The sequence below is a fragment of the Rhizomicrobium sp. genome, assembly GCA_037200045.1.
GTDB lineage: Bacteria > Pseudomonadota > Alphaproteobacteria > Micropepsales > Micropepsaceae > Rhizomicrobium.
On the sequence record JBBCHM010000001.1, the window covers coordinates 1,253,997 to 1,307,844 of the forward strand.

The window sequence follows — 53,848 nt, forward strand, 5'->3', positions numbered from 1 at the left end:
TCGTGACCCTCGAGCCGGGCCACCAGATCGACATCACGACGGGACTCTGAGATGGCGCTGAAACAATACAAGCCCACGACGCCCGGCCAGCGCCAATTGGTGCTGATCGACCGCTCCGGCCTGCACAAGGGCGGACCGGTGAAGGCGCTGACCGAGGGCAAGCATTCCCATGGCGGGCGCAACAACACCGGCCGCGTCGTCGTGCGCTGGCAGGGCGGCGGCCACAAGCAGCGCTATCGCATCGTCGATTTCAAGCGCCGCAAGTTCAACGCGCCCGCGACGGTCGAGCGCCTGGAATACGATCCCAACCGCACCTCCTTCATCGCCCTCATCAAGTACAAGGACGGCGAACTGGCCTACATCCTGGCGCCGCAGCGCCTCGCCGTCGGCGACAGCGTCGTCTCGGGTGAGAAGGTCGACGTGAAGCCGGGCAATGCGATGCCGCTCTCGGCCATGCCGGTCGGCACCATCGTGCACAATATCGAGATGAAGCCGGGCAAGGGCGGCCAGATCGCCCGCTCCGCCGGCACCTATGCGCAGTATCTCGGCCGCGACGCCGGCTACGCGCTGATGCGCCTGAACTCGGGCGAAGTGCGCAAGGTCGCGCTGACCTGCATGGCGACGGTGGGCGCGGTGTCGAACCCAGACCACATGAACGAAGTGATCGGCAAGGCCGGCCGCAACGTCTGGAAGGGCAAGCGCCCGTCGGTGCGCGGCACCGCGATGAACCCGATCGACCATCCCCATGGCGGCGGCGAAGGCCGCACCAAGGGCGGCCGTCATCCGGTCACCCCCTGGGGCAAGGGCACCAAGGGCAACAAGACCCGCACGAACAAGCGCACCACGAAATTCATCGTGCGTACGCGCAAAGGCAAGGCACAGGGCTAGGCAATGACGAGATCTGTTTGGAAAGGCCCGTTCGTCGACGGCTATCTGCTGAAGAAGGCGGAGACCGCGCGCAATTCCGGCCGCAAGGACGTGATCAAGACCTGGTCGCGCCGCTCGACGATCCTGCCGCAATTCGTCGGCGTGACCTTCGGCGTCTACAACGGCAAGAAGCACATCCCGGTGCTGGTGACGGAAGACATGGTCGGCCACAAGCTCGGCGAGTTCTCGCCGACCCGCACCTTCTCCGGCCATTCCGGCGGCGGCGACAAGAAAGCGAAGAGGGGCTAATGGGCAAGCAATCCCGCGCGCGCGTTCTGCCGGATACCCACGCCAAGGCGGTGGGCCTGATGATCCGCACCAGCCCGCGCAAGCTGAACCTCGTGGCGCAGACGATCCGCGGCCAGAAGGTCGAGAGCGCGCTGAACACGCTCACCTTCTCGCCCAAGCGCGTCGCCAAGGTGGTCAAGAAGGTCCTGCAGTCGGCGATCGCCAACGCGGAGAACAATCACGATCTCGATGTCGACGATCTCTTCGTCTCGGAGGCATCCGTCGGCAAGAACCTCGTGATGAAGCGCTTCATGGCCCGCGCGCGCGGCCGCGGCGCGGGAATCCAGAAGCCGTTCTCCCAGATCACCATCGTGGTCCAGGAGAAGCGCGAAGAAGCCGAAGACAAGACAGCGAAGGGCAAGGGCAAGAAGAAGCCCGCCGCCAAGAAGCCCGTGGCCAAGGCCGCGGCTGAGGAGACCGCCTAATGGGTCAGAAAGTTAATCCGATCGGGCTTCGCCTGGGCATCAACCGGACCTGGGACTCGCGCTGGTACGCGGGCAAGAAGGATTTCGGCCGGCTGCTGCAGGAAGACATCAAGATCCGCGAGTACCTGAGCGAGAAGCTCAAGGCCGCCGGCGTGTCGAAGATCGTCATCGAGCGTCCGCACAAGAAGTGCCGCATCACCATCCACTCGGCGCGTCCGGGCGTGGTCATCGGCAAGAAGGGCGCCGACATCGAGAAGCTGAAGGCCGACGTCCAGAAGTTCACCACGGACGAAGTGCACCTCAACATCGTCGAGATCAGGAAGCCCGAGATCGACGCCAAGCTGGTGGCCGAGAACATCGCCCAGCAGCTCGAGCGCCGCGTCGCCTTCCGCCGCGTGATGAAGCGCGCCGTGCAGTCGGCCCAGCGCCTGGGCGCGCTCGGCATCCGCATCAAGTGCGGCGGCCGCCTCGGCGGCGCCGAGATCGCGCGTGTCGAGTGGTATCACGAGGGCCGCGTTCCCTTGCACACGCTGCGCGCCGACATCGACTACGGCGTCGCGACCGCCAAGACGACCTATGGCACCTGCGGCGTGAAGGTCTGGATCTTCAAGGGCGAGATCATGGAACACGACCCCATGGCCCAGGACAAGCGCGCCGCCGAAGCCGAGCAGAGCCGTGGCGGCGGCGAACGTCGCGAACGCCAGCCGGCGCCCGCGGCAGCCAGTTAAGTAGAGAGCGCCATGCTTCAACCGAAACGCACCAAGTTCAGAAAGCAGTTCAAGGGCCGCATCCACGGCGCCGCGAAGAAGGGCACCGCGCTCAACTTCGGCGCCTTCGGATTGAAGGCGCTGGAGCCGGAGCGCATCACCGCGCGCGAGATCGAGGCGGCCCGCCGTGCCATCACGCGCCAGATGAAGCGCGCCGGCCGCGTGTGGATCCGGGTGTTCCCGGATGTGCCGGTGTCGAAGAAGCCGGCCGAAGTCCGCATGGGCTCGGGCAAGGGCGCGCCGGAATTCTGGGTCGCCAAGATCAAGCCCGGCCGCATCCTGTTCGAGGTCGACGGGGTCGATCACGCGACCGCGAAGGAGGCGATGCGCCTGGGCGCCGCCAAGCTTTCGATCGCGACCAAATTCGTCGCACGCGTGGGTGCTTGAGATGGCCAAGGCGAAGAAGACCGCGAAGAACCAGAAGCTGACGGCGAAGACCTCGTCGAAGGCCGACGACATCCGCGCCAAGACGCCCGACGAACTCGGCACCGAGCTGGTGAAGCTGAAGAAGGAGGCTTTCAACCTCCGCTTCCAGCGCGCCAACGGCCAGCTCGAGAAGACGCATCGCGCCCGGGTGGTCCGCCGGACCATCGCGCGCATCGAAACGGTTTTGACGGAGCAGCGCCGCAAGGCCGGCTGACGGGAATAGAGGACTAAGGGTTATGCCAAAGCGCGTGCTGCAGGGTGTCGTGGTCAGCGACAAGAACAAGAAGACGGTGGTGGTGAAGGTGGAACGCCGCTTCACCCATCCCGTGATGAAGAAGACCGTTCGTCGGTCGAAGAAATACCACGCCCATGACGAGACGGGCGAATACAAGTTGGGCGACATCGTGCGCATCCGCGAGTGCCGGCCGCTTTCCAAGCTGAAGACCTGGGAAGCGTTCGAGCGCGTGGCCAAGTAAGCGCCCAGGACCGGAGTTTTTCACAATGATTCAGATGTCCACCGAACTCGACGTCGCCGACAATTCCGGCGCGCGCCGTGTCATGTGCATCAAGGTGCTCGGCGGCTCGCACCGCCGCTATGCCGAGGTCGGCGACATCATCGTCGTGTCGGTCAAGGAAGCGATCCCGCGCGGGCGCGTGAAGAAGGGCGAGGTCTTGAAGGCCGTCGTCGTGCGCACCGCTCATGGCGTGCGCCGTCCCGACGGCTCGCTGATCCGCTTCGACGGCAACGCCGCGGTGCTGATCAACGCCCAGGGCGAGCCGATCGGCACGCGTATTTTCGGGCCGGTGACGCGAGAGCTGCGCTCCAAGGGCCAGATGAAGATCATTTCGCTCGCGCCGGAGGTGCTGTGATGGCTGCGAAAATCAAGAAGGGCGACCGCGTCGTCGTGACGGCGGGCCGCGACAAGGGCAAGAAGGGCGAAGTGCTCAAGGTGTTCGGCGAGGAGAACCGTGCATTGGTCTCCGGCGTGAACATGGTCAAGCGCCACACCAAGCAGACCCAGCGCGAGCAGGGCGGCATCGTGTCGAAGGAATCGCCGGTGCATATCTCGAACCTGTCGCATGTCGATCCGAAGGACGGCGGCGCGACGCGGATCGGCTGGAAAGCCTTGAACGACGGACGGATGGTGCGTTTCGCCAAGAAGTCCGGTGAGGTCATCGATGTCTGACGCAGGCAGCAAGAATCCGCGCGAGCGGGAAAAGGCCGAGGCGAAAGCCGCCAAGGCCGACAAGAAGGGCGCCAAGCGCGAGGTCAACGCCGGCACCAAGGTCGCCGTCGGCGAGCACGCGCGCGACGCGAACTACGTGCCGCGCTTCAAACAGCGCTACACCGAGGTCATCCGCCCCGAGCTGATGAAGAAGTTCGGCTACACGAACCTCTTGCAGGTTCCGCGGGTCAACAAGGTGGTGCTGAACATCGGCGCCGGCGAGGGCAGCCAGGACACCAAGAAGATCCAGGCCGCGCTCAACGACCTGACGGCGATCGCCGGCCAGAAGGCCGTCATCACCCGGGCCAAGAAGGCGATCTCGACCTTCAAGATCACCGCCGGGCGTCCGGTCGGCGTGAAGGTCACGCTGCGCCGCGACCAGATGTACGAATTCCTCGACCGCCTGATCACCATGGCGCTGCCGCGCGTGCGCGATTTCCGCGGCATCAAGGCGACCAGCTTCGACGGCAAGGGCAACTACGCCATGGGCCTGAAGGAGCACATCGTGTTCGTCGAGATCGACTACGACAAGACCGAGACGGTGTGGGGCATGGACATCATCGTGAACACGTCTGCGAAGACCGACGCGGAGGCGCGCGCGCTTCTCGAAGGCTTCCAATTCCCGTTTGTGAAATAAGGACGAGCCCCATGGCGAAAACCAGCCAGATCAACCGGAACAAGAAGCGCGAGAAGCTTGTGGCGCAGTTCGCCGTCAAGCGCGCGGCGCTGAAGTCGACGGCCGAGAACATGAAGCTGCCGGCCGAGGAGCGTTTCGCCGCAAGGCTGAAGCTGTCCAAGCTGCCGCGCAACTCGTCCAAGGTGCGCATCCATCACCGCTGCGACCTCTCGGGGCGCCCCAAGGGCTATTATCGCAAAGTAAAGCTGTCGCGCATCGCGCTGCGCGATCTGGCGAATTTCGGCCAGATCCCCGGCATGACCAAGGCGAGCTGGTAAGGAGAACGATCGACATGGCAATGACAGATCCCGTCGGCGATCTCCTGGCCCGCATCAGGAACGGCCAGCTTCGCGGCCTCGGCAGCATCAAGTCGCCGAACTCGCGCCTGCGCGTCAGCGTGCTCGACGTCTTGAAGGAAGAAGGCTTCATCCGCGGTTACACCGAGGTCGAGCTGGCCACCGGCAAGCGCGAGATCGAGATCGAATTGAAATATCACGAAGGTCAGCCCGTGATCCGCGAACTCAAGCGCGTGTCCACCCCGGGCCGGCGCGTCTACACCTCGGTGAAGGATTTGAAGCCCCATCGTCAGGGTCTCGGTGTCTCGATCGTCTCCACGCCCCAGGGCGTGATGACCGACACCCATGCCCGCGAGAAGAATGTGGGCGGCGAAGTCCTCTGCCAGGTGTTCTAAGGAGCGAATGATGTCTCGTATCGGCAAGAAGCCGGTTCCGCTGCCGAAGGGCGTCACCGCCACGGTCACCGGCAGGACCGTGTCCGTGAAGGGCCCCAAGGGCGAATTGAAGGTCAACCTCGTGGCCGAGGTCGACGCGTCGGTCGGCGCGGACGGCATCACCGTCACGCCGAACAAGGGCATGGACCGCGCCCCCGCGATGTGGGGCATGAGCCGCACGCTGGTGAACAATCTGGTGGTCGGCGTGACCACGGGCTTCACCTCCAAGCTGGAGATCCAGGGCGTCGGCTATCGCGCCGCGGTGCAGGGCAAGAACCTGAACCTGCAGCTCGGCTTCAGCCATGACGTGGCCTATCCGATCCCGGCCGGCATCACGATCACCGCCGAGAAGCCGACGCTGCTGACCGTCGCCGGCATCGACAAGCAGCTCGTCGGCCAGGTCGCGGCCGAGATCCGCGCCTACCGCAAGCCGGAGCCCTACAAGGGCAAGGGCGTGCGCTACGAAGGCGAGTATGTCCGCCGCAAGGAAGGCAAGAAGAAATGACGAAGGACCTGTTCGGCCGCCGCAAGTCGCGGACCCGCTTCAAGCTCACCAGCCATGCCTATGGCCGGCCGCGGCTGTCGGTGTTCCGCTCGGGCAAGCACATCTACGCCCAGGTCATCGACGACCGCGCCCAGGCGACGCTCGCCGCCGCCTCGACCAACGAGAAGGAAGGCAAGGCGCCGAAGACCTACAACATCGACGCGGCCTCCAGCGTCGGCAAGAAGATCGCCGAGCGCGCGATCGCGGCCGGCGTCAAGCAGGTCGTGTTCGACCGCGGCGGCTACATCTATCACGGGCGCATCAAGGCGCTGGCAGACGCGGCCCGCGAAGGCGGCCTGGAATTTTGAGGACCTGAGATATGGCACGTGAAGAAGGCAGTGAGGGCGGCGGACGCGAGCGCCGCGGTCGGCGCGAACACCGCAACGACCGCGAGGAGCGCGACAACGAGTTCGTCGACAAGCTCGTCCACATCAACCGCGTCGCGAAGGTCGTGAAGGGCGGTCGCCGCTTCGGCTTCGCCGCTCTCGTGGTCGTCGGCGACCAGCGCGGCCGCGTCGGTTACGGCCATGGCAAGGCGCGCGAGGTGCCCGAGGCCATCCGCAAGGCGACCGAAGAGGCCAAGAAGTCCCTGATCCGCGTGCCGCTGAAGGACGGGCGCACGCTGCATCACGAAGTGCGCGGCCATCACGGCGCCGGCAAGGTGATCGTGCGTCCGGCGCCGGCCGGTACCGGCGTGATCGCCGGCGGCCCGTTGCGCGCGGTGTTCGAGGCGCTCGGCGTCGGCGACGTGGTGTGCAAGTCGATGGGTTCCTCGAACCCGTACAACATGGTGCGCGCGATCTTCGACGGCCTGATGAACCAGCAGTCGCCGCGCATGGTCGCCCAGCGCCGCGGCCGCAGCGTGACGGAAATCCTGGCCCGCCGCGAAGGCAGCAAGGCCGAACAGGCGAGCGCCTAAGGAACAAGACGATGGCTGAGAAGAAGACAGGAAAGACGGTAACGGTCCGCCAGGTTCGCAGCGCGGCCCGCCGCCCCGCGATCCAGACCGCGACCCTCAAAGGCCTCGGCCTGGGCAAGATGCATCGCGTCCGCACGCTGGAGGATACGCCTTCGGTGCGCGGCATGATCAAATCGATCGGTCACCTCGTGGAAGTGGTCGAGGAAGGCAAGTAAGATGAAGCTCAACGAAATCGCCAACAATCCCGGCGCCCACAAGCGCAAGGACAAGGTCGGGCGCGGCTCGTCCTCCGGCCTCGGCAAGACGTCCGGTCGCGGCGTCAAGGGCGCCAAGGCCCGCACGGGAAACCAGGTGCATGGCTTCGAAGGCGGCCAGATGCCGCTGCACATGCGCATGCCCAAGCGCGGCTTCAACAACATCTTCGCCAACGATTTCGCGGAGCTGAACCTCGGCCGCCTGCAAAAGGCGATCGACGACAAGAAGCTCGATATCTCCGCCAAGATCGACGGCGAGGCGCTGCGCAAGGCCGGCATCGTGCACAAGAGCCGCGACGGCGTGCGCCTGCTCGGCAAGGGCGAGTTCACCGCCAGGCTGGACATCGAAGTCGCCGGCGCCTCGGCTTCCGCTAAGGAAGCCATCGAGAAGGCGGGCGGCACGCTGACCACGACCTTCAAGAAGGCCAATTACATGAACAAGAAGGGCCAGCCCGGCAAGCGCAAGGTCCGCCGGGCCGAGGCCGCGGAAAAGCGCGCGGCGCGGAACGCCAGCTGATCTGTGGCATCCCTGCCACGCGGGGATGCCCAATGGCCGCACTTGCGCTTGTCGCGGAGCGAGGGCGACCAGATATAGAGTCGACCCCGAACCGGGAGTGAGACATGGCTTCAGCAGCCGAACAATTGGCCGCCAATTTCAATTTCAGCAATTTCGGCAAGGCGACCGAGTTGCGCCAGCGCCTGCTGTTCACGCTCGGCGCGCTGGTCGTCGCGCGGCTGGGAACCTACATCCCGATGCCCGGGATCGATCCGGCGGAACTCGCGCGGCAGCTGACGCAGCAGAGCGGCGGCCTGCTCGATGTGTTCAACGTGTTGGCGGGCGGCGCGATCAGCCGCATGGCGATCTTCTCGCTCGGCATCATGCCCTACATTTCCGCCTCGATCATCATCCAGCTGATGACGACGGTCATCCCCGAGCTCGATAACCTGAAGAAGGAAGGCGAGGCCGGCCGCAAGATCATCAACCAGTACACCCGCTACGGCACGGTGGGCCTGGCGGCGATCCAGGCCTATGGCATCGCGCTCGGCCTCGAACATTGGGGCCATGTCGTCATCGCGCCCGGATTGTTCTTCCGCCTGTCGGCGGTGATCACGCTGACCGGCGGCACCGTCCTTCTGATGTGGATCGGCGAGCAGATCACCTCGCGCGGCGTCGGCAACGGCATCTCGCTCATCATCTTCGCCGGCATCGTGGCGCGCTTCCCACAATATATCGGCCAGGCGTTCGAATCGCTGCGCACCGGCGCCATCGGCCCGATGACGCTCATCCTCGGCACCGCCGCGGTCGTCGCCCTCGTCACCGGCATCGTGTTCATGGAGCGCGCCCAGCGCCGGCTCCTGGTCCAGTATCCCAAGCGACAAGTCGGCAACAAGATGTATGGCGGGGAATCCTCGCATCTGCCGCTGAAGCTCAACGTCTCCGGCGTCATCCCGCCGATCTTCGCGTCCTCGATCCTGCTCTTGCCGACCACGGTCGCCGGCTTCAACGCGCAGAACATCCCCGACTGGCTGCAGACCATCGTGCAGTATCTCAGCCACGGCCAGCCGCTCTATCTCATCCTCTACGCGCTGATGATCCTGTTCTTCTCGTTCTTCTACACCTCGATCGTCTTCAATCCGGAGGAGACGGCGGACAATCTGAAGAAATATGGCGGCTTCATCCCCGGCATCCGGCCCGGCAAGAAGACGGCCGAGCACATCGACTATGTGCTGACGCGCATCACGGTGATCGGCGCGCTCTATCTGACGGTGGTCTGCCTGATCCCCGAGATCACGACGACCTATTACGCCATTCCGTTCTATCTCGGCGGCACGTCGATCCTGATCGTGGTCAGCGTGACCATGGACACGGTTGCGCAGATCCAGAGCCATCTGATCGCGCAGCAATATGAGGGCCTCATCAAGAAGGCCAAGCTACGGGGAGCGCGTCGTTGAATATCGTTCTGTTCGGGCCTCCGGGCGCCGGCAAGGGGACCCAGGCCAAGATCCTCCAGGAGAAGCGCGGCCTGCCGCAGCTTTCGACCGGCGACATGCTGCGCGCCGCGGTGAAGGCCGGCACGCCGCTCGGCAAGCAGGTCGACGTGATCCTGACCAAGGGCGACCTCGTCCCCGACGAGATCGTCATCGCCATCATCGCCGAACGCTACGACCAGAAGGACTGCTTCGCCGGCGGCGTGTTCGACGGCTTCCCGCGCACCATCCCGCAGGCCCAGGCGCTCGACGCCATGCTGGCCGCGCGGGCCAAGAAGATCGACGTCGTCCTCGAACTGAAGGTCGACGACAAGGTGCTGCTGCAGCGCGTCGAGCAGCGCATCAAGGCGGGCGGCATCCTGCGCTCCGACGACACGCCGGAGACGCTCGCCCGGCGGCTTGAGGTCTATTACGCCAACACCGCTCCATTGCTCGACTATTACGGCAAGCAGGGCAAGGTCGTGACGATCGACGGCATGCTGCCGATCGCCGACGTGACCAAGGCCATCGCCGCCGCGCTCGACGCCAAGGCCCATTGATCCGGCGATGAGAAGGGTCTGGCGCGGCGGTATCCTGCTCGCGCTGCTGTCCTGCCTGTCGTCGCCCGCGTTGGCCGGGGCGCTCGCCGCGCGTCTCGACGGCGTGGTCCAGGCGGCGGATGGCCGCTTCTCCGGCGCCATTCTGATAGAGCGGGACGGCGCCATCGTCTTCGACAAGGCCTATGGCATGGCGAACGCGGCCGCCGGCCTCGCGAACCGCTCCTCGACCAGCTTCCACATCGGCACCCTGTCGATGCAGTACACCGCCGTCACGATCCTGCATTTGGTGGAGACCCGCCGGCTCGCGCTCGACAACACCGCCGACCAGTTCGTGCCCGGCGCGCCCGCCGTCACGCTGCAGGCGCTTCTGGCCACCGCTCCCGAGGCGCCGGACGCGGTCGCCAATTACGAGCTGCTCGCCCGCATCGCGGCGGCGGCGACCGGCAAATCCTTCGCCGAGGTCGAGGACGCCGCGGCCTTCGGCTCGGTCTGGCTGACCGGCACCGGCCTCGACGACGGTGTGCCCTCCAACGAAAGCCGTTTTGCCAAGGGCTATGTCCTGGCCGACGGTCAGTTGAAACCGGTCGCGGCCGATTGGGCCGCGCTGACCGGCGCCGCCTCGGCCTACACCACGACGCGCGACGAGCTGCACTGGCTGGACCGCTTCTTCGGCGACGAACTCGTTACGGCCGATACGCGCAAGGCGATGACGCCGGCCGGCCATGGCTGGCACCAGGGCGGGCGCTTCGGCGCGGATTCCCATTGGGCGGCGGGCACCGCGCCCGGCTTCTCGTCCTTCGTGCTGCGCCGGCCCGGCCTGACCGTCATTGTGCTGGAAAACATCGGCGCCGCGCCGGCCGAGGCGCTCGCCGGCGATCTGATCGCCGCGCTCGACGCGCGCGAATAATCGTCAGCGCTTCAGCGTGACGAGATCGATATTGGTGTCGCGGGCCACGGCGGCGACATAGGCGATCCCGCCGGTCTTGGGATCGACCGCGAAGGTGCTTTGCGGATCGGCGCCGGGCGCATAGGCGAGTATCCGGTCGGGACCGCCCGTCACCGGCCGCGCCAGGATCCGCGGGCTCCGGCTCGCCGCGAAGTCCGGTATCAGGACGTCGGCGCCCAGGAACTGCAGCGGCTGGGCGCTGGTTCCCGGATATTTGTCGTCGATGCGCGTCACGCCACCATCGATCCGCCAGATGCCCGGCGTGTCGGCGCGGGTCGCGAATGTCCCGTTGCTCAGGATCGTGACACCGTCCCATTGGTGGGCCGCCGCCGGCGTCCGCCGCTTCAGGTCGGGCAGATCGAGCCGGAAGGTGTGCAGCGCAAACCTGTCGAAATAGATCAGCCCGTTGCCGTCCGGCGTCCAGGTCGGCATGCCGAAGCCCATGCTCGGCAGGTCGATCGATGCGATGCCGGCGCCCTGGGCCGTCAGCACCCGCAACGTCACGCCGGTGCGTCCGCCCGCGATCACGAGCGCCAACCGGGTCCCGTCCGGCGACCAGCGCAGGCGCGAAAATGGCGTGAGGCCGCCGGCAAGAAGCTGCACCGGCGCCGCTCCGGGCTTCATCGTCCAGACGGCGTTTTCGCCGGACCGGTTCGACAGGAAGGCGAGCGTCCCGTCGGGCGCATAGGTGACGGCCCAGGTCTGGCCGTTCGCCGGATCGATGATGTCCGGATCGGCGCGCGGGATGGGGCTCGCCCGCGCCAGGTTCGTGCGCCCGACATCGGTTTCGATGGCCAGCAATCCGCCGGCGCCGGCGGCGATGTCGCGGCTTCTGACCGCCGTCGCGTAGACCAGATAAGGGGTCCGTCCGTCGCGCGGATAGGCCCAGATTTCGCTGCCGACGTCGCTCGATCTGTCCACCAGGACGGTCTGCGAATCGTCCGTCCAGCTTATGGCGGACAAAATCCCGACCTTGCCCAGCGTTTGCTCGGTGCCGTCCGCGAGATCGCGGACGACGATGTCGAGACGGGAGTAGCCCTCCTCATGCAGATACGAAAGCTGCTTTCCGTCGGGGGAGGTGGCCAGCGAGGGAATGATCTGCAGCGTCTTTCCGGATGTCGATGAAGGGTTCTGCGCGACAACGGAGTCCCGCGTGCCCGTATCGACATTCAGCCGCCATATTCCGTCGCCGCCCGATGCCGTTCTGTCGGTGTAGTAGATGAACGGGCTGTCGGCCTGCCAGGAGATCGACGCGGTCGGCGCGTCCTTGCATCGCCCGGCCTCCCGCGCGACGCCGGCCGGAACCGTCGTGATCATGATCCGGCAGGGCTGTCCCGGCTCGGCCGCGACATAGGCCAGGCGCGCGCCGTCCGAGGACCAGCTCGGCGACTGATCGTCATAGGCATCGTTGGTGATCCGCAGAGCTTCGCCGCCCAGGATGCTGCGCACATAGATCTCGCGCGATAGCAGGTCGGGCCCGGCCGAATAGGCCAGCATCGCGCCATTGGGCGAAAACGCCGGGTCGCCCTCGAGCGCCAGGGTCGAGATGAAGGCGCGGACCTGTTCGACGTGCCAGTGCCGTACCGGCCAGGCCAGCCAGACCAGATACGCCGCCAGGCCGACCACCAGCACGGCCGTGCCGATGGCCAACCCGATGATCGGCCGCATCCGCGACGCGCTCCTGGCTTGGAATTGTCGGGGCGCGGGATCGGCGATGGCCGAGGTCCGGCCGGCCGGCGGCGGCGTCTTGGCGCGCAGTCGATAGCCGATGCGCGGGATCGTATCGATGGCGAAGCTGGCGCCGTCATCCAGCTCGGACAGCCGCCGCAGGCGGCCGATGGCGCGGTTGATCGCGTCCTCGCCGACGATCCGCCCCTCCCAGCAGCGCGCGATCAGGTCGTCGCGCGATACCACCGCGCCGCCGGCGTCGGCCAGCGCGACCAGGACCTGCATGATGCGCGGTTCGAGGGTCTCGCGGCCGCCGGGATGTTCGACCTCTCGAATCGACGGCCGCACCGTCATCCGGCCGAGCGGGAAGTCCCGGGCATGCGCCAGGTCGATCTCGCCCGTCGGGGGATTGGCCTGATCGCTCACGGCCACCCGCTCTCGGCTCTGGTCCGCATGGAAGAAGTCATCGCCCGCCGCCGTCGATAGGTAGTGCCCAATCGCCAGGACTTCTACCGCGTTCCCCCGCCCGGACGCATCGCCTGGCGCGATTTGCCCCCATCGGCAAGGCATCGGCGGCGGATCGGCGATCCATCGGCCCGCCCACCAAGCGGCGGGGGCAGGGCGCGGCGTACCTGGTGCCCGCCGACGCAAGTCCAACCGAACCCACGGAGTTCCGCCCATGATCCGTCCTCTCGCTTCCGCCGCCCTGGCGCTCGCCCTCTGCGCCACCGCCATCCAGGCCCAGCCGCGCCAGACCAGCGTCTCCCTGGCCGGGCTCAACCTCTCCAGCCTCGCCGATGCCCGGACGCTGGACAGCCGCATCCACGACGCCGCCGTGCAGGTCTGCGGGCCGGCCGGCTACCAGCCGGGGCAGGGCATTGCCCAGTTCATGGAGGCGCGGGAGACCGCCGCCGCCTGCGTCCGCCAGGCCGAAGCGGCGGCGCGGCTGCAGCTCGCCGGCCTGCGCAAGACGCCCGCCCCCTACAGCGTGGCGGCTTCGGGCAACTAGCCTCCCTCATGGCTTGTTGCTAGGAGTCGTCTCCGCGGGCGCCCGATGGCACTCGGGCGCCCGCGGAACCTTGGTTTTCCGCGGCAAAAATAAGCCGTCCCAGCCTGTTGACTGAGGGGGGTGCATTAATATACTCCGCGCCCTCGCGGCAGAACTCCTGTCCAATTTGGCGGCTTTGGGTCCTTTTTCGATAAAGGGCGCGCTGGCGGTTTGGAGCGGCTCTGACGCCATTCAATTGTGTAGGCCTCAAAAAGGCTTACGGAACGCGGAGCACAACGTGGCACGTATCGCCGGCGTCAATATTCCCACCCAGAAGCGGGTCGAGATCGGCCTTCGCTACATCCATGGCATCGGCCCGGCCAAGGCCAAGGAAATCATCGAGAAGGTCGGCATCGCGCCGAGCCGCCGCGTCCACGATTTGACCGACGCCGAGATCATCCAGATCCGCGAGGCGATCGACCGCGACTATCTCGTCGAGGGCGACCTGCGCCGCGAAGTGGCGATGAACATCAAGCGCCTGATGGACCTCGGCTGCTATCGCGGCCTGCGCCACCGCAAGGGCCTGCCGGTCCGCGGCCAGCGCACCCACACCAACGCACGCACGCGCAAGGGCCCCGCGAAGGCCATCGCCGGCAAGAAGAAAGTGACCAAGTAAACCGATGGCTACTCCCGCAGCGGCAGACAAGAAGGGTGCCGGCCGCACCCGCAAGAAGGAAAAGAAGAACGTCGTGGTCGGCGTGGCGCATGTCGCCGCGACCTTCAACAACACGATCATCACCATCACCGACCAGCAGGGCAACGCCATCTCGTGGTCGTCCGCCGGCATGATGGGCTTCAAGGGCTCGCGCAAGTCGACGCCCTACGCCGCCCAGGTCGCCGCCGAGGACGCCGCCAAGAAGGCCGTCGATCACGGCATGCGCAGCCTCGAAGTGGAAGTCTCGGGCCCCGGCTCGGGCCGCGAATCCGCGCTGCGCGCGCTCCAGGCCGTCGGCCTGATCGTCACCTCGATCCGCGACGTGACGCCGATCCCGCACAATGGCTGCCGGCCGCCCAAGCGCCGCAGAGTCTGAGGCCGGAAGAAGAATTCGAGAGCTGTCCCCAAGAACCCTTCGTCGCAAGAATGGGCGCGCGCTCTCCGCGTCCGGGACACGATGAGGAAAAAGATATGTTTCAGAAGAACTGGCAAGAACTGATCAAGCCGGGAAAGTTGAAGATCGAGACCGGCCACGATGTCGGCCGCTCCGCGACGATCACGGCCGAACCCCTCGAGCGCGGCTTCGGCCTGACGCTCGGCAACGCGCTGCGCCGCGTGCTGCTGTCCTCGCTGCAGGGCGCGGCCGTGACCTCGATCCAGATCGAGGGCGTGCTGCATGAATTCTCCTCGATCCCCGGCGTCCGCGAGGACATGACCGACATCGTGCTGAACGTGAAGCAGCTCGCGCTGCGCATGCACGCCGAAGGCCCCAAGCGCCTGTCGCTGCGCGCGCAAGGTCCGGTCGAAGTCACCGCCGGCATGATCGCCGCCACCGCCGACATCGATATCCTGAACCCCGAGCTCGTGATCTGCACGATCGACGAGAAGGTCGAGTTCCGCATGGAGCTCACCGTCGCGACCGGCAAGGGCTATGTCCCGGCCGACCGCAACCGCCCGGAAGACGCGCCCATCGGCCTCATCCCGGTCGACTCGCTGTTCAGCCCGGTCAAGAAGGTCTCCTACAAGGTCGAGAACACCCGCGAGGGCCAGATCCTCGACTACGACAAGCTGACGCTGACGGTCGACACCAACGGCGCGGTCACGCCGGACAACGCGGTGGCCTATGCCGCGCGCATCCTGCAGGACCAGCTCCAGGTCTTCATCAACTTCGAGGAGCCGCGCGAGCGCGTCGCCGAGGAAGCCAAGCCGGATCTCGCGTTCAACCCGGTGCTGCTGAAGAAGGTCGACGAGCTCGAACTGTCGGTCCGTTCGGCGAACTGCCTGAAGAACGACAACATCGTCTATATCGGCGACCTCATCCAGAAGACGGAGGCGGAAATGCTCCGTACACCGAACTTCGGCCGCAAGTCGCTGAACGAGATCAAGGCGGTGCTCGCCGAGATGGGCCTGCACCTCGGCATGGAAGTGCCGGGCTGGCCGCCGGAGAACATCGAAGACCTCGCCAAGCGGTACGAAGACCAGTACTGATCAACTCGAAAGCAGAACTGCCATGCGCCATCGCAACCAAGGCCGCAAGCTGAACATCACCTCGTCGCATCGCACCGCGATGTTCGCGAACATGATGGCGGCCCTCATCAAGCACGAGCAGATCAAGACGACGCTGCCCAAGGCCAAGACCATCCGTCCGGTGATGGAGAAGCTCGTCACCCTGTCGCGCCGCAACAACCTGCACGCGCGCCGCCAGGCGCTCGCGCAGATCCGCGACGAGGACCAGGTGCGCAAGCTGTTCGAGGTGATCGGCCCGCGCTACGCCTCCCGTCCGGGCGGCTACACCCGCGTGCTCAAGGCCGGCTTCCGCTTCGGCGACAACGCGCCGATGGCCTTCATCGAGTTCGTCGACCGCGACGAGGACGCCAAGGGCAAGGATTCCGGCCCGGTGGAAGTCGCCGGCGACGACGAGGAGTAGTCCTCGGGCCCGCGATCTGGTGTCCTGAATCAGAAATTCGCTGAATTCAAAATTAAAATGTCATGGCCCGCGAATGCGGGCCATCCAGGTGAAATCTGTCGCGGCGGTGCAGGTTTCACCTGGGTCCGCCGCATTCGCGGCGGATGACACCGAGTGTTGCGAACTTCTGACTCGGGACACTAGAGCCCTACGACTCTGAAACCGCCTGTTCGGCGTGAACCGTCCGCGCCACGGTCCGCACCAGCGAATCCGCCGCCAGCCGCATCATCCGCCGCGGCACCCGCATCGGCGCGGCGACCGCGGGGCCGTGCAGCAACTGGTAGTCCGACGCGAGCGCGATCGCCAGGGTCTGCGGATCGGACACGTTCAGGATCAGCGGCCCCAGCCTTGTCGCCTGTCCCGCGCGCCCGACGCGGCGGATGCGCGTGCGCGTCAGGTCCTCGCCGCCGGTCTCCTTGCTGGGATCGAAGGCGAAGGCGGTGAAGCCGTTGCCGTCATAGGCGCTGAAATTGCGGCAGCCGCCCGAGACGCCGGCGATGACGTGCCCGAAGGGCCGCATGATCATGGCGAGGTCCGTCATGCGCGACTGGGTCACGCCGACCGGCAAATCGGTGAGCACGAACATGATATAGGGCCGGTAGATCGCCGGCAGGCCGCGGCAGGTGCGGCCGAATTCCGCCCGTCCGTTGGGCGTGCACACCGTCTCGAACGAGATCGGAACGCCGAGCAGGAAACGGTCGCCGGATTCCAGGCTGCGGCTGAGCTGGCCGACGCCGGAGCGCAGGCACGACAGCTCGATCGTGGTGCGCTCGCCCTGCGACAGGTCGGCGACGTTGAGTTCCTCGCCCGGCGCATCGCGGCTCTCGATCGATTGCGGCGTGCACAGATAGGTCGAGATGACCTCGTTCTTGGCGTCCCAGACCGGCTCGAACTGATGGACGATCTCCAGGCCCGAGCGGCGCTTGCTCGGCCGCTTGGCGTGCCGCCGCCGGTCGGCGCGGCCCGAAAGGCCTTGCCCCGCCTGGGAGGGATCGTCGGCGTCGAAGATCTGGCCGCGCTGCGCCAGGAGGCTCAGTTGTTCGGGCCAGATGCGGTGGCTCTTCATCCGGTACGGGCTGTCGAAGATCGCTTCCTCGATATGGATGCGGTCCAGGTCGCAGCGCCCGTTGAGCGTCATTTCGAGTTCCGCCCCGATGCGCAGCGTGCTGATCGCCCCGCCGTCGTTCTGCGTCAGCGGCGTGACGATGACATAGCGCGTGTCGCTCACCCGCTCGTAGGAGCATTCCGGCGTCAGCCGGGCGCGCAGGATCGATTCCAGCCGGGCGCGGATGGAGGCCGCGATCTCTTCCCACAGCGGCCCCGACGACGAGCGGATGATGCACAGATCGAAGATGTGCACGCAGCGCCGCGCGAACAGCTCCGGCGCTATTGCCCTTTTGACGGTGGTCTCTATCTCTCGCTGCACAGCACTCGTACCGAAGGATGCCGATGACGCCCGTGTCATGGGGGGAGATTGAAATCTCCGCCTTAATTTTGGTTTAGTTGAGCCCGAGGTTCCCCCGTCAACTCCGCCAATCGGTAAACATGCGTTCACCGCATTGCTTAAAACTTGGAGAATTCCCCCCGATGCTGCCCTGGCGTGCCCTCGTATTGAGCATCTGCGCCGCGTTCGCGGCCGCGCCCGCCGGCGCCGAGCCGCCCCGCGCGGTCCCGTCGTCGCTGCCGCAGGTCCAGCTCACCTTCGCGCCGATCGTCAAGCGGGTCGCGCCGGCGGTGGTCAACGTCTACGCCCGCTCCATCGTCCAGGCGCCGATGAACCCGTTGTTCTCCGATCCCCTGTTCGCCCAGCTGTTCGGCAATCCCGGCCTGCGCCAGCGCGTGCAGCAGTCGCTCGGCTCGGGCGTCGTGGTGCGTGGTGACGGCGTGATCCTGACCAACAACCATGTCGTCACCGGCGGCACCGACATCGTCGTGGCGCTGTCCGACAAGCGCGAGTTCAAGGCCAAGGTCCTGCTCGCCGATCCGCGCACCGACCTCGCCGTGCTCAAGATCGACACCAGGGGCGAGACGCTGCCGACCGTGCCCTTCGCCGACAGCGACCGCGTCCAGGTCGGCGATCTGGTGCTCGCCATCGGCGATCCGTTCGGCGTCGGCCAGACGGTGACGATGGGCATCGTCTCCGCGCTCGCCCGCACCCAGGTCGGCGCCTCCGACTACCAGTTCTTCATCCAGACCGACGCGGCGATCAATCCGGGCAATTCCGGCGGCGCCCTGGTGACGACCGACGGCAAGCTCGCCGGCATCAACACCTCGATCCTGTCGCGCACCGGCGAATCCATCGGCATCGGCTTCGCGATCCCCGCGAACCTGGCGCGCCGCGTGCTGGAAGGCGCGCTGGGCGGCGGCGTCAAGCTCGCCTGGATCGGCGCCGACGGCCAGCCCGTCACCGCCGACATCGCCGCCAGCCTCGGCATCCCTGTGCCCAACGGCGTCCTCATCAAGAGCGTCTATCCCGGCAGTCCCGCCGCCAAGGCCGGGCTGCACACCGGCGACGTGATCTTCTCGGTCGACGGCCAGAGCGTCGACGACATGCAGTCGCTCAACTACCGCATCGCCACCAAGAAGGCCGGCGACACGGTGAAGATGCATGTCCATCTCGGCCGCCAGGCCGCCGACATCGCGGTCACGCTGGCGCTGCCGCCGGAAGACCCGCCGCGCGAATTGCAGACCATCGGCGGGCGCAACCCCTTCACCGGCGCGCGGGTCGAGAATCTGTCGCCCGCGGTCGCGACCGAGCTGCAATTGCCGCTGCTGACCAAGGGCGTCGTCATCGTCGCGGTGGCGGCCGGCACGCCGTCCGGCGGCTATGGCTTTCAGGCCGGCGACATCGTGCGCGGCGTCAACGGCGTGGCGATCAACCGCGTCGGCGACCTGCAAAGGGCGCTTGCCGCCGCCAATGCCTGGTCGCTCGTGATCGACCGCGGGCCCCAGCGCTTCACGCTCAACGTGCAAGGCTGACGCCGGTTCGGGAACACCGGTTCCCCCGATGAATGTCGCGCGCGGTCCCAGGCCGGGACTATGCGCAACACTTTGACATATCTGCCGGATTCGATTGCGACGTTTCTCTCGCAACCGCGTTAGCTGATCGGTGGGGGATTTAAAAAGAAGAGGCCCCACATGAAATCCCGTTTAATTCTCGCTGCCATGGCTGCGACCCTTGTCGGAACCGCCGCCCAGGCCGAAGGCTGGAACGCTTCGATTCTCGGCGGAACGACCTGGTCGCCGCATTTGTCCGTAGGCGGAATTCCCAACGCCATGGACAACGGTTTCAACGCCGGCGGCCGGATCGGCTATGACTGGGGCGACGAGCTCTACGTGCCGAACCTTTCGACCGATCTCGATGTCTTCTACACACAGTCGCATTTCACCGGCACGTCGGCGCGGCTGTCCTCGCTGAGCTTCATGGGCGATCTCATCTACCGGGTCGATCTGGGCCTGCCGGTCGGCGTCTATGGCGGCGCCGGCGCGGGCGCGGTGCGCACGATGGTCGACAGCAATGCCTTCAGCGGCGGGAGCACGGTGTTCGGCTGGCAGGCGCTCGGCGGCATCGATTACCAGTTCACGCCGGAAGCGAAACTTTTCGCGGAATACCGCTACCTGAACGCCCATGACGCCAATGTCGGCCCCCTTCGCGGGGTCGGCGACACCTCCAACAACGTCTCGGTGGGCGTGAAATTCGATCTGTGACCGCTCCGGCGCTATAATGCGCCATGAGCGATTTGTTCGAAGCCGGAGGATTGGCCGACGACGCGCCCCGGCCGCTGGCCGACAGGCTGCGGCCGAAGACGCTTGCCGAGGTCGTGGGCCAGGACCACATCATCGGGCCGGAGGGCCCCATCGGACGGATGATCGCGACCGGCAGGCCGCATTCCATCGTCCTGTGGGGGCCTCCGGGCACCGGCAAGACCACCATCGCGCGGCTGCTCTCGACCGCGTTCAAGCTGCATTTCGAGCAATTGTCGGCGGTGTTCTCCGGCGTCGCCGACCTCAAGAAGACCTTCGAGGCGGCGCGCCAGCGGCGCAAGATGGGGCAGGGCACGCTGCTCTTCATCGACGAGATCCACCGCTTCAACCGCAGCCAGCAGGATTCCTTCCTGCCCGTGGTCGAGGACGGCACCGTCGTCCTGGTCGGCGCGACCACCGAAAATCCGTCCTTCGAACTGAACGGCGCGCTGCTGTCGCGCGCCCAGGTCCTCGTCCTGCGCCGGCTGGACGACGCCGCGCTGGAGGAACTCCTCAAGCGCGCCGAGGCGCATTACGGCGAAAAGCTGAAACTGACCGACGACGCCCGCGCCAGCCTGCGCGCCATGGCCGACGGCGACGGCCGCTATCTGCTCAACCTCGTGGAGGAGCTGGCGACGATCAAGACGGTCAAGCCGCTGGACACGGCGGGGCTCGTCAACGCCGTGCAGAAGCGCGCCCCGCTCTACGACAAGAGCCGCGAGGAGCATTACAACATCATCTCGGCGCTGCATAAGTCGATCCGCGGCAGCGATCCGGACGCGGCGCTGTACTGGCTGGCCCGCATGCTGGTGGGCGGCGAGCAGCCGCTCTACATCGCTCGCCGCCTGGTGCGCGCCGCGGTGGAGGACATCGGCCTCGCCGATCCCCAGGCGCTGGTCCAGGCGCTGGCCGCCAAGGACATGTTCGATTTCCTGGGCAGTCCCGAAGGCGAGATCGCCTTGGCGCAGACGGTTCTCTATCTCGCCAGCGCCCCCAAATCGAACGCGGTGTATGTCGCGCTCGGCGCCGCCAAGCGCGCCGCCCGCGATCACGGCTCGCTGATGCCGCCGGCGCACATTCTCAACGCGCCGACCAAGCTGATGAAGAATCTCGGCTACGGCGCCGGCTACGAATACGACCACGCGACGGAAGAGGGCTTTTCCGGCCAGAACTACTTCCCCGACGCGATGCCGCGCGAACAGTTCTACACGCCCAAAGACACCGGCTTCGAACGCGAGATCGGCAAGCGGCTCGACTATTGGGCGAAGCTCAGGGCGAAGCGGGCGCAGTCTTAGCGCGCGGAACAGACCTCACGATTTAAATCAAGGTGTCATGGCCCGCGAATGCGGGCCACCCAGGTGACATCCGCGCCGACCGCGCAGGCTTCATCTGGGTCCGCCGCATTCGCGGCGGATGACACCGAGTGTTGGAATTTCCGACTCGGGACACTAACCATCGGCAATATCGGCCTCTTCCTCGATCGGAAGCTGCGCGACCTGCGGCGCACGGCCGTTCAGCCCCGCCGCCAGGAAATGCCCCGTCGCCACGGCCGCGACGCACAGCGCCACCGACAGCACGATGTTCAGTCCGGCGCGCAACGCCGCGCCGCTCCGCAGCAGATCGAGCGTCTGCAGGCTGAACGACGAGAACGTCGTGAACCCGCCGCAGATGCCCACCATCACGAACAGTCGCATGTTCTCGGACACCGGGAAGCGGCCCTGTGCCAGCGTCAGCGTGCCGAAGAACCCGATGACGAAGGAACCGGCGATATTGATGCCGATGGTGCCCCAGGGCAGGTCGCGGCTGACCGGCAGGGCCAGCACCGATACCAGATAGCGCGCCAGCGATCCCAGCGCGCCACCGATCATCACATAGATACAGGTGGCGAAAGACATCGGCTCTCCTTATAGGAGGCGGCACGGAAACCGCCTTGCGGAGGGCGTCGGGAAGACGGAGTCCTGCCGCGGTGATTGCGGTAGGAGTCATCAGCCATCTGGCTTTTCGGGCCGCCTGGCGGTTAAAGGGGGAACCCCATCCCCTGTCAGGAAACGCTAAGTGACTCCGCCCGCCCCGTCAACAATGCCAGGCTCTCGCGCATGACCGACACCGCCCGCATCGCGCATGAGGAAGACGGCGTCCGCGTCGACCGCTGGTTCAAGCGGCACTACCCGGCGCTGACCCATGGCCGGCTGGAGAAGTTGCTGCGCACCGGCCAGGTCCGCCTCGACGGCAAGCGGGTGAAGGCCGCCGACCGCGTCGCCTCCGGCCAGACCGTCCGCCTGCCGCCCCAGATCGTCCACGGCGCTCTGGAGGAAAAGCCCCGGGCGAAGCCGCAGCAGAAGGTGAGCGGCAGCCTCGAGGACTACGTCATCTACATGGACAAGAACGTCATCGTGCTGAACAAGCCGTCGGGCCTGGCGACCCAGGGCGGCAGCGGCCTCACCGCCCATGTCGACGGCATGCTCGATTCCATCGCCTTCGAGAAGAACACCCGGCCGCGCCTCGTCCACCGCCTGGACCGCGACACCTCCGGCGTCCTCGTCGTGGCGCGCACCGTCCCCGCTGCCGCCGAACTGTCGCGCGCGCTGGCCACCCGCGACGCGCAGAAGATCTATTGGGCACTCGTGAAAGGCGTGCCGAAGGTCAAGCGCGGCACGATCAAGGCGGCGCTCGCCAAGGAAGGCGGCCACGGCCCGCGCGGCCGCGACGAACGCATGACCACCGTCGACGCGGCCGACGAAGGCGCCAAGGACGCCGTGACCGATTTCGTCGTGATCGACACCGCCGGCGAGGAATTCGCCTGGCTGGCGGTCAAGCCGCTGACCGGCCGCACCCACCAGATCCGCGTGCACCTCGCCTCCATCGGCACGCCGATCGTCGGCGATTTCAAATATGGCGGCACCGATGTGCGCGGCAAGGGCGAGATCGAGAACCGCCTGCATTTGCATGCCCGCTCCATCGACATCGCCCGCCCCGACGGCGGGCGCCTGCATGCCGACGCGCCTCTGCCGCCGCACATGCTGAAGACGTGGGAATTGCTCGGCTTCGACCCGAATGACGACCGCAATCCGTTCGAGCGGAAAAAGAAGAAATGAAGCCGCGTCGATGAAGCGTTTCTACAAGATCGTCGGCATCAAACACGTCGGCGCCGCTTTCGGCATCGCGCTGGATGAGCGGCCGGTGAAGACACCCGGCGGCGCGTCGCTGGCTCTGCCTTCGCGGGCGCTCGCCGAGGCCATCGCCGCCGAATGGGCGGGGCAGGGCGACGCCATCGACCAGCGTTCCATGCCGCTGACCGCGCTCGCCAACACCGCGCAAGACCACGTCGCGCGCGACCGCGACGCGACGCTCGGTCAGGTCGAGACCTTCGCCCGCCACGATCTGGTCTGCTATCGCGCCGCCGACCCGCCCGCGCTCGCCGCCCGCGAAGCCCATGCCTGGGACGCCCCGCTCGCTTGGGCGCGCACGCGTTACGGTCTCGATCTGAAAGTGACCCACGGCGTCGCCTCGATCGATCAGCCGGCGGTATCCCGTGACGCCATCGCCCAGGCGTTGTCCCGCTTCGACGCTTTCGCGCTGACCGGCCTGGTGACGGCGGCCGGGATCATGAAATCGCTGGTCCTCGCCCTGTCGCTGGCCGACGGCCGGCTCGACGCGGCCGCCGCCCACGCCGCCGCCCATGTCGACGAGCACTTCCAGGCCGAGAAATGGGGCCGCGATTCCGAAGCGGAAAGCCGCCTCAAGGCGCTGCTCCGCGAGCTGGAAGATGCCGAACGCTTCATGCGGCTCGCGGCCGCTTGACCCTCGCCGCGCCGCCCCACACTCTCCCGCCATCGACATTTCCAAGAGCCAAGCACCCGATGAAACACGTCCTGACCGAACTCGAATCCCGCCGCGCCAAGGCAAGGCTGGGCGGCGGCGAGGCCCGCATCGCGGCCCAGCACGCCCGCGGCAAGCTGACCGCCCGCGAGCGCATCGAGCTTCTGCTCGACGCCAACTCCTTCGAGGAGTTCGACATGTTCGTCGAGCACCGCAACACCGATTTCGACACCGACAAGAACCGCATCCCGGGCGACGGCGTGGTCACCGGCTGGGGCACGATCAACGGCCGCATGGTCTATGTCTATGCCAAGGACTTCACCGTGTTCGGCGGCTCGCTGTCGGAGACCCATGCCAAGAAGATCGTCAAGATCGTCGAGATGGCGATGCAGAACGGCGCCCCCGTGATGGGCCTGCTCGATGCCGGCGGCGCGCGCATCCAGGAAGGCGTCGGCAGCCTCGCCGGCTATGGCGAAGTCTTCCAGCGCAACGTGCTGGCCTCCGGCGTGGTGCCGCAGATCAGCGTCATCATGGGCCCCTGCGCCGGCGGCGACGTCTATTCGCCGGCGATGACCGATTTCATCTTCATGGTGCGCGACACCTCCTACATGTTCATCACCGGCCCCGACGTGGTGAAGACGGTGACGCATGAGGACGTGACGCCCGAACAGCTCGGCGGCGCCAAGGTGCACTCGACCAAATCCTCCGTCGCCGACGGCGCTTACGACAACGACGTGATCTGCCTCGAAGAGATGCGCCGGCTCTACGATTTCCTGCCGCTGAACAACCGCGACAAGGCGCCGTCCTGGCCGACGCAGGACGATCCGCGCCGCGAGGAGCTCAGCCTCGACACGCTGGTGCCGGAGAATCCCAACAAGCCCTACGACATGAAGGAGCTGATCCATAAGGTCGCCGACGAGGGCGATTTCTTCGAGATCGGCGAGGCCTTCGCCCGCAACATCATCACCGGCTTCGGCCGGATCGAGGGCTCGACGGTCGGCTTCGTCGCCAACCAGCCGATGGTGCTGGCCGGCGTGCTCGACAGCGACGCGTCGCGCAAGGCGGCGCGCTTCGTGCGTTTCTGCGACTGCTTCAACATCCCGCTGATCACCTTCGTCGATGTGCCGGGCTTCCTGCCCGGCGTGGCGCAGGAGCATGGCGGCATCATCAAGCACGGCGCCAAGCTGTTGTTCGCCTATACCGAGGCGACGGTGCCGAAGGTGACGGTGATCACGCGCAAGGCCTATGGCGGGGCCTATGACGTGATGGCGTCCAAGCACATGCGGGCCGACGTGAACTACGCCTGGCCGAGCGCCCAGATCGCGGTGATGGGCGCGAAAGGCGCGGTGGAGATCATCTTCCGCAACGAACGCGGCAACCCCGACGCGATCGCCGAGCGGACCAAGGAATATGAGGACGCGTTCCTGAACCCCTTCGTGGCGGCGAGCCGCGGCTACATCGACGACGTGATCCGCCCGCATTCGACGCGCTGGCGGATTGCGCGGTCGCTAAGGATGCTCCGCAACAAGCAGGTCGCGCAGGTGTGGAAGAAGCACGATAATATTCCGCTTTAACTTACCTCCTCGCGGGGCCGCTAGTGTCCCGAGTCAGAAGTTCGCTCCACCAGGTGTCATCCGCCGCGAATGCGGCGGACCCAGGTGAAACCTGCGCGGTCGGAACAGATATCACCTGGATGGCCCGTAGTCGCGGGCCATGACACCTTTGTTTTGAATCCAGCGGACTTTTGGTTCGGGACACTGGCGGCAGCGTAGCGGCCCCCACGAGGGAGGAGAGTCTTAGTTCGTTTTTGCAATCTCTTGGTCTATAAAGACGAAAAATCCGGGCGGGAAGTATTCGGGAAGGTTTCGCGGTCTCGAACCCAGGAGCCATCATGTCCGATTTCACCATGCCGCTCGGCGGCGCCGTTACGCAGTCGATCCTGCCCTGGAGCTGGGCGTTCGGCGGCTCGAACAACCAGTACGGCCTGTTCAACATCTATCTCGGCCAGTCCTCGAACCCCGATGTCGAGCGCGAGGCGCTGGACGTCGCGAGCTACGGCAAGCAGCTCGGCCGCATCGAGGACGCGCTGGCGGTGGTGATCGACCGGCTGCTGCCCAAGGACCTGCCGCCCGGCCCCGACAAGGACGCCATCGACGATCTCAAATCCATGCTGCACGAGATCGCCATCGTGAAGAAGCGCCACAAACCGGCCTGACGAACCTCGCGCGGCTCGCTCCGCGCTGCCGTTCCCGAAGGTGCCGGCGCCGTCGCGAAGCACGAGATTCGACACTTTCGACGACGTCTGAAAGACATGGACGTCCCTAGGCGGGAGGGACGTTGCAGGCTGTGGATGAATTCGCGCCGGTCCTTTCAAATTTCGGCGCCCTTGCGGAAATTCTCGTCCGGAGGTGACTCATGACGAGCCCAACGCCTGCCGCGCTCGACCGGCTGGAACAGGCACAGGACATTGTCTTCCGCGCATGGGAAGCCTCCTCGGAAAAGAAGGCGAAGCAGCTTGCCGAAAAGGCGTTGAAGCTGAGCCCTCTCTGTGCCGACGCCTATGTTCTTTTGGCGGAGTGTGCGCCGACGGCGGATGAGGCGCTCGATCTGTGGCGCCGGGGCGTGGAGGCCGGCGCGGCGGCGCTCGGGCGGGACGCGTTCGAGGAAAGCGCCGGCGATTTTTGGGCAATTCTGGAGACCCGGCCCTATATGCGTGCGCGCGCCGGCTTGTCGGTTGCGCTATGGCGCTCCGGTCGAGCGGACGAGGCAATCGCGCATCAGCGCGAGTTGCTGCGTCTCAATCCCAACGACAATCAGGGCAACCGCTACATTCTTGCGGCTTGGCTCGCCGAGCGCGGCCTCGATGCGGAACTCGAGAAACTGCTGAAGCGATATCGCAAGGACGCAAGCGCGGTGTGGACATGGCTGTCGGCGCTGCTGGCGTTTCGCCGGGACGGCGGCGACGCACCGAAGAGTCGCAAGGCGCTAGATGTGGCATTCAAGGAAAATCCATATGTCGCCCCATACCTGCTGGGTGACAAGGCCCTGCCGGACGAACTTCCCCCCTATTACGCGCCCGGCGAAGACAGCGAAGCGATAATCTATGCCGAGGACATCGCAGCCGGTTGGAAACGGACGCCCGGCGCGCTCGATTGGCTTCGCGCGCGCGAGGGCGGAGTTCGGCTCACCCCTCCGCGACGCACTCCATCTCCACCCGCGCGCCGAGGATGAGCTGGCGCGCGCCGATCGCCGTCCGCGCCGGAAAACGGCCCGCCGCGAAATAGGGCACATACACCGCGTTGAACGCCCCCCACTCAGCCATGTCGGCGAGATAGACGGTGCATTTGACGATCCGGTCGAAGCCCGAACCCGCCTCCGTCAGCACGGCGGCGATGTTCTCCATCGTCTGGCGGCTCTCCGCCGCGATGCCGCCCGGCACCAGCTCCATCCGGCCCGGAATGTTGCCGATGCAACCCGACAGATAGAGCAGGCCGCCGGCCCGCACCGCCTGGCTGAACGGCAGGTTCGCCGCCTTCGAAGCGGCGCTGTTGATGAAATCGATCATCGAAAATCTCCGGGTGACGGATCGGCGACAAGCCGTATGATAGCCCATCGTCATTTTCCGAGGGATACATGAATCGTCGTCTGCTTGCCTTCGTCCTGCCCGCGCTGCTCGCGCCCGCCCTTTTGTTCGCGGCGCCGGCCGCGCTCTATCCGCCGCACCCCACGACCGTCCCCGACATCGTCGCGGCCGACGTCCTGGCGCGCGACAAGGCGATCTCCGACGACGCGTTCCAGGGCCGCGGCCCCGGCACCAAGGCCGGCGAGGCCGCGGCGCAATGGATCGCCGACGAGATGAAGCGCATCGGGCTCAAGCCCGGCAATCACGGCAGCTATTTCCAGCAGGTCCCGTCGGTGAACATCGCGCTCGACGCGGCGAAGTCCTCGCTGAGCTTCTCGACGCCCTCCGGCGCGGTCACGCCGAACTTTCCCGACGCGACGGTCTATTGGACGCCGCGCTACGCCTCCGCCGATGTCGATGTGAAGGCGTCGCCGCTGGTGTTCGTCGGCTATGGCGTCGTGGCGCCGGAGTACAACTGGAACGACTATGCCGGCCTCGACGTGAAGGGCAAGACCGTCGTCATCCTGATCAACGATCCGGGCAACGAGGACCGGCCGGGCAATCCCGCCTTCTTCAAGGGCAAGGCGATGACCTATTACGGCCGCTGGACCTACAAATTCGAGGAGGCCTCGCGCCAGGGCGCCGCCGCCGCGATCATCGTGCACGAGACCGGTCCGGCCGCTTACGGCTGGCAGGTGGTGCGCAATTCGAACTCCGGCAACAAGCTCTGGCTCGCCGCCACGGACAAGAACAAGTCGATGGTGCCGATCCAGGGCTGGATCACGCTCGACACCGCGCACGATCTCTTCAAGCGGGCGAATCTCGACTACGACGCGCTCAAGGCCGCCGCCAACAAGCCCGGCTTTAAGGCGGTGGAGATGACCGGCGAGACGCTCGACGTGCACGCCCATTCCGATTTCAAGACGCTCAACACCCGCAACGTCATCGGCGTCATCCCGGGCTATCTGCATCCCGACCAGTACGTGCTCTACACCGCCCATTGGGATCATCTGGGCGTCAAGCCCGACGTCGCCGGCCCCGACAAGATCTACAACGGCGCCGTCGACAACGGCATGGGCGTGTCCTCGGTGCTGGAGATCGGCGAGGCTTTCGCCCACGCCAAGCGGCCGCAGCGCAGCATCGCCATCATCGGCTGGACGCTGGAAGAGCAGGGCCTGCTCGGTTCGCAATATTTCGCCGAACATCCGATCTGGCCGCTGAACCACATCGTCGGCGGCGTGAACCTCGACGCCAACCTGCCGCACGGCCATGCCCACGACCTTGTCCTGGTCGGCAACGGCGCGTCGGAGATGGAAGACCTGCTGCTCGACGTGCTGAAGACCCAGAACCGCACGATCTCGCCCGATCCGGAGCCCGAGAAGGGCGGCTTCTACCGCTCCGACCACATTTCGCTTTCGCGCGTCGGCGTGCCTATGCTCGATCCGGCGGGGGCGACCGACCTCGTCGTCGGCGGCACCGCGGCGGCGCAGGCGCTGCGCGACGACTACCGCGCCAACCATTATCATCAGCCCTCGGACGAATTTAATCCGAACTGGGACGTCTCCGGCGTGATCGACGACCTGGAGGTGCTCTACACGCTGGGCGACACGCTGGCGAATTCGGACCGTTGGCCGAACTGGTACAAGGACAACGAATTCCGCGCCATCCGCGACAAGAGTTTGGGGAAGTAACCTCGCCCGCTCGCGGGAGAGGTCGAAATTCGCGGAGCGGAGCGAAGCGAATTTCGGGTGAGGGCATGCGGCGGGCCCTCACCCGGCTCGCTCCGCTCGCCGACCTCTCCCGCAGGCGGGAGAGGTTTTCTTCACTCCGTCACGTCCTTCGCCAGCCCCGCGACGCGTCTCGCCGCGTGCTCGATATGCACCAGCCGTCGCTTCAGCACCGACATCCCGTTCGGCTGGTAGAGATCGTCCCGCGGCGTCTTGCTCAGCCGCGGCGGCGCCTTTTCCGCCGGGGCGGAGCCCAGGATCTCCAGCACCCGCCCGCGCATTTCGGCGGTCAGCGCCTCCGCCTGGGGATTTTTGTCCAGCTCGGCGCCGCGCATCGCATACAGCACCTGCATCGACGTCAGATCCGACAGCAGCAGATAATTCGCGGCCAGCAGCGCGTTCAGCCGCCCCAGCAGCGCCTTGCCGGTGTTCGGCTCGTCGGCCAGCCGCCGTACCGCGCCGGACAGCGCCGCCACCGCCTCGAACAGCTTCTTGCGCCCCAGCCGGTAGCTCTGCTCCACCCGCGTGCGTGTCATCGCCTGGACCGCGAAATCGCGGTCGGCCTTCAGCAGCGCGGCGATGGTGCGCGGCAGCTCGTTGCGCTCCCAGGTCGGCAGCAGGAAGCTGAAGACATAGCTCAGCGCCGCGCCGATCAGCGTGTCACCGACCCGCTCGGCCAGCGCGTGATGCGCATAGGGCTGCAGGAAATGCAGCAGCAGCAGCGCCGACACCGAGGCCGAGGCCGCCGTCACGCGATAATTCACCGCCCCGAAGGCATGGCTCACCCCGGTCGCCAGCGCCACGAACACCAGAAGGTACTCGACCGGCACGAAGCCCTGCAGCCCCGCCGCCAGCACGCAGCCCGCCAGCGTGCCGATGATGCGGTCGGCGCGGCGCTGGCGCGTCACGCTGTAATTGGCGCGCATGATCAGCGCGATGGTGAGCAGGATCCAGCTCGCATGCGCGAAGCGCGGAAAGGCCACGGTGAGCGCCAGCCCCGCGGTCATCGCCAGCGCCAGGCGGATGGCATAGCGGAACGCCGGCTTGCCGAAGCCGAGCTGCGCCTTCAGGTGCCCGAAGCCGCGCGGCCCCTGCTGGCGGAACAGGTTGAGGTCGGCATGGGGCTGCGGCGGCTCCTTGGCCCCGATGGCGGCGATGCGCAGCGCCGATTGCGCCAGCTTGTCCGCCGTCGAGCGGAACGCCGCGATGGCCTGCAGCTCCTGCTCGTCGCCGGCCGCCGAGGGGGCGACGCGGGCGATCTCCGCCGCGATGGCGTCGCGTTCGCGGGCATGCGGCTCGATCTCGACCACTTGCGCCGGCGCCAGCGCCAGCCGGTCGGAGTCCCGCGCCAGCGCCAGCGTCATGGCGCGCAGCCGGCGCATAAGGTGGCGATGCCGCGATGTCTGCAGGATCTCGATATCGGCGTCGCTCGACAGGATGGTCTCGAACGCGTCCAGCAGGGCGATCAGCGCCCGCGCCTGGCGGTGCTGCCAGGGCGTGGCGGTGCGCGCATAGATCGCGTCGCGGGCGATCTGCATCCGCTCGACCGCCGCCGCATGGGCCTCGATCATCGCCGCGAAGGCCGCGGCCCCGTCGCGCTCGATCTCGAACAGTTCCGCCTTGGCGCGCAGATAGCCGGCGAAGCTGCGCAGCGCCTCCGCCATCAAAAGGCGCCGCACCCGGGAATCGAACACCCAGGCCACGCCGAGCGCATAGGCCGCATAGATCGCCGCGCCGGCGGCGAACAGTGTCATATGCGCGACCGCCTCGGTCGCGTTGTCGATCTGGGCCGCCAGCGCCAGCACGAAGGCGAGCACGGTCACGACGCCGAGCCCGACCGCCCGCTTGCCATAGGCCGAGATCAGCCCCGCCCACAGCGCCACGACCGCCGTCACGACGAATTCGCCCCACACCGAGCCCTTCGCCGCCAGCGTCGCCGCCGTCGCCAGGCACGCCATCGCCACCGCCGCCGCCAGCACCCGGGGCTTCTCGTTCAGGGGATCGGGCTGGTCGGCGATCGAGACGCAGAGCGCGCCGGTCGCCGCCGCGATGCCGGCCGCGAGCCCTAGCGGCACCCCCGCCGCCAGCCCGGCCAGGGACACGCCCACGCTCACCGAAAGACCGCTTTCGAAGTGCGGCCGGTAGAGCAGGGGGTGGAAGGTGCGGCTGAGGCGCGACATGGCTTCCCTCCCGTAAACGAGGTTGGCCGTTTACGGCAAGCGCCGCCTCGCCTAAAACCTTGGTCCGTCAGGCCAAATCAACGGCCGTTCTGGGGTTCGATGTTCAAGAAAATTCTGATCGCCAATCGCGGCGAGATCGCCTGCCGCGTCATCAAGACCGCCCGCAAGATGGGTATCGCGACGGTTGCCGTCTATTCCGACGCCGACCGCGACGCGCTGCATGTCGAGATGGCCGACGAGGCCGTCCATATCGGCCCGGCGCCCTCGGCCCAGTCCTATCTGGTGATCGACCGCATCGTGCAGGCCTGCCGCGAAACCGGCGCCGAGGCGGTGCATCCCGGCTACGGCTTCCTGTCGGAGCGCGAGGCCTTCGCCGAGGCGCTGGCCCGCATCGGCGTCGCCTTCATCGGCCCCAATGTCCGCGCCATCGCCGCGATGGGCGACAAGATCGAATCCAAGAAGCTCGCCCAGGCCGCCAAGGTGAACACCGTGCCCGGCTTCATCGGCGAGATCGAGGACGACGCCCATGCCCGCCGCATCGCCAAGGAGATCGGCTATCCGGTGATGGTGAAGGCCTCGGCCGGCGGCGGCGGCAAGGGCCTGCGCATCGTCCACAAGGAGGACGAGCTGGTCCAGGCGATCAAATCCTCCCAGCACGAGGCCAAGGCCGCGTTCGGCGACGACCGCCTGTTCATCGAGAAATTCGTCACCGAGCCGCGCCATATCGAAATCCAGGTGATGGGCGACAAGCACGGCAACGTCGTCTATCTCAACGAGCGCGAATGCTCGATCCAGCGCCGCAATCAAAAGGTCATCGAGGAGGCGCCGTCCCCCTTCCTCGACGCCGCCACGCGCAAGGCGATGGGCGAGCAGGCGGTGATGCTGTCCAAGGCGGTCGGCTATGACAGCGCCGGCACCGTCGAGTTCATCGTCGACAAGGACCGCAAATTCTACTTCCTCGAAATGAACACGCGCCTGCAGGTCGAGCATCCGGTGACGGAACTCACCACCGGCCTCGATCTCGTCGAGCTGATGATCCGCTCCGCCGCCGGCGAGAAGCTGCCGATCGCGCAGAAAGATGTCGGCCTCAACGGCTGGGCGGTCGAGGCGCGCGTCTATGCCGAGGATCCCTATCGCGGCTTCCTGCCCTCGACCGGCCGCCTGGTGCGCTACCGCCCGCCGGCCGAAGGCGATTATGGCGACGTCACGGTGCGCAACGACACCGGCGTCTATGAGGGCGGCGAGATCTCGATGTTCTACGATCCGATGATCGCCAAGCTCTGCACCCACGCGCCGACCCGGCTCGAAGCGATCGACGCCATGGCCAAGGCGCTGGACGAATTCCGCATCGAGGGCATCAACCACAACATCGCCTTCCTGACCGCCATCATGCACAATGCGCGCTTCCGCTCCGGGGCGCTCACCACCGCCTTCATCGCGGAGGAATTCCCCGACGGTTTCCACGGCCTTCCCCTCGACGGAGGCGACAAGCGCCGCTTCGTCGCCGCGGCGGTCGCGGCGCGGCTGACGCGCGGCCTGCGCGCCAGCGGCATCACCGGCACGCTGAACGGCGCCCATCGCCTGGCCGGCGATTTCGTGGTGTCGCTCGACGGCGAGGCCTTCGCGGTCGCCCATGCCAATCTCGCCGCCGGCAATCTCAGCCTCGTGATCGACGGCAAGCCCTATGACGCGCTGACCGAATGGATGCCGGGCCAGCCGATCATGCACCTGGCCGGCTGCGACGGCGAGCACGCCATCCAGCTCAGCCGCATCCAGGGCGGCTACAAATTGGGCCAGGGCGGCCGCACCGTCACCGCGATCGTGCGCTCGCCGGAAGGCGCGCGGCTGGCCGCGCTGATGCCCAAGAAGGTCGCGGCCGACACGTCCAAGATGCTGCTTTGTCCGATGCCGGGGCTGATCGTGTCGGTGAACGTCGCGGTCGGCCAGGAGGTCAAGGCGGGCGAGACCCTCGCCGTGGTCGAGGCGATGAAGATGGAGAACGTGCTGACCGCCGAGCGCGACGGCACGATCAAGAAGATCAACGCCGCGAAAGGCGACAGCCTCGCGCTGGACGACGTGATCCTCGAATTCGCGTAACTCTCCGCCCCACCACCGCTGTCATCCGCCGCGAATGCGGCGGACCCAGGTGAAACAGCACGGCCGGCGCAATCATCAACTGGGTGCCCCGCATTCGCGGGGCATGACATCCGTCTCAGAACGTCCGTCGTATCTGAAAATCGATCTGCGGCATCGAATGCGCCCGGTATTCGTCGATGTTCGCCACCGGAAACGTGTTGCGCGGCCCGGCGTAATTGAACTTCTTGTCGTCGTAGATGTAGCTCGTGATGTCGTCGCCCTCGATGTGGAACGTCCATTCCGCGCTCGGCTTGTAGTCCCAGAACAGCGTGAAATAGGGCGGCGCGACCTTGCGCTGGCGCACCTGTTCGAGGCGGAAGGACTCCTCGTACCAGCCATTGTAGTAGGAAACGCCCCAGGTCGATCTCAGGCTGTTGATGTCCTGGGTGAAGTTCACGCGGATGTTCTGCGGCCGCTGGCTGGAGATCACGCGGTTGGTGCCGGTCACCGGATCGCGCACCGAGGTCAGGTCGAAGATGCTGGTCGTGGTCAGCAATCCGTTCGGGATGAAGAACCGGTCGAGCGGCAGCGTCGCCTGCACCGTGATCTGGTTGTTCTGCCCGTTGCCGATATTGCCCGGCGCATCGAACACCCCGCTCGGGCTCGCGACCGGCACGAAATCGACCACGTCCTTGATCTCCTCGTGCATGAAGGTCAGCACGAAGGCGCCCTTGCCCCAGAAGTGCCGCTCGAACGAGGCCTCGTATTGCGAGCGCTGGTCGGGCCTAAGGTTCTCGTTGCCGGCCGTGATGCCGGTGGCCGACAGATTGGCGCTGGCGATGAAATTGTTGAAATCGAGCTGGCCGACCACCTTTTCGTAGCGCAGCCGGATCTGGGTGTCGGCGTCCGGCGACCAGGTGAGCACCGCGCGCGGCTTGGGATAGAAGAACGACCGGCCGAGGCTGACCGAGCCGCTTTCGGTGATGGTGGAATATTCGGCGCGCACGCCGGCCTCCAGCATCCACTGCGCCGAATATTTCCACGTGCCTTGCGCGAACACCTCGCCGCGCCGCTCCTCGACCCGCGCATCGGCCGCCGGCAGGGGCTGGTTCACATTGTCGACGAAGAACGCGGTCGTGCCGTCGAGGAAATTGAACGCGCCCTCCGCGCCGGTCTCCAGCGTCAGTTCCGGCAGCGGCAGATAGCGCAGCGTCGCCCGCGCGATGGTCTCGCCGGTGTCGGACTTCGACACGAAATGCTGCAGCGTGGTGCCGTCGTCGGAATCCGAGCTCGCGGCGTTATGGTCGTAGCGCTGGAGCACCAGCGTCTCCAGCTCGGTGCCGCCCAGCTTGCCCTTCCAGTGCAGGCCGAGTTCGGCGATGTTGTCGCGGTTGTCGTCCTTGAACAGCTCGTAGAAGCCCGGCCGCGCATAGGACAGGCTGTCGACGAACGGGATGTTCTGCAGCGCCAGATTCGCCTTGAACTCGCCGCCCCACAGCGGCACCAGTGCCGTGCTCTTGGCCGACAGGCCGGTGCCGAGCCCGTGGCTGATCGCCTGGTCCTGCGTCAACAGCTTGCCCGTGCCGTCGAACACGTTGTGGATGCCGTGGCCGACGGAATCGTCATAGCCCTGGGTCAGCGCCAGCGAGCCTTCGTAGATCGCCGGCCCCGCATGGCGCGTGAACACGAGCGAGGCATAGGGCGCCATGTGGCCGTCGATGAAGATAAGGTCCTCGGCCGTGGCCACGATGTGGGTCGAATCCCCCTTCTTCAGGATGATATTGGCGACCACCGTCTGGCCCTGCATGTCGATGCCCGGCGCGCCGCCGCGGATCAGCTCGATATGATCGACATCGGCCGCGTTGATGCGGCCGAGCACCGCCTGCAGCGAATCGTTCTTGGAGGTCGGCCGCTGGCCGTTGATCAGGACGTTGCCTGCGGTTCCCGCGAAGCCGCGCGCCGACCCGACATCGGCGAAGCTGAAGCCGGGCAGGCGGTTGACCATGTCATAGGCGGTGTTGGGCCGGGAATCGGCGAAGAACGCCGTGTCGTAGTTGAGGACGCTGCTGGCGTCCGTCTGCGCATGGGCGGCCGAAAACACCGGCACCGCCATGACCGCCAAGGCGGCCATCCAAACCAATTTCACGCCGGGAATCCCCAATGTCTGTCGTGTGTTGCTCTTGCCGTCAAACTGGCGTCCGCTTTCCTAATCGGACAATGCGCGCCCCGCGCATGGCTCGATTGCGCGGCTGATGTGATTGCTGACTAGCGGGCCGGGGGCAATCGCCGGTGTTATGGTTCCCGCCGCCGTCACGCGAACGTGACCGCGCGGCCGCCCACTGGAACTGCGGCGAGGCATCGTCCATATCTTGGCCATGAGCGACGACGACTTCACCCATCTGCGCCTTCGGATCGAAGGCTTCGTCCAGGCCGTGGGCTATCGCAACTATGTGATCGGCGAAGCGGCGCGCCTCGGCGTCGACGGCTGGATCCGCAATCGCTCCGACGGCACGGTCGAAGTCCTGGTCTCCGGTCCCAACAAGATCGTCGAGGCGCTGATCGGCCTATGCATGAAGGGCCCGCCCGGCTCGACGGTGCGCAATGTCGAGATGCACAAGGCCGATCCGGCCGAGGAAAAAGGCTTCAAGCGCCGTCCGTCGGTTTAGCCGCGCCTGCGGAAGAGTTCGCGGAACACCGCGACCGCGAACAGCGCCATGCCGAGCCCGGTCAGGGCATTGCCCGCCTTCATGACGGGCACATAGACGGGGTCGTTTCCGTTCGCCAGGAAAAGCGCCAAGGCGGGAAAGAACACCACGATGCCCGCCGTCAGGATCGCGTAGTTGATCCAGGCGAACCGCACCGACATCGTCTCGCGCGTCAGGGCGTAGAACGTGCCGCACAGCCCCATCGTCGCCCAGCCGACCAGGTTGAGATGCACATGGATCTGGGCGTAGGCGCCGTTGCCGCCGTCGGCGATGTAGATCCCGAGGCCCCCGCCCACCAGGATGCAAAGAACGCCGGTCGCGAAAAACGCGGCAGCCACGCGCGGCATGACGAATCCCCCTTGCAGATGGCTTGCGATCCGGTCCTGTGAACCCAGTTCGCTGAACGAATTCAAAATACAAGGTGTCATGGCCCGAGACTGCGGCCGTCCGGATCGCCGCTGTCGACGACAAATTTGTTCCGATCGTTGTTCCAGCGGTACTCGACCGTGCTGCCCGTGCTCAAATGCTGCGGAAAGACAATCAGATTGCGATGGTGGGAGAGCCTTGCCGAGACGGTGAGGAACCCCTCGAGTAGTCGTCCGTCGCGATGCAGGGCTTCGCCAAGCAGTTGGGTCGGCGCCGTTCCCACCGGCGCCGAAACCTGGGTGGCGGCAGAGCGTTGGCGGTAGCCGTGCCAATCGCCCGTCAATTCCTGCGCGCTCACGTCCAGATGAGCCTGCGCGGCGACATCGGACAAATCCACGATACGTTGCAGGTTCACATGGGCGGTGAGGACGATCCAGGTGCCTTTGGGCTTCGGCACCACGCCGCCAGGCTTGAGCGGCGAGCCAAACAGGATTTGCGCCTCGAACATCGCCACCATCGGATCGTCCGACAGATAGAGCGACGGAAACTGCGGGCTGGCGCTCAGCGGATCAAAGAAGCGCGACGGTACGACCCTCGTATGCGAGGTCGAAAGCGCCGTCGTAAGGAACTGCGAGTCGACCGCTCTATACCAGGGGCGGGTCTCGGCGGCGACGCCAAGCAGAGAAACCGCCGCAAGGTTCACGATTGGCCGACGAATACGATGCCGCGCAAAAGATCGCGCACCGCCTGTCCGTCGTCGGCATCGATGCAGTCCTGGGGGCTGCGTCCGCCAAGCAAGGGATGTTCTTGCATCAGCCACTCGTTCGGATTGTCGAATATCCTGGCGACCTCCTCCAAAACGCTACCCTCGCCGGGCAGCGGAGAGGCCGGATCGGTACGGTGCAATTTGGTGTCGCGCGAATTCATAGCATTACATATTAGCACGGTCTCAGGGCCGGCCAAATACCTCGGCGAACGCATCGCGCATCGCCACGTCCACGTCCGCCATCGAGGCGAGAATTCCGAGATCGTGCAGGCTGGTCACGCCGTGCTCGCTGATGCCGCAGGGCACGATGCCGGAGAAATGCGTCAGGTCCGGATCGACGTTCAGGCTCACGCCATGGAACGTCACCCAGCGCCGTACCCTGACGCCGATCGCGGCGATCTTGTCCTCGCGCGTCCCGCGCGCCACCCAGATGCCGACGCGCCCCTCGCGCCGCTCGCCCTTCACGTTGAACGCGGCCAGCGTACGGATCAGCCACTCTTCGAGGTTGTGCACGAAGGCGCGCACGTCCGAGCCGCGCTGCTTCAGATCGAGCATGACATAGCCGACGCGCTGCCCAGGTCCGTGATAGGTGTACTGCCCGCCGCGTCCGGTCTTGAACACGGCAAAGCGCGCATCGAGCAGGTCGGCCTCCTTCGCGCTGGTGCCGGCGGTGTAGATCGGCGGATGCTCGACCAGCCAGACCAGTTCGGGCCGCGTGCCCGCCGCGATCGCCGCCGCGCGCGCCTCCATGAACGCCACCGCCTCGGGGTAGGGCGTCAGGCCGGGCGCGATCCGCCACTCGACCGCCGGCCGCGTTAACGCCTCCGAAAGCATAACCGCCGGAGACTGTGTGCCGTCATCCATGGGCTCCTTCATGTCCTCCAATATCTCCGGCGTCAAAGTCGAAATCTCCGTCGTGCTCGGCAGTTCCACGATACCGATGCACCAGCTCCTGCGCATGGGCCGCGGCGCGGTGATCGAGCTCGACTCCAAGCAGGACGATCCCGTGACGATCCTGGCCAACGACAAGCCGGTGGCGAAGGGCGAGATCATCATCCATGGCGACAAGATCGGCGTCTCGATCACCGATATCCTGAAAGGCTACCAGTAATCCCACCGCAATCGGTGTAATTCATCTCATTCCCCACCAAGTTCTTGCATTTTAGGGGCGGGATGCGTACCTCTCCTGTACAATCGGTCTTGTGACCGGGGCGGAGGTCCTTTTGCTTCCCATTCTGCTCAATCCCGAGACGGTCCGCATCGGCCTTGCCGGCGCCGGCGAGGGCTATGTCCGCCGCGCCGCCCTCCTGGCCGAGGCCGGGATCGAGGCCATCCCGGTCAGCCTGTCGGGCGCCCTGCCGCGCCTGGACGTTCTGTTCGTCGCCGGCCTCGACCGCGACGCCGCCGAGGTCCTCGCCTCCGAAGCCCGCGCCGTCGGCATCCTGGTCAATGTCGAGGACGTGCCCACGCTGTGCGATTTCCACGTCCCCGCCATCGTGCGGCGCGGCGACCTCGTCCTCACCGCCTCGACCGGCGGCCAAGCGCCGGGCCTTGCCCGACGGCTGCGCGAATGGCTGGAGAGCCGTTTCGGCCCCGAATGGACGTCGCACATGGCCGATGTCGGCTCGGCCCGCGCGGTGTGGCGCGCCAGCGGCCTTGCCCCCGACGAAGTCTCCCGCCGCACCCGTGCCCTGGTGTCGGAGAAGGGCTGGCTCTCGTGAGCGCCACCGTCACCATCATCGACCGCGCCCGCGGCATCGCTCCGCGCGCCTTCGACCGGGCAGGGGCGGGCGCGCCCGACCCGCTCATCCTCGCCAAGCTCGGCCAGCTCCAGGACGCCTCGCGCGGCCAGGGCGCGCATGGCATCCTGGAACTGGCGCTCGGCGGCGAGTTCAAGGGCAAGAGCGCCGTCGTGTCGTCCTTCGGCGCCGAGTCCGCCGTGCTGCTGCATCTGGTGGCCGAGATCGATCCGGCGACGCCGATCCTCTTCCTCAACACCGGCAAGCTGTTCGGCGAGACGCTGCGCTATCGCGACCGGCTGCAGGACGTGCTCGGCCTCGGCGACATCCGCTCGCTGGCGCCCAATCCCGTCGACCGCGACCGGTTCGATCCGGAAGGCACGCTATGGTCGCGGGATACCGAGGCCTGCTGCAATTTCCGGAAAGTCATGCCGCTGAAGCGCGCACTCGAGCCCTTCGCGGCGCAGATCACCGGCCGCAAGCGCTTCCAGACCCGGGAGCGCGCCGAGATGCAGGCGGTGGAGTTCTTCGACGGCCGCTTCCGCTTCAACCCGCTGGCCGACTGGTCGCTCGCCGACCTGGAGGACTACACGGTCAAGCACGACCTGCCGCGCCATCCGCTGGTGGAGGACGGTTATCCCTCGATCGGCTGCATGCCCTGCACGCGCCGCGTCCAGGCCGGCGAGAGCTACCGCGACGGCCGCTGGTCGGGCCTCGACAAGGACGAATGCGGCATCCACATCGGCGTGGACGGCGAGGGGATTTAGGCGGTTTCGCCTTGGCTTGAATCGCCCCAGCAAAAGCCGTCATCGCCCGCTTCATGCGGGCGATCCAATTTGGCCGCGCGAGAAATTGGATTGCCTGAACAACAAGCCGGGCAATGACGCCTTTTTTGCATGAGCAACCTCAAGCCGAAACATCGGGAAAACGAGCCGTCTCGGCCGCTGGAAAGATCGCCTTTTCAACCCGATCCGCCTCTGCTAAACCCCCGCGCCTACCTGTGAATCCCTGACGTGCGGTCGTGGCGGAATTGGTAGACGCACTACCTTGAGGTGGTAGCGGGGCAACCCGTGGAGGTTCGAGTCCTCTCGACCGCACCAGACTGTCATTTTAAGTATTTGAAAATGGCCTTTATTGTGAGGCAGGCTCTTTCCCTAAGAGCTGGACTTGAACATCGCCAAAGGAGTCGTGCGATGTTTGGTTTAATTCGCCCGGCAACCAAGTCGCGGCCGGTTTGGTGGAGCATAACGGCCACGACTTGATTGCCGCATCACGCTCGTAAGCAGCGCGTTGACGACACGAACCTCGTGAACTTCCACGGTGTCCTATAGCTGGAGGATTTTGGCGATGAGAAAATTGCTTCTTCCGCTTCTCTGGATGGCAATCCTATTTGCTGCGCCAACCCCGACGCTGGCGGCTCCTGCTCCGCAGATATGGCCTATACTTTCCGATATTCCATGCACGACCGATATGCAGTGTGCCACGTCGCAGCCGAACGTCACTGTCCTGTCGGTCACCTTCGGCGGCGTCACCCGCGAGTATGACTACGCATGGATTGGAACTTGTCCGGCATCACCTGACGGCGCATTTTATTTCCGCCCGACCGGCGTGACGACTGGTTGCTACGGCATGCTCAATCCGATCGGACCAGCCGTCGCGACCGTTTCGGCGCTCACGACTCTTCCAAACCCGGCCGCCATCGGTGCTGCAAATCTCGTTTCCTACAATGGCGGGAATTGGGGCGGCGGCGCTGTCACCTATTTTTCGGCATGCCCGATCGCAGTGGACGGCGGTGTCGCCTATTCGACCTCTGCTGGCGGCTCGTCATGCTGGAAGAGGCACACTCCAGGAAAGCTGGTCTATCCGGAATGGTATGGTGCCGATCCGACAGGAAATACGAGCGCCGAGACAGCGACAACGGCAGCATTCAACGCGATGCAATCAAGCATCGCGACGAACCATTTTGCGGTCGATCATGCGGGTTGCGGCGCTACTTATGCCATTAATGGGTGGATTTATATTCCCGACGGCGGTGCGACTTGGCATGAGGTCTTTTGCGGTCCAGGCGAGACGATCTTCATGCAGTACAACACCGGCAATGTCGGCATATTCCAGGCGGCTTGGACATTTCCTTACGTCAACGCCTTCGACTTCGGTAATTTTGACGGCGATTTCACCGCCCTAACCGCAGACATCACCAAGACGCAGCGCGTGGATTTCTCGGATATGGGCGCCAGCTGCTCCGGCGGTTGCGGCTTCTTCAACGGTACGATTGAACCATTGAAGCAGAGTGGCGGCTATACGATGATTTCGTATGGAAGTTTCGACGACTGGGGCATCCATTATGAAGATCTCGAAGCGAACAACGTATTCTGCGGTTGGATACAAGACACGGGAAGTAGTATCGGAAAACCCAGTATCGTGTTCGACAAACTCTACATAAACAATGGTTTTAGCGGATCGGTTAACAGTGCTGGGTGCCCGTTTCTCAGGGGAAACAATTATTCTGCTTCCATAACTAGCTTGGAAACAAATGGAGGAGATAATTTTCAGGTGATTCTGGATCTTTCGGGGACCGCGAAATACACAATCCCTGGTAATACGAATGTTGAAAATGGAAGTTGGGATAATGGAAGCGCCTCAGTATTTCTCTATCAGATAAAAGGCCGTTTTGTCGTAACGGGTATATTGGGCGCCGGCGACGATTGCTCTCCGCCGCCCGCAGCGGAATGTGCCATTTCCAACGGTACAAGGGTCTATGTCGTGAAGGCCGAGGATCCCTACCTGGATGACGGAGGTGGCGCGCTAATCAATAGCGGTGTTATCGCAACTGCCAATATCACCACCTCGGGGGGATTCTTCTTTAGTGCTTGTGGCGTTGGGTCAACATCCGTCACCAGCTTCAACGATACCGATACAGATTCTGTTGGTTCTCACGGTCTCGTGGACAATGACGACACGGGTTCGGCGGAATGTACGACGGTGACCTCCCGGATCAGTATCGATCGCCCCATATGGGAGCCTGACGCAAATCTGGCGCTGACCGGAACAGAGCAGGGCGCCGAAATCGGTTTCACTACGGTGGCGACGGGCGACACGATCACGCTGCCATCACGTACCGGCAACGAGTTGTTCAGCGGTCGATTTTACAAGATTTTCAGCCTGTCCGGCGTGTCGGCCAATCTTACGGTCAAGGACGGCAGCACGACGCTCGCCACGGTAACACCTGGAAACGCCGTATGCGTGGCCTGGAACCGAGGTGCTCCAAATGGGCCCGGTTTTAAAGTATGGTACGCAAGGCCGTGCCCGTGAGATCGCGGCGAAGAATGCCATAAGGCCCAGTTCCGGCGACGTCTGCATGGCGCTTGGACGCGAAGAGGCTGTCATCTCCCGAACCGCGAGCGCGGCAGACGTCCGCAATCGCTTGAGCGCGCGCATAGAGACTTCATCACCGTGGTGGCCATGGGCCAGCCCAACGCGATATCGGCCGCGGCGGACGGGACCGGGAAGACCGTGTGCATCACGCGCCGTCGCCGGCCTCGCGAATCCGGCCGCCCCCTCAGCACGTCGCGTCCGGCACATCCTCGCCGGTCGGGCTCTGGATGATCATGCGGTAGCACAGCATCTCGCGCCGCGCGAAGGCCGCCGCCGCGCCCCACAGATAAAGCCGGAAGCGGCGGAAATTGTAGTCGCCGAAACGGCTCACCACCTGCTCGCGATTCTTGTCGAGGTTCTTCGCCCATTGCATGAGCGTCAGCATGTAGCTCTTTGAATCGTTGTAGATCTCGATCGCCTGCATCTGCGTCTTGGCGAGCTTGTCGAGCAGGTCGGGCAGCACCAGGAAGGAATGGTTGCCGCCGTAAATATGGCGCACCATGAAGGAGTTCAGCTCGAACTTCTTGTTGGCGGCGCTGCCGTCCAGGAAGATGCGGCCTCCCGGCTTGACCAGCTTGGCGAATTTCTCGAACACGCGCTGATAGTCGGGCAGGTGCTCGATCACCCCCATGATCACGATGGCGTCGTAGCGCGTGTCGGTCTGGTATTCGAGCAGGTCCGAGAAGATCAGCTCCCAGTCATAACCCAGCACCTTGGCGCGGCCGTTCAGGTAGTCGATCGATTCCTGGCTGATCGAGATGCCGGTGCACTTCACGCCGCGCGCGCTGGCATATTCGAACCACGCGCCCCAGCCCGGCCCGATCTCCAGGATGTGGTCGCCGGGCTTCAGCTTGAGCTGGCGGAAGGCGTATTCGAACTTGCGCGTCGTGGCGACGTCGAGCGTCTCCTCGTCCTTCTCGTAGACGCCCTGGGTGTAGCAGGGGGTCTTGGGATCCAGGAAGCTCAGGAAGAAGCCGGGATCGATGTCGTAATGCGAATGGATCGCCTGCTTGTTGGTGCGCACCTGGCCGAACAAAAGCGGCTGGATGTGGCGCCAGGCCTGGGTCAGGGGATGGACGTCCTTCATCGAGGCCTGGAGCTCGAACGGCTTCATCATGTCGCCCTCGATCTCGAAATCGCCGGCGAGGTAGGAATCGGCGACCTTGCCCTCGTCCAGGCTCATGGCGGCGCGCAGCGCGCGCTTGTTCTTGAGGGTGACGAGGAAATTGGGCGTGCCCTGGCCGATCCGCCGCTTGGTGCCGTCGGGGAAGACGGCCTCGAACGGCGTCGCGAAGCAGGAATAGCGCGCCAGGAGACGGTCGAGCAGCGACGAGGTTTTGCCGCCGGCCTCGGGCAGCATATCGGTCTGGATGTTCACGGAATCGCTCATCGTGCCCTCCAACGGTGAGAGGCCGCAAACGGTTCCCGCGCACAGCCACGCGATACCGACGCGGCCCCAAGACATGGGAACACTAAGCGAAAACCGCGGCGATTGCCATCTGGTCTTGCTGCTCGCTGTCATCCGCCGCGAATGCGGCGGACCCAGGTGAAACCCGCGCTGTCAGTGCGAGTTCACCTGGGTGGCCCGCAGTCGCGGGCCATGACACCGGTGTGTGTGTGTCAGCCCGAAAACAGCCGACCCTAGCCCGCGTCCTCCGGCATCTGCAGGATCAGCCGGTAGCAGTCCAGGCTGCGGCTCAGGAATTCATAGGCCGCGCCCCACAGATAGAGCCGGAAGCGGCGGAAGTTGAACTCGCCGAACTTGCCCACCAGGAAATCCTTATGGGCGTCGAGGTTCTTCGCCCACTGGATGAAGGTGTAGCAATAGCTCATGCGGTCGTTGAACACTTCCTCGACCTGGAACGGCGTCTTGGCGACCTTGTTGAGCAGATCGTCCAGCACCAGGAAGGAATGGTTGCCCGGATAGATGTACTTCACCATGAAGGACGACAGCTCGTACTTCTTGATGCAGGCGCTGCCGTCCAGGAACACGCGCCCGCCCGGCTTGATCAGCGACTGGAATTTCTTCACCACGCGCAGGTAGTCGGGCAGGTGCTCGATCACGCCCATGATGACGATGGCATCGTATTTGACGCCCGGATTGTAGTCGAACAAATCCGACTCGATCAGTTCCCAATCGTGCCCCAGCTTCTTGCCCTTCTCGGTCAGGAAGCGGATCGATTCCTTGGAGATCGAGATGCCGGTGCATTTCACGCCGCGCGCGGCGGCATATTCGAACCACGCGCCCCAGCCCGGCCCGACCTCCAGGATATGGTCGCCGGGCTTCAGCTTCAGCTTCTGGAAGCAATAGTCGAACTTGCGCAGCGTCGCGACGTCCAGGCCCTCGTCGGGGCTTTCATAGACGCCTTGCGTGTAGCAGGGCGTCACCGGATCGAGGAAGGCGAGGAAGAACGACGAGTCGATGTCGTAGTGGTGCGAGATCGCCTGCTTGTTGGTGTGCACCTGGCCGAAGAACAAGGGCTGGATGTAGCGCCAGGCCTCGGTCACGAGGTGGAAATCCTTCATCGAGCCGCGCAGCTCGAACGGCTTCATCATGTCGCCCTCGAGGTCGATGTCGGCGGCCAGATAGGCCTCGGCGATCTTGCCCTCGTCCAGGCTGGTGACGGCCTTCAGGCCCCGGTCGTTGTTGATGGTCATGGTGAAGGTGGGGGCGCCCTGGCCGAAGCGCTGGCGCGTCCCGTCCGGCATGACGACCTCGAAGGGGGTCGAAATATTCGCGTACTGCGCCGCGAAACGGCCCAGGAGCGTGGTTTTCGCGGGTTTCGCCTCGGGCGTCTTGGCGGTCGTCGGCAGGTTAAGCGTGTCCGTCATCCAGTCCCCCAGAACCTCATTTTGGGCAGCCCCAAACCCTCGGGAGCCGCGAATTGTCCGGCAGATTAGGGGCTGGCGGCGGATTTGTCATGATCCGTCAATGTCCCTCCGGTCCGCCGCGGCGGCAAGGGTTCCGGCGTCGCGGTCGCGGCGGATCGCGGCTAGGATCGCGCCCCGTCCTGCCGGAGCCCCGTTCTTCATGGCCAATGATTACCGTTCGCTCGACCACGATCTGGGCGACACCGCCAACATGATCCGCGACACCGTGCGTCCCTTCGCGGACGAGCAGATCGCGCCCATCGCCGACGAGATCGACCGCACCAACACCTTCCCGCGCCATCTGTGGCCGCGGATGGGCGAACTCGGCCTGCATGGCATCACGGTGGAGGAGGAGTTCGGCGGCCTCGGCCTCGGCTATCTCGAACACGTCATCGCGATGGAGGAGGTCAGCCGCGGCTCGGCCTCGGTCGGCCTGTCCTATGGCGCCCACTCCAATCTCTGCGTCAACCAGATCCGCCGCAACGGCACGCGCGAACAGAAGCGCCGCTGTCTGCCCAGGCTGATTTCCGGCGAGCATGTCGGGGCGCTGGCGATGAGCGAGCCGGGCGCCGGCTCCGACGTGGTGTCGATGAAGCTGCGCGCCGACCGCAAGGGCGACCGCTTCGTCCTCAACGGCACCAAGATGTGGATCACCAACGGCCCGCATGCCGATACGCTGGTGGTCTACGCCAAATCCGATTCCGCCGCCGGCTCGCGCGGCATCACCGCCTTTCTGATCGAGAAGACCTTCAAGGGCTTTCGGACGGCGCAGAAGCTCGACAAGCTCGGCATGCGCGGCAGCGACACCGCCGAACTGGTCTTCGAGGACTGCGAAGTGCCGGAGGAGAACATCCTGGGCGGCCTCGGCAAGGGCGTGAACGTGCTGATGAGCGGGCTCGACTACGAGCGCGCGGTGCTCGCCGCCGGCTCGCTCGGCATCATGCAGGCCTGCATGGACGCGGTGGTGCCTTACGTCCACGACCGCAAGCAGTTCGGCGAGTCGATCGGCGCGTTCCAGATCATGCAGGCCAAGCTGGCCGACATGTATGTCGCGCTCAGCGCGACGCGTTCCTATGTCTACGCCGTGGCGCGGGCCTGCGACCGTGGCCAGACCACCCGCAAGGACGCCGCCGGCGCGATCCTCTACGCGGCGGAGAAGGGCACCTGGATGGCGCTGCAGGCGATCCAATGCCTGGGCGGCAACGGCTACATCAACGACTATCCGACCGGGCGGCTGTTGCGCGATGCCAAGCTCTACGAGATCGGCGCCGGCACGAGCGAGATAAGACGCTGGCTGATCGGCCGCGAATTGTTCGAGGAAAGCGGGAATTAAGAATCGGAAACCCGCCGAATTCAAAACAAAGGTGTCATGGCCCGCGAATGCGGGCCACCCAGTTGACGCTCACTCCGGCGGTGCAGGATTCAACTGGGTCCGCCGCATTCGCGGCGGATGACACCGAATGTTGTTGCGAACGTCTGCCTCGGGACACTAGCCCCACCGCGCTCACGCCCCCGTCGCGGTCAGTGTCAGCACGCTCTGCTTGTCGAGCACGCCGATCGGCTTGGCTCTGCGGCAGACCACGAGCGCCTGGATCTTCTCGTTCAGCCACATCTTCCGCGCCGCGTCGCGGATGTCGACCGATTGTTCGACCGTGTCGTCCTGCGCCGCGCCCTTCAAGGCGCGCAGGCTCTCGCTCTTCTTCGGGTCCGCCAGCACCTCGACGATGTACTTGGTGATCTTGGTCTCGGCGTTTTCGCCGGTGAAGTCCTTCTTGCAGCCCTCGACCGGGATATAGCCGACATACTCGTCCTTCTCGCTCATCAAAAGGACATGATAGAAGCCGCGGAACGCGAGCAGCTTGGCGAACACGCTCTTGATCTCCAGCGGGTTGAACGTCTTGCGCCCGGCCTTCAGCACGAGGAAGAAGCGCTTGTCCGCGGCCTGCTCGGGATTCTTCAGCGCCTCGGCATGGCGCGCGAGAAGGTCGCCGGCCAGATCGCCGGGCGTCGCCGTGACGGTCACGGTCGCAATTTCGGGATCGCGGAACAGCGCGATGAACGGCAGCACGGGCGGCTCGTTGAGCGGCGAATAGGTGCTCGCCCGGCCGCCCTGGCCATGGCCCGACGGGTTCATCGCCATGAAGACCAGCACCGCCAGCGACGCGCCCGCGGTCAGGATCACGCCGATCGCCAGCACCTTGGCCGGCTCGACCGCCACGCCCAGATAGGGCGGCGCGAAATAGGCGGCGGCCAGCAGCACGGCGGCGACGATGCCGACCAGCGGTGCCACGATCTCCGCTTTCATGCCCCCATTCCCCTGCGCCAGCTTGGCCCGCTTATCGGTTGATGATAACTCAGGGGCCCGCTGCGGTCATGGCCTTTGTGCCATTGCGAGACAGGCGCGTAACCTAGGGATTTCAAGGACATGGCTAACACCGACATCGTCATCCTGGCCGGCGCCCGCACGCCGATGGGCGGATTCCAGGGCGAGCTTTCCGCGCTGGCCGCGCCCGCTTTGGGCGCCGCCGCGATCGGCGAAGCGATCAAGCGGGCCAAAATCGCCGCCGCCGACATCGACGAGACGGTGATGGGCTGCGTCCTGCCGGCCGGCCTCGGCCAGGCCCCGGCGCGCCAGGCGGCGGTCTTTGCCGGCGTGCCGTTCGACGTGCCGGCCACGACCGTCAACAAGATGTGCGGCTCCGGCATGAAGGCGGTGATGATCGCCGCCGACCAGATCGCCGCCGGCCGTTCCGTGCTCGCCATCGCCGGCGGCATGGAGAGCATGTCGAACGCGCCCTACCTCCTGCCCAAGGCCCGCGCCGGCCTCAGGCTCGGCCATGGCGAGGTCAAGGATTCGATGTTCCTCGACGGCCTGGAGGACGCCTATGAGCACCGTCTGATGGGCAGCTTCGCCGAGGACGCGGCGCGCCACTATCAATTCACCCGCACCGAGCAGGACGCCTACGCCACCGAATCTCTGATGCGCGCCAAGCGCGCGCAGGACTCGGGCGCCTTCGCGGCGGAGATCGTCGCGGTGAAGGTCCCGACCCGGGGCGGCGAGACCAATGTCGCGCTCGACGAGCAGCCCAAGACCGCCAAGCCCGAGAAGATCCCGACCTTGAGGCCGGCCTTCGCCAAGGACGGCACGGTGACGGCGGCGAATTCCTCCTCGATCAGCGACGGCGCCGCGGCGCTGATCCTGTCGAGCGCCGCCGAAGCGCAGAAGCGCGGGCTGAAGCCCATCGCCCGCATCGTGGCGCAGGCGAGCAATGCGCATGAGCCCAAATGGTTCACCACCGCGCCGGTCGGCGCGATCCGGAAGGTGCTCAAGGCCGCCGGCTGGAGCACGGACGATGTCGACCTGTTCGAGATCAACGAGGCCTTCGCCGTCGTGGCGATGATCGCGATGCGCGACCTCGCCCTGCCACATGACAAGGTGAATGTGAACGGCGGCGCCTGCGCCCTGGGCCATCCGATCGGCGCCAGCGGCGCGCGCATCATCGTGACGCTGCTGAACGCGCTGGAAGCGCGCGGCAAGACGCGCGGCGTCGCCGCGCTCTGCATCGGCGGCGGCGAAGCGACGGCGGTGGCGGTGGAGCGGTTGTGACGGAACAGAAGTCGAAATATCTGGTTTGCTATGATTACGGCCAGGGAGGACTCTGGGCCTTCGTTTGTGCGCATTCCGTGGCCGAAATCACGGCCAAATATCCCGAATTGCTCATCTTCCCCGAGCCGCCGCTTTTTTACGACAAGTCGCAACTGGATATGATTGCGGCTCAGTTCACCACAGACATCGACGATGAACCGACCGAATGGCTGGTGCAATTGGTCAGCGAGAGAGACAAGGACTTGTGACCGCTATTAAATCCTCCATCTCCAGCACCGCGCTCGGGTTCAAGGCGAATGCCGAGGCGATGAGGAAACTTATCGAAGAATTGAAATCTCGCCAGGCCATAGCCTCCCTCGGCGGCGACGAGCGTTCGCGCAAGCGGCATACCGAACGCGGCAAGCTGCTCCCCCGCGAGCGGGTCGAGCGCCTGATCGATCCCGGTTCGCCCTTCCTCGAACTGTCGCCGCTCGCCGCCTTCGGCATGTATGACGGCGACATCCACGGCGCTGGTCTCATCACCGGAATCGGCCGCGTCAGCGGCCGCGAATGCGTCATCGTCTGCAACGACGCGACCATCAAGGGCGGCACCTATTATCCGATCACCGTGAAGAAGCATCTGCGGGCGCAGGAGATCGCGCAGCAGAACCGGCTGCCCTGCATCTATCTGGTCGACTCGGGCGGCGCGAACCTGCCGAACCAGGCCGAGATCTTCCCCGACCGCGACCATTTCGGCCGCATCTTCTTCAACCAGGCGAACATGAGCGCGGCGGGCATTCCGCAGATCGCTTCCGTGATGGGCTCCTGCACTGCGGGCGGCGCTTACGTGCCGGCGATGAGCGACGAGACCATCATCGTCAAAGGGCAGGGAACGATCTTCCTCGCCGGCCCGCCGCTGGTGAAGGCCGCCACCGGCGAGATCGTCACGGCGGAGGATCTCGGCGGCGCCGAGGTGCACGCCCGCCAGTCCGGCGTCGCCGACCACTACGCCAATGACGATCTCCATGCCCTCGCCATCGTCCGCCGCATCGTCGCCGGTCTCAACACGACCAAGCAGCCGAAAATCCCGCTCGCCCCACCCAGGCCGCCGGCCTACGAGACCGCCGAGCTCGACGGCATCGTGCCGCCTTCGCTGGCGGTGCAATACGACGCGCGCGAGATCATCGCGCGGCTGGTCGACGGCTCGCAGTTCGACGAGTTCAAGAAGCTCTACGGCACGACCATCGTCACCGGCTTCGCCCATCTGGAGGGCGTGCCCGTCGGCATCATCGCCAACAACGGCATCCTGTTCTCCGAGAGCGCGCTCAAGGCGGCGCATTTCATCGAGCTGTGCTGCCAGCGCAGGATCCCGCTCCTGTTCCTGCAGAACATCGCGGGCTTCATGGTGGGCCGAAAATACGAGGCCGGCGGCATCGCCAAGGACGGCGCCAAGATGGTGACGGCGGTCGCCTGCGCCCAGGTGCCGAAGATCACGCTGATCGTCGGCGGCAGTTACGGCGCCGGCAATTACGGCATGTGCGGCCGCGCCTTCTCCCCGCGTTTTTTGTTCTCCTGGCCCAACAGCCGCATCAGCGTGATGGGCGGCGAGCAGGCCGCATCGGTGCTGGCGACGGTCAACCGCGACGCCGACAAATGGACGCCCGATCAGATGGAAGCCTTCAAGCAGCCGATCCGCGAGCGCTTCGAGGCGGAAGGCAACCCCTACCACGCGACCGCCCGCCTCTGGGACGACGGCATCATCGCGCCCGCCGACACGCGGCGGGTCCTGGCCCTGGCGTTCAGCGCCTGTCTGAACGCGCCGATTGCCGAGACGAAGTTCGGCGTGTTTAGGATGTGAACTACGGACGAAACGGATTTCGGATCGTCAATCCGCCAACTATCTGACCGTGATGCAGGTCTTCCGTGAACAAGGTCGTGCACTTCGCCCGTGTCGCCGCCGCCAACAGCATGGAATCGAAGATCGAATATTTGTAGCGCTCGGCGATATCGAGGCCGATATCGTGTGTCGCGATATCGAGCGGCACGACCTCGCACGCCGACCGGATCTGATTGAGCAGGTCGCGGACCTTGTTCAAGGGCCGACCGAACTTGCGTGTCGCGACAGCCGCGAACTCATTGAGCACTTGGGTGCTGACAGTCCCGCCGTCCGACACCAGGACTTCGACGCGATCCGCTTTCGTGGCGTCCAGCGAAACCAGGTAAAGCAGAACGTTCGAATCGAAGAAGTCAGTCGCGCTCATGCGGCTCGTCGAGACGCTGACCGCGCTCATGCGCTTCTTCGCGGTCGAATTTGAAGTCTTTCGGCATCCAGCCGCGATATTTCCGAATCCGCTTGAGGGCCGCGAGGCGCTTCTGCCGCGCGATGTCCTCCTGCCGTTCGACCGTCACCTCCACCTGGTCGCCTTCCTTCAACCCGAGCTTCTCCACCAGCGCCTTGGGCAGGCGCACGGCCAGGCTGTTCCCCCATTTGGCGATTTGCATGGCGACCTCGATGATATACAATTGAAAATGTATATCATCTTGTGGCGCGTTTCAAACATCCGGTCGAGCCCATGATCGCCAAGCCCCCCGCCAAACGCGCCTTTCCCGCCGCCCAGGCGCGCCGCTATCTGGAGCCGGGACCGATCATCCTCATCAGCTCCGCGCACGAGGGCGAAACCGACATCATGACCTGCGGCTGGCACATGATGCTCGGCTATGACCGCGTCGGCTGCTACATCTGGAACGCGAACCACAGCCACCGCCTGATCCGCGACAGCGGCGAATGCGCGATCAACATTCCGGCGGTCGATATCGCGCCCACCGTGGTGCGCATCGGCAATTGCTCGGGCCGCGACACCGACAAATTCGCGGCGTTCGGCCTTGCCAAGGAAAAGGGTCGCAAGGTGTCGGCGCCGCTCATCGCCGCCTGTCCCGTCAACCTCGAATGCCGCCTGGCCGACGACCGGCTGATCGACGGCTACGAGCTGTTCGTCTTCGATGTCGTAGCCGCCCGCGCCGCCGCGACGCCCCGATGGCCCCGGACCATCCACTATCGCGGCGACGGTGCGTTCATGCTGTCGGGCGCGGAGACGCGCAAATGGCGCAAGCTCTTCCGCCCCGCCATGCTGGAGGATCCATGATCGTCGTTGCCGGCCACGTCGTCGCCACCGAGGCCAACCGCGCCGAGATGCTGCGCATCGCGCTCGAGCACGTCCACCGCTCCCGCGCCGAGCCCGGCTGCATCGAGCACGGCGTCTATGTCGATGCCGAGAATCCGCTGAAGCTGCACTTCTTCGAGCGCTGGGCCGACGCCGCCGCGATCCGCGCGCATTTCGCCGTCCCCGAGTCGCGCGCCTTCGCCAAGCGATTGCGCGCGCTCGCCGCCGATCCCGGCGCGATGCACGTGTTCGAAGCCGCGCTCGCGAAGCTCTGATGCCGCGCGACGCCACCCGCGCCGACTGGCCGGCGACCCTCGCGCTCAACGCAGAGTCGGTGCATGTCCTCAGTCCGCTGGACGCGGCGCGGCTGGCCCGGCTCGCCGCCGCCGCGTCCTATCTGCGCGTTATGGAAGAGGAGGGCACGGTCGCCGCCTTCCTGCTCGGCTTCGCCAAGGGCGCGGCTTATGACAGCCCGAATTATCGCTGGTTCGATGCCCGCTTCGACAGCTTCTTCTATGTCGACCGCGTCGTGGTCGCGCCGGCGTTTCGCGGCCGCCGGCTGGCCGACCGGCTCTACGACGATTTCGAGAGCGCCGCCCGCGCGCGCGGCATCCGCACCGTCGTCTGCGAGGTGAATGTCGCGCCGCCCAACCCCGCCTCGCTCGCCTTCCATGCGCGGCGCGGTTTCACCGAGATCGGCCGGCAACCTTACGGCGAGGGCAAGACGGTCACGCTTCTGCGCCGCGATCTCGCCTGAGCCGCCCACCGCGAAACTTCCCCCAAAGTTCCGCGTTGTCCGCTAGAATACGGTAAACGCAGATGGGGATGACCATGGATCAGATCACGCATTTCCTCAGGGTTATCCTGGATTTCCTTCGTGAAGGCTATGACTCGGTGAACGCGGTCGAGGGCCTCGTCATCGCTCTTGTCGCGGCGATCATCGCGCCGGCCTGGGACCGGATCTGGGCGGTGGCGCTCGGCGCCACGCTGGTCCACCTGATCGCCGATGTCCTCATTCCCGTGGTCGCGCGCCACGCCGCCTTCCGCCTGCCGCCGCTGATGGAGTTCGAGTTCTGGCGCACCGCGGTCGCGCTCTATGTCGGCTATCTGATCGTCATCGCGGTCCTGATGTTCATCAAGCGGATGTTCCTGTCGCCGCCGGCCCACGCGCATTGAAACGGCCGGCGGCACTTATCCACAGTCGTTTCGCGAACGCTTGATCGCCGGTATTTCGGCGCCGCGAACTGTGCTTAAACCCGCCCGATGTTCCAGTCCCTTCTGATTGCCAATCGCGGCGAGATCGCCGTCCGCGTCATCCGCACCGCCCGGCGCATGGGTGTGGTGACGGTCGCGGTCTATTCCGACGCCGACGCCAAGGCCGCCCATGTCGCGCTGGCCGACAGCGCGATCCGCATCGGCCCGGCGGCACCGGCGCAATCCTACCTCGACATCGGCGCGGTCCTGGCGGCGGCGGAGGCGAGCGGCGTCGACGCGATCCATCCGGGCTACGGTTTCCTGTCGGAGAACGCGGGCTTCGCCGAGGCCTGCGCGAGCGCCGGCATCGTCTTCGTCGGCCCGCCGCCCGGCGCGATCCGCGCCATGGGCCTGAAGGACCGCGCAAAGGCGCTGATGGCGAAGGCCGGCGTGCCGGTGGTGCCCGGCTATCTCGGAGAGGACCAGTCCGCCGAGCGCCTGGCGACAGAGGCCGAGCGCATCGGCTATCCCGTCCTGATCAAGGCGGTCGCCGGCGGCGGCGGCAAGGGCATGCGCAAGGTGGACGAGGCCGGCGACTTCGCCGCCGCGCTCGCCAGCGCCCAGCGCGAAGCACGCGGCGCCTTCGGCAACGACGCCGTGCTGATCGAGAAATACGTCACCCGCCCGCGCCATATCGAGGTCCAGGTCTTCGCCGACGATCGCGGCAACGCGGTGCATCTGTTCGAGCGCGACTGCTCGCTGCAGCGCCGCCACCAGAAGGTGATCGAGGAAGCGCCTGCCCCCGGCATGCCCCCTGCCGTCCGCGCCGCCATCGGTGCGATCGCCGTGAAGGCCGCCCGCGCGGTCGATTATCGCGGCGCCGGCACCGTCGAATTCATCGCCGATGCGTCCGAGGGCCTGAGG

Annotated in this window: 64 protein-coding genes, 1 tRNA gene, 1 pseudogene and 1 riboswitch (2 of these 67 only partly in view); of the genes and pseudogenes, 51 read left to right on the forward strand and 15 right to left on the reverse strand. The window is 65.7% G+C overall.

Annotated elements, in window-relative coordinates; translation table 11 throughout:
• The 21 genes and pseudogenes from WDM86_05640 to WDM86_05740 all read left to right on the forward strand — a co-directional run.
• Positions 1–50 carry the final stretch of a 50S ribosomal protein L23 gene (locus WDM86_05640; GenBank protein MEI9989502.1) on the forward strand. It extends 238 nt beyond the left edge of the window, so only the last 50 of its 288 coding nucleotides appear in the window; its start codon lies off the left edge, out of view; it ends in the stop codon at positions 48–50.
• 1 nt (position 51) lies between these two features.
• Positions 52–888: a 50S ribosomal protein L2 gene (gene rplB, locus WDM86_05645; GenBank protein ID MEI9989503.1), complete on the forward strand. Its 837-nt coding sequence runs from the start codon at positions 52–54 to the stop codon at positions 886–888.
• 3 nt (positions 889–891) lie between these two features.
• On the forward strand, positions 892–1,176 hold the full coding sequence (gene rpsS / locus WDM86_05650) for a 30S ribosomal protein S19 (protein MEI9989504.1): 285 nt from the start codon (positions 892–894) through the stop codon (positions 1,174–1,176).
• A 59-nt stretch (positions 1,177–1,235) separates the two neighbouring features.
• A pseudogene (gene rplV / locus WDM86_05655) lies at positions 1,236–1,541 on the forward strand (50S ribosomal protein L22).
• Positions 1,542–1,639: 98 nt separating this feature from the next.
• Entirely contained in the window at positions 1,640–2,368 is a 729-nt protein-coding gene (rpsC, locus tag WDM86_05660; GenBank protein ID MEI9989505.1) for a 30S ribosomal protein S3, read from the forward strand.
• Between the two features lie 12 nt (positions 2,369–2,380).
• Positions 2,381–2,794 (forward strand): 50S ribosomal protein L16, encoded by a 414-nt coding sequence (rplP, locus tag WDM86_05665; GenBank protein ID MEI9989506.1) that lies wholly within the window; start codon positions 2,381–2,383, stop codon positions 2,792–2,794.
• A 37-nt stretch (positions 2,795–2,831) separates the two neighbouring features.
• The gene (gene rpmC / locus WDM86_05670; protein MEI9989507.1) at positions 2,832–3,047 is read left to right on the forward strand and encodes a 50S ribosomal protein L29; all 216 of its coding nucleotides are present in this window, start codon (positions 2,832–2,834) and stop codon (positions 3,045–3,047) included.
• A 22-nt stretch (positions 3,048–3,069) separates the two neighbouring features.
• A complete protein-coding gene (gene rpsQ / locus WDM86_05675; GenBank protein ID MEI9989508.1) occupies positions 3,070–3,309 on the forward strand; it encodes a 30S ribosomal protein S17 in 240 nt (79 codons plus the stop codon).
• Positions 3,310–3,334: 25 nt separating this feature from the next.
• Positions 3,335–3,703 (forward strand): 50S ribosomal protein L14, encoded by a 369-nt coding sequence (rplN, locus tag WDM86_05680; GenBank protein MEI9989509.1) that lies wholly within the window; start codon positions 3,335–3,337, stop codon positions 3,701–3,703.
• A complete protein-coding gene (rplX, locus tag WDM86_05685) occupies positions 3,703–4,020 on the forward strand; it encodes a 50S ribosomal protein L24 (GenBank protein ID MEI9989510.1) in 318 nt (105 codons plus the stop codon). Before rplN ends, rplX begins: the two co-directional genes overlap by 1 nt.
• Before the next feature lie 136 nt (positions 4,021–4,156).
• Entirely contained in the window at positions 4,157–4,696 is a 540-nt protein-coding gene (rplE, locus tag WDM86_05690) for a 50S ribosomal protein L5 (GenBank protein ID MEI9989511.1), read from the forward strand.
• Positions 4,697–4,707: 11 nt separating this feature from the next.
• Positions 4,708–5,013: a 30S ribosomal protein S14 gene (rpsN, locus tag WDM86_05695; protein ID MEI9989512.1), complete on the forward strand. Its 306-nt coding sequence runs from the start codon at positions 4,708–4,710 to the stop codon at positions 5,011–5,013.
• A gap of 14 nt (positions 5,014–5,027) precedes the next feature.
• Positions 5,028–5,426, forward strand: a complete 399-nt coding sequence (gene rpsH, locus WDM86_05700) for a 30S ribosomal protein S8 (protein ID MEI9989513.1) — start codon at positions 5,028–5,030, stop codon at positions 5,424–5,426.
• 10 nt (positions 5,427–5,436) lie between these two features.
• Positions 5,437–5,970, forward strand: coding sequence for a 50S ribosomal protein L6 (gene rplF / locus WDM86_05705; protein MEI9989514.1), 534 nt, complete (start codon positions 5,437–5,439; stop codon positions 5,968–5,970).
• Positions 5,967–6,317: a 50S ribosomal protein L18 gene (gene rplR, locus WDM86_05710; protein ID MEI9989515.1), complete on the forward strand. Its 351-nt coding sequence runs from the start codon at positions 5,967–5,969 to the stop codon at positions 6,315–6,317. The genes rplF and rplR overlap by 4 nt, the downstream gene beginning before the upstream one ends.
• 11 nt (positions 6,318–6,328) lie before the next feature.
• Entirely contained in the window at positions 6,329–6,928 is a 600-nt protein-coding gene (rpsE, locus tag WDM86_05715) for a 30S ribosomal protein S5 (GenBank protein MEI9989516.1), read from the forward strand.
• Between the two features lie 11 nt (positions 6,929–6,939).
• On the forward strand, positions 6,940–7,143 hold the full coding sequence (gene rpmD, locus WDM86_05720; protein MEI9989517.1) for a 50S ribosomal protein L30: 204 nt from the start codon (positions 6,940–6,942) through the stop codon (positions 7,141–7,143).
• Position 7,144: 1 nt separating this feature from the next.
• Entirely contained in the window at positions 7,145–7,699 is a 555-nt protein-coding gene (rplO, locus tag WDM86_05725; GenBank protein ID MEI9989518.1) for a 50S ribosomal protein L15, read from the forward strand.
• Positions 7,700–7,803: 104 nt separating this feature from the next.
• Positions 7,804–9,135, forward strand: a complete 1,332-nt coding sequence (gene secY / locus WDM86_05730; GenBank protein MEI9989519.1) for a preprotein translocase subunit SecY — start codon at positions 7,804–7,806, stop codon at positions 9,133–9,135.
• A complete protein-coding gene (locus WDM86_05735; GenBank protein ID MEI9989520.1) occupies positions 9,132–9,710 on the forward strand; it encodes an adenylate kinase in 579 nt (192 codons plus the stop codon). The genes secY and WDM86_05735 overlap by 4 nt, the downstream gene beginning before the upstream one ends.
• Positions 9,711–9,717: 7 nt before the next feature.
• Positions 9,718–10,617 carry a serine hydrolase domain-containing protein gene (locus WDM86_05740; GenBank protein ID MEI9989521.1) on the forward strand — a complete coding sequence of 300 codons (900 nt, stop codon included), beginning with the start codon at positions 9,718–9,720 and terminating at the stop codon, positions 10,615–10,617.
• A gap of 3 nt (positions 10,618–10,620) precedes the next feature.
• Here the strand turns inward: WDM86_05740 and WDM86_05745 are convergent, their stop codons facing one another.
• Positions 10,621–12,750 carry an LpqB family beta-propeller domain-containing protein gene (locus WDM86_05745; protein ID MEI9989522.1) on the reverse strand — a complete coding sequence of 710 codons (2,130 nt, stop codon included), beginning with the start codon at positions 12,748–12,750 and terminating at the stop codon, positions 10,621–10,623.
• Positions 12,751–13,003: 253 nt separating this feature from the next.
• Between WDM86_05745 and WDM86_05750 the strand changes: the two genes are divergently transcribed.
• The 5 genes from WDM86_05750 (at position 13,004) to rplQ (ending at position 15,954) form a co-directional block, all read left to right on the forward strand.
• A complete protein-coding gene (locus tag WDM86_05750; GenBank protein MEI9989523.1) occupies positions 13,004–13,333 on the forward strand; it encodes a UrcA family protein in 330 nt (109 codons plus the stop codon).
• Between the two features lie 277 nt (positions 13,334–13,610).
• Entirely contained in the window at positions 13,611–13,988 is a 378-nt protein-coding gene (rpsM, locus tag WDM86_05755; GenBank protein ID MEI9989524.1) for a 30S ribosomal protein S13, read from the forward strand.
• Positions 13,989–13,992: 4 nt separating this feature from the next.
• Positions 13,993–14,403: a 30S ribosomal protein S11 gene (gene rpsK / locus WDM86_05760; GenBank protein MEI9989525.1), complete on the forward strand. Its 411-nt coding sequence runs from the start codon at positions 13,993–13,995 to the stop codon at positions 14,401–14,403.
• 95 nt (positions 14,404–14,498) lie between these two features.
• Entirely contained in the window at positions 14,499–15,515 is a 1,017-nt protein-coding gene (locus WDM86_05765) for a DNA-directed RNA polymerase subunit alpha (GenBank protein ID MEI9989526.1), read from the forward strand.
• Between the two features lie 22 nt (positions 15,516–15,537).
• Complete coding sequence (gene rplQ / locus WDM86_05770; protein MEI9989527.1) at positions 15,538–15,954, forward strand: 50S ribosomal protein L17; 417 nt, start codon at positions 15,538–15,540, stop codon at positions 15,952–15,954.
• A gap of 187 nt (positions 15,955–16,141) precedes the next feature.
• Here the strand turns inward: rplQ and WDM86_05775 are convergent, their stop codons facing one another.
• On the reverse strand, positions 16,142–17,419 hold the full coding sequence (locus tag WDM86_05775; protein MEI9989528.1) for a hypothetical protein: 1,278 nt from the start codon (positions 17,417–17,419) through the stop codon (positions 16,142–16,144).
• A 161-nt stretch (positions 17,420–17,580) separates the two neighbouring features.
• Between WDM86_05775 and WDM86_05780 the strand changes: the two genes are divergently transcribed.
• The 3 genes from WDM86_05780 (at position 17,581) to WDM86_05790 (ending at position 21,032) form a co-directional block, all read left to right on the forward strand.
• Positions 17,581–18,972: a Do family serine endopeptidase gene (locus WDM86_05780; protein MEI9989529.1), complete on the forward strand. Its 1,392-nt coding sequence runs from the start codon at positions 17,581–17,583 to the stop codon at positions 18,970–18,972.
• A 186-nt stretch (positions 18,973–19,158) separates the two neighbouring features.
• Complete coding sequence (locus WDM86_05785) at positions 19,159–19,701, forward strand: outer membrane beta-barrel protein (GenBank protein MEI9989530.1); 543 nt, start codon at positions 19,159–19,161, stop codon at positions 19,699–19,701.
• A 23-nt stretch (positions 19,702–19,724) separates the two neighbouring features.
• Positions 19,725–21,032, forward strand: a complete 1,308-nt coding sequence (locus tag WDM86_05790; protein MEI9989531.1) for a replication-associated recombination protein A — start codon at positions 19,725–19,727, stop codon at positions 21,030–21,032.
• Between the two features lie 153 nt (positions 21,033–21,185).
• Here the strand turns inward: WDM86_05790 and crcB are convergent, their stop codons facing one another.
• Positions 21,186–21,632, reverse strand: a complete 447-nt coding sequence (gene crcB, locus WDM86_05795) for a fluoride efflux transporter CrcB (protein MEI9989532.1) — start codon at positions 21,630–21,632, stop codon at positions 21,186–21,188.
• Between the two features lie 74 nt (positions 21,633–21,706).
• A riboswitch (Fluoride riboswitch) is annotated at positions 21,707–21,785 on the reverse strand.
• A 48-nt stretch (positions 21,786–21,833) separates the two neighbouring features.
• On the opposite strand from crcB, the gene WDM86_05800 reads away from it, so the two are divergent.
• The 5 genes from WDM86_05800 (at position 21,834) to WDM86_05820 (ending at position 26,787) form a co-directional block, all read left to right on the forward strand.
• A complete protein-coding gene (locus WDM86_05800) occupies positions 21,834–22,832 on the forward strand; it encodes an RluA family pseudouridine synthase (protein MEI9989533.1) in 999 nt (332 codons plus the stop codon).
• A gap of 10 nt (positions 22,833–22,842) precedes the next feature.
• Positions 22,843–23,538: an ATP12 family protein gene (locus WDM86_05805; protein MEI9989534.1), complete on the forward strand. Its 696-nt coding sequence runs from the start codon at positions 22,843–22,845 to the stop codon at positions 23,536–23,538.
• Between the two features lie 59 nt (positions 23,539–23,597).
• The gene (locus WDM86_05810; protein MEI9989535.1) at positions 23,598–25,130 is read left to right on the forward strand and encodes an acyl-CoA carboxylase subunit beta; all 1,533 of its coding nucleotides are present in this window, start codon (positions 23,598–23,600) and stop codon (positions 25,128–25,130) included.
• 317 nt (positions 25,131–25,447) lie between these two features.
• On the forward strand, positions 25,448–25,771 hold the full coding sequence (locus WDM86_05815) for a hypothetical protein (protein ID MEI9989536.1): 324 nt from the start codon (positions 25,448–25,450) through the stop codon (positions 25,769–25,771).
• Between the two features lie 200 nt (positions 25,772–25,971).
• The gene (locus tag WDM86_05820) at positions 25,972–26,787 is read left to right on the forward strand and encodes a hypothetical protein (GenBank protein MEI9989537.1); all 816 of its coding nucleotides are present in this window, start codon (positions 25,972–25,974) and stop codon (positions 26,785–26,787) included.
• Here WDM86_05820 and WDM86_05825 read toward each other — a convergent pair.
• Positions 26,741–27,121: a RidA family protein gene (locus tag WDM86_05825; GenBank protein ID MEI9989538.1), complete on the reverse strand. Its 381-nt coding sequence runs from the start codon at positions 27,119–27,121 to the stop codon at positions 26,741–26,743. The genes WDM86_05820 and WDM86_05825 overlap by 47 nt on opposite strands.
• 68 nt (positions 27,122–27,189) lie before the next feature.
• Between WDM86_05825 and WDM86_05830 the strand changes: the two genes are divergently transcribed.
• Positions 27,190–28,869 (forward strand): M28 family metallopeptidase, encoded by a 1,680-nt coding sequence (locus WDM86_05830; protein MEI9989539.1) that lies wholly within the window; start codon positions 27,190–27,192, stop codon positions 28,867–28,869.
• Positions 28,870–29,000: 131 nt separating this feature from the next.
• On the opposite strand, the gene WDM86_05835 is transcribed toward WDM86_05830, so the two are convergent.
• Complete coding sequence (locus WDM86_05835) at positions 29,001–31,085, reverse strand: FUSC family membrane protein (protein ID MEI9989540.1); 2,085 nt, start codon at positions 31,083–31,085, stop codon at positions 29,001–29,003.
• A 99-nt stretch (positions 31,086–31,184) separates the two neighbouring features.
• On the opposite strand from WDM86_05835, the gene WDM86_05840 reads away from it, so the two are divergent.
• Positions 31,185–33,182 carry an acetyl/propionyl/methylcrotonyl-CoA carboxylase subunit alpha gene (locus tag WDM86_05840; protein ID MEI9989541.1) on the forward strand — a complete coding sequence of 666 codons (1,998 nt, stop codon included), beginning with the start codon at positions 31,185–31,187 and terminating at the stop codon, positions 33,180–33,182.
• 115 nt (positions 33,183–33,297) lie between these two features.
• Here WDM86_05840 and WDM86_05845 read toward each other — a convergent pair whose 3' ends face one another.
• The gene (locus WDM86_05845) at positions 33,298–35,307 is read right to left on the reverse strand and encodes a TonB-dependent receptor (protein MEI9989542.1); all 2,010 of its coding nucleotides are present in this window, start codon (positions 35,305–35,307) and stop codon (positions 33,298–33,300) included.
• Between the two features lie 229 nt (positions 35,308–35,536).
• Between WDM86_05845 and WDM86_05850 the strand changes: the two genes are divergently transcribed.
• On the forward strand, positions 35,537–35,827 hold the full coding sequence (locus tag WDM86_05850) for an acylphosphatase (GenBank protein ID MEI9989543.1): 291 nt from the start codon (positions 35,537–35,539) through the stop codon (positions 35,825–35,827).
• On the opposite strand, the gene WDM86_05855 is transcribed toward WDM86_05850, so the two are convergent.
• The 4 genes from WDM86_05855 to lipB form a co-directional block, all read right to left on the reverse strand.
• A complete protein-coding gene (locus WDM86_05855; GenBank protein MEI9989544.1) occupies positions 35,824–36,213 on the reverse strand; it encodes a hypothetical protein in 390 nt (129 codons plus the stop codon). The genes WDM86_05850 and WDM86_05855 overlap by 4 nt on opposite strands.
• 77 nt (positions 36,214–36,290) lie before the next feature.
• Positions 36,291–36,935, reverse strand: coding sequence for an RES family NAD+ phosphorylase (locus WDM86_05860; protein ID MEI9989545.1), 645 nt, complete (start codon positions 36,933–36,935; stop codon positions 36,291–36,293).
• The gene (locus WDM86_05865; protein MEI9989546.1) at positions 36,932–37,159 is read right to left on the reverse strand and encodes an antitoxin Xre/MbcA/ParS toxin-binding domain-containing protein; all 228 of its coding nucleotides are present in this window, start codon (positions 37,157–37,159) and stop codon (positions 36,932–36,934) included. Before WDM86_05865 ends, WDM86_05860 begins: the two co-directional genes overlap by 4 nt.
• A 22-nt stretch (positions 37,160–37,181) precedes the next feature.
• Positions 37,182–37,862 (reverse strand): lipoyl(octanoyl) transferase LipB, encoded by a 681-nt coding sequence (gene lipB, locus WDM86_05870; GenBank protein ID MEI9989547.1) that lies wholly within the window; start codon positions 37,860–37,862, stop codon positions 37,182–37,184.
• Positions 37,863–37,872: 10 nt separating this feature from the next.
• Between lipB and WDM86_05875 the strand changes: the two genes are divergently transcribed.
• The 5 genes from WDM86_05875 to WDM86_05895 all read left to right on the forward strand — a co-directional run bounded on the left by WDM86_05875 (position 37,873) and on the right by WDM86_05895 (position 42,049).
• The gene (locus WDM86_05875) at positions 37,873–38,109 is read left to right on the forward strand and encodes a FliM/FliN family flagellar motor switch protein (GenBank protein MEI9989548.1); all 237 of its coding nucleotides are present in this window, start codon (positions 37,873–37,875) and stop codon (positions 38,107–38,109) included.
• A gap of 112 nt (positions 38,110–38,221) precedes the next feature.
• Entirely contained in the window at positions 38,222–38,719 is a 498-nt protein-coding gene (locus WDM86_05880) for an NAD(P)-dependent oxidoreductase (GenBank protein MEI9989549.1), read from the forward strand.
• The gene (locus WDM86_05885; GenBank protein MEI9989550.1) at positions 38,716–39,504 is read left to right on the forward strand and encodes a phosphoadenylyl-sulfate reductase; all 789 of its coding nucleotides are present in this window, start codon (positions 38,716–38,718) and stop codon (positions 39,502–39,504) included. The genes WDM86_05880 and WDM86_05885 overlap by 4 nt, the downstream gene beginning before the upstream one ends.
• A gap of 248 nt (positions 39,505–39,752) precedes the next feature.
• Positions 39,753–39,837, forward strand: a tRNA-Leu gene (locus tag WDM86_05890).
• Between the two features lie 247 nt (positions 39,838–40,084).
• Positions 40,085–42,049 carry a hypothetical protein gene (locus WDM86_05895; protein MEI9989551.1) on the forward strand — a complete coding sequence of 655 codons (1,965 nt, stop codon included), beginning with the start codon at positions 40,085–40,087 and terminating at the stop codon, positions 42,047–42,049.
• Between the two features lie 247 nt (positions 42,050–42,296).
• On the opposite strand, the gene WDM86_05900 is transcribed toward WDM86_05895, so the two are convergent.
• Positions 42,297–43,502, reverse strand: coding sequence for a class I SAM-dependent methyltransferase (locus WDM86_05900; protein MEI9989552.1), 1,206 nt, complete (start codon positions 43,500–43,502; stop codon positions 42,297–42,299).
• A 251-nt stretch (positions 43,503–43,753) separates the two neighbouring features.
• Positions 43,754–44,944 (reverse strand): class I SAM-dependent methyltransferase, encoded by a 1,191-nt coding sequence (locus WDM86_05905; protein ID MEI9989553.1) that lies wholly within the window; start codon positions 44,942–44,944, stop codon positions 43,754–43,756.
• A gap of 199 nt (positions 44,945–45,143) precedes the next feature.
• On the opposite strand from WDM86_05905, the gene WDM86_05910 reads away from it, so the two are divergent.
• Positions 45,144–46,316, forward strand: a complete 1,173-nt coding sequence (locus WDM86_05910; GenBank protein ID MEI9989554.1) for an isovaleryl-CoA dehydrogenase — start codon at positions 45,144–45,146, stop codon at positions 46,314–46,316.
• A 171-nt stretch (positions 46,317–46,487) separates the two neighbouring features.
• Here WDM86_05910 and WDM86_05915 read toward each other — a convergent pair whose 3' ends face one another.
• Complete coding sequence (locus WDM86_05915; protein ID MEI9989555.1) at positions 46,488–47,288, reverse strand: hypothetical protein; 801 nt, start codon at positions 47,286–47,288, stop codon at positions 46,488–46,490.
• A gap of 120 nt (positions 47,289–47,408) precedes the next feature.
• On the opposite strand from WDM86_05915, the gene WDM86_05920 reads away from it, so the two are divergent.
• From WDM86_05920 to WDM86_05930, 3 genes are read left to right on the forward strand one after another with little or no spacing between them, the layout of a single operon-like run.
• Positions 47,409–48,590, forward strand: a complete 1,182-nt coding sequence (locus WDM86_05920) for an acetyl-CoA C-acyltransferase (GenBank protein MEI9989556.1) — start codon at positions 47,409–47,411, stop codon at positions 48,588–48,590.
• Positions 48,587–48,838, forward strand: a complete 252-nt coding sequence (locus WDM86_05925; GenBank protein MEI9989557.1) for a hypothetical protein — start codon at positions 48,587–48,589, stop codon at positions 48,836–48,838. Before WDM86_05920 ends, WDM86_05925 begins: the two co-directional genes overlap by 4 nt.
• Positions 48,835–50,427 (forward strand): carboxyl transferase domain-containing protein, encoded by a 1,593-nt coding sequence (locus WDM86_05930; protein MEI9989558.1) that lies wholly within the window; start codon positions 48,835–48,837, stop codon positions 50,425–50,427. The genes WDM86_05925 and WDM86_05930 overlap by 4 nt, the downstream gene beginning before the upstream one ends.
• 1 nt (position 50,428) lies before the next feature.
• On the opposite strand, the gene WDM86_05935 is transcribed toward WDM86_05930, so the two are convergent.
• Positions 50,429–50,860, reverse strand: a complete 432-nt coding sequence (locus WDM86_05935; GenBank protein ID MEI9989559.1) for a PIN domain-containing protein — start codon at positions 50,858–50,860, stop codon at positions 50,429–50,431.
• Positions 50,817–51,071: an AbrB/MazE/SpoVT family DNA-binding domain-containing protein gene (locus WDM86_05940; GenBank protein MEI9989560.1), complete on the reverse strand. Its 255-nt coding sequence runs from the start codon at positions 51,069–51,071 to the stop codon at positions 50,817–50,819. Before WDM86_05940 ends, WDM86_05935 begins: the two co-directional genes overlap by 44 nt.
• 71 nt (positions 51,072–51,142) lie before the next feature.
• On the opposite strand from WDM86_05940, the gene WDM86_05945 reads away from it, so the two are divergent.
• From WDM86_05945 to WDM86_05965, 5 genes are all read left to right on the forward strand, one after another.
• The gene (locus WDM86_05945) at positions 51,143–51,712 is read left to right on the forward strand and encodes a flavin reductase family protein (GenBank protein ID MEI9989561.1); all 570 of its coding nucleotides are present in this window, start codon (positions 51,143–51,145) and stop codon (positions 51,710–51,712) included.
• Positions 51,709–52,005, forward strand: a complete 297-nt coding sequence (locus WDM86_05950; GenBank protein MEI9989562.1) for a putative quinol monooxygenase — start codon at positions 51,709–51,711, stop codon at positions 52,003–52,005. The genes WDM86_05945 and WDM86_05950 overlap by 4 nt, the downstream gene beginning before the upstream one ends.
• Complete coding sequence (locus tag WDM86_05955) at positions 52,005–52,487, forward strand: GNAT family N-acetyltransferase (protein MEI9989563.1); 483 nt, start codon at positions 52,005–52,007, stop codon at positions 52,485–52,487. Before WDM86_05950 ends, WDM86_05955 begins: the two co-directional genes overlap by 1 nt.
• 74 nt (positions 52,488–52,561) lie before the next feature.
• On the forward strand, positions 52,562–52,906 hold the full coding sequence (locus WDM86_05960) for a hypothetical protein (protein MEI9989564.1): 345 nt from the start codon (positions 52,562–52,564) through the stop codon (positions 52,904–52,906).
• Positions 52,907–52,993: 87 nt separating this feature from the next.
• Positions 52,994–53,848: the 5' end (the start) of an acetyl/propionyl/methylcrotonyl-CoA carboxylase subunit alpha gene (locus WDM86_05965; protein ID MEI9989565.1), read on the forward strand. Its footprint extends 1,023 nt past the window's final position; only the first 855 of its 1,878 coding nucleotides appear in the window; its start codon is at positions 52,994–52,996; the stop codon falls past the right edge of the window.

Excerpts from the sequence above, each read along its gene's own strand:
- rplB (MEI9989503.1), top strand. The coding sequence starts at position 52 with ATGGCGCTGAAACAATACAAGCCCACGACGCCCGGCCAGCGCCAATTG.
- rpsS (MEI9989504.1), top strand. The coding sequence starts at position 892 with ATGACGAGATCTGTTTGGAAAGGCCCGTTCGTCGACGGCTATCTGCTG.
- rpsC (MEI9989505.1), top strand. The coding sequence starts at position 1,640 with ATGGGTCAGAAAGTTAATCCGATCGGGCTTCGCCTGGGCATCAACCGG.
- rplP (MEI9989506.1), top strand. The coding sequence starts at position 2,381 with ATGCTTCAACCGAAACGCACCAAGTTCAGAAAGCAGTTCAAGGGCCGC.
- rpsQ (MEI9989508.1), top strand. The coding sequence starts at position 3,070 with ATGCCAAAGCGCGTGCTGCAGGGTGTCGTGGTCAGCGACAAGAACAAG.
- rplN (MEI9989509.1), top strand. The coding sequence starts at position 3,335 with ATGATTCAGATGTCCACCGAACTCGACGTCGCCGACAATTCCGGCGCG.
- rplX (MEI9989510.1), top strand. The coding sequence starts at position 3,703 with ATGGCTGCGAAAATCAAGAAGGGCGACCGCGTCGTCGTGACGGCGGGC.
- rpsN (MEI9989512.1), top strand. The coding sequence starts at position 4,708 with ATGGCGAAAACCAGCCAGATCAACCGGAACAAGAAGCGCGAGAAGCTT.
- rpsH (MEI9989513.1), top strand. The coding sequence starts at position 5,028 with ATGGCAATGACAGATCCCGTCGGCGATCTCCTGGCCCGCATCAGGAAC.
- rplF (MEI9989514.1), top strand. The coding sequence starts at position 5,437 with ATGTCTCGTATCGGCAAGAAGCCGGTTCCGCTGCCGAAGGGCGTCACC.
- rplR (MEI9989515.1), top strand. The coding sequence starts at position 5,967 with ATGACGAAGGACCTGTTCGGCCGCCGCAAGTCGCGGACCCGCTTCAAG.
- rpsE (MEI9989516.1), top strand. The coding sequence starts at position 6,329 with ATGGCACGTGAAGAAGGCAGTGAGGGCGGCGGACGCGAGCGCCGCGGT.
- rpmD (MEI9989517.1), top strand. The coding sequence starts at position 6,940 with ATGGCTGAGAAGAAGACAGGAAAGACGGTAACGGTCCGCCAGGTTCGC.
- rplO (MEI9989518.1), top strand. The coding sequence starts at position 7,145 with ATGAAGCTCAACGAAATCGCCAACAATCCCGGCGCCCACAAGCGCAAG.
- secY (MEI9989519.1), top strand. The coding sequence starts at position 7,804 with ATGGCTTCAGCAGCCGAACAATTGGCCGCCAATTTCAATTTCAGCAAT.
- WDM86_05740 (MEI9989521.1), top strand. The coding sequence starts at position 9,718 with ATGAGAAGGGTCTGGCGCGGCGGTATCCTGCTCGCGCTGCTGTCCTGC.
- WDM86_05750 (MEI9989523.1), top strand. The coding sequence starts at position 13,004 with ATGATCCGTCCTCTCGCTTCCGCCGCCCTGGCGCTCGCCCTCTGCGCC.
- rpsK (MEI9989525.1), top strand. The coding sequence starts at position 13,993 with ATGGCTACTCCCGCAGCGGCAGACAAGAAGGGTGCCGGCCGCACCCGC.
- WDM86_05765 (MEI9989526.1), top strand. The coding sequence starts at position 14,499 with ATGTTTCAGAAGAACTGGCAAGAACTGATCAAGCCGGGAAAGTTGAAG.
- rplQ (MEI9989527.1), top strand. The coding sequence starts at position 15,538 with ATGCGCCATCGCAACCAAGGCCGCAAGCTGAACATCACCTCGTCGCAT.
- WDM86_05780 (MEI9989529.1), top strand. The coding sequence starts at position 17,581 with ATGCTGCCCTGGCGTGCCCTCGTATTGAGCATCTGCGCCGCGTTCGCG.
- WDM86_05785 (MEI9989530.1), top strand. The coding sequence starts at position 19,159 with ATGGCTGCGACCCTTGTCGGAACCGCCGCCCAGGCCGAAGGCTGGAAC.
- WDM86_05790 (MEI9989531.1), top strand. The coding sequence starts at position 19,725 with ATGAGCGATTTGTTCGAAGCCGGAGGATTGGCCGACGACGCGCCCCGG.
- crcB (MEI9989532.1), bottom strand. The coding sequence starts at position 21,632 with ATGTCTTTCGCCACCTGTATCTATGTGATGATCGGTGGCGCGCTGGGA.
- WDM86_05800 (MEI9989533.1), top strand. The coding sequence starts at position 21,834 with ATGACCGACACCGCCCGCATCGCGCATGAGGAAGACGGCGTCCGCGTC.
- WDM86_05805 (MEI9989534.1), top strand. The coding sequence starts at position 22,843 with ATGAAGCGTTTCTACAAGATCGTCGGCATCAAACACGTCGGCGCCGCT.
- WDM86_05810 (MEI9989535.1), top strand. The coding sequence starts at position 23,598 with ATGAAACACGTCCTGACCGAACTCGAATCCCGCCGCGCCAAGGCAAGG.
- WDM86_05815 (MEI9989536.1), top strand. The coding sequence starts at position 25,448 with ATGTCCGATTTCACCATGCCGCTCGGCGGCGCCGTTACGCAGTCGATC.
- WDM86_05820 (MEI9989537.1), top strand. The coding sequence starts at position 25,972 with ATGACGAGCCCAACGCCTGCCGCGCTCGACCGGCTGGAACAGGCACAG.
- WDM86_05825 (MEI9989538.1), bottom strand. The coding sequence starts at position 27,121 with ATGATCGATTTCATCAACAGCGCCGCTTCGAAGGCGGCGAACCTGCCG.
- WDM86_05830 (MEI9989539.1), top strand. The coding sequence starts at position 27,190 with ATGAATCGTCGTCTGCTTGCCTTCGTCCTGCCCGCGCTGCTCGCGCCC.
- WDM86_05835 (MEI9989540.1), bottom strand. The coding sequence starts at position 31,085 with ATGTCGCGCCTCAGCCGCACCTTCCACCCCCTGCTCTACCGGCCGCAC.
- WDM86_05840 (MEI9989541.1), top strand. The coding sequence starts at position 31,185 with ATGTTCAAGAAAATTCTGATCGCCAATCGCGGCGAGATCGCCTGCCGC.
- WDM86_05850 (MEI9989543.1), top strand. The coding sequence starts at position 35,537 with ATGAGCGACGACGACTTCACCCATCTGCGCCTTCGGATCGAAGGCTTC.
- WDM86_05855 (MEI9989544.1), bottom strand. The coding sequence starts at position 36,213 with ATGCCGCGCGTGGCTGCCGCGTTTTTCGCGACCGGCGTTCTTTGCATC.
- WDM86_05865 (MEI9989546.1), bottom strand. The coding sequence starts at position 37,159 with ATGAATTCGCGCGACACCAAATTGCACCGTACCGATCCGGCCTCTCCG.
- lipB (MEI9989547.1), bottom strand. The coding sequence starts at position 37,862 with ATGGATGACGGCACACAGTCTCCGGCGGTTATGCTTTCGGAGGCGTTA.
- WDM86_05875 (MEI9989548.1), top strand. The coding sequence starts at position 37,873 with ATGTCCTCCAATATCTCCGGCGTCAAAGTCGAAATCTCCGTCGTGCTC.
- WDM86_05895 (MEI9989551.1), top strand. The coding sequence starts at position 40,085 with ATGAGAAAATTGCTTCTTCCGCTTCTCTGGATGGCAATCCTATTTGCT.
- WDM86_05900 (MEI9989552.1), bottom strand. The coding sequence starts at position 43,502 with ATGAGCGATTCCGTGAACATCCAGACCGATATGCTGCCCGAGGCCGGC.
- WDM86_05905 (MEI9989553.1), bottom strand. The coding sequence starts at position 44,944 with ATGACGGACACGCTTAACCTGCCGACGACCGCCAAGACGCCCGAGGCG.
- WDM86_05910 (MEI9989554.1), top strand. The coding sequence starts at position 45,144 with ATGGCCAATGATTACCGTTCGCTCGACCACGATCTGGGCGACACCGCC.
- WDM86_05915 (MEI9989555.1), bottom strand. The coding sequence starts at position 47,288 with ATGAAAGCGGAGATCGTGGCACCGCTGGTCGGCATCGTCGCCGCCGTG.
- WDM86_05920 (MEI9989556.1), top strand. The coding sequence starts at position 47,409 with ATGGCTAACACCGACATCGTCATCCTGGCCGGCGCCCGCACGCCGATG.
- WDM86_05935 (MEI9989559.1), bottom strand. The coding sequence starts at position 50,860 with ATGAGCGCGGTCAGCGTCTCGACGAGCCGCATGAGCGCGACTGACTTC.
- WDM86_05940 (MEI9989560.1), bottom strand. The coding sequence starts at position 51,071 with ATGCAAATCGCCAAATGGGGGAACAGCCTGGCCGTGCGCCTGCCCAAG.
- WDM86_05945 (MEI9989561.1), top strand. The coding sequence starts at position 51,143 with ATGATCGCCAAGCCCCCCGCCAAACGCGCCTTTCCCGCCGCCCAGGCG.
- WDM86_05950 (MEI9989562.1), top strand. The coding sequence starts at position 51,709 with ATGATCGTCGTTGCCGGCCACGTCGTCGCCACCGAGGCCAACCGCGCC.
- WDM86_05955 (MEI9989563.1), top strand. The coding sequence starts at position 52,005 with ATGCCGCGCGACGCCACCCGCGCCGACTGGCCGGCGACCCTCGCGCTC.
- WDM86_05960 (MEI9989564.1), top strand. The coding sequence starts at position 52,562 with ATGGATCAGATCACGCATTTCCTCAGGGTTATCCTGGATTTCCTTCGT.